The organism is Paenibacillus sp. FSL M8-0228 (assembly GCF_038007385.1).
Lineage (GTDB): Bacteria > Bacillota > Bacilli > Paenibacillales > Paenibacillaceae > Paenibacillus > Paenibacillus polymyxa_D.
The window spans coordinates 4630686-4688356 of record NZ_JBBOXA010000001.1; the positions used below are offsets into that span (position 1 = coordinate 4630686).

Consider the following 57671-nt stretch of genomic DNA (forward strand, 5'->3'; position numbering starts at 1 on the left):
TAGGGACTGGCTTTAGGATCAGCTTGACGGGTCACAACGAACTTCACCGTTTTATTCGACTTCACTGCTTGCTCCGACATCTAATACACTCCCTTCCGTTATTTGTTCTTGGAATAATCCCGAATACGCGGCTTGATCAGCGAAACATCCACCGCTTCATACGAGATTTGTGGTCCTTCCGGTGTCCAGTCCGCAATCGTCGTTTTCAGGAAATCCTCATCGTTGCGATCCGGGAAATCTGGTTTGTAATGAGCCCCACGGCTTTCGTTGCGCAGCAGCGCACCTTTGGTCATCGCTTCAGCCAGCTCCATCATATTCCACAGTTGCCGTGTAAACGCCGCACCCGCATTGTTCCAGCGCGAAGCGTCATTGATGTTAATGTTAGAATAACGCTCCTTCAGCTCCTTGATCTTGTGGATCGTAGCTTCCAGCTTGTCATTATAACGAACCACAGTCATGTTGTTCGTCATCCACTCGCCCAGCTCTTTATGAAGAACATAGGCATTTTCTTTTCCGTCCATATGCAAAATACGCTCATACTTCTCCGTCTGCTGATTGACTGCGGCATCAAATACGGAGGACGCTGTATCCTGTGCAGATTTTTTCAAGCCTTTGATATATTCCACAGCCTTAGGTCCAGCCACCATCCCGCCGTAAATGGCTGACAGCAACGAGTTCGCACCCAAACGGTTCGCTCCGTGGTATTGGAATTCACACTCACCAGCCGCGAACAGGCCTGGTATATTGGTCATCTGATTGTAATCGACCCACATGCCGCCCATTGAATAATGAACAGCCGGGAATATTTTCATCGGAATTTTGCGCGGATCATCACCGACGAATTTTTCATAAATTTCAATAATGCCGCCCAGTTTTACATCCAGCTCTTTCGGGTCCTTGTGGGACAGATCGAGGTAGACCATGTTCTCGCCATTAATACCCAGTCCATCATCAACGCATACACTGAATATTTCACGTGTCGCAATATCGCGAGGGACCAAATTTCCGTAAGCTGGATACTTTTCTTCGAGAAAATACCATGGCTTACCATCCTTATACGTCCAAATACGACCGCCCTCTCCCCGTGCCGACTCGGACATGAGACGCAGCTTGTCATCACCTGGTATAGCCGTCGGATGAATCTGGATAAACTCACCGTTCGCATAGCGTACGCCTTGCTGATACACCGCACCGGCAGCTGTGCCCGTATTAATGACGGAATTCGTGGTTTTACCGAAAATAATCCCGGGCCCACCAGATGCCAAAATAACTGCATCCGCCGCAAAAGTCTTCACTTCCATCGTACGCAAATCCTGCCCGCAAATCCCTCGACAGATGCCTTCATCATCCAGTACAGCCTGTAAAAACTCCCAGTTTTCATACTTGGTCACCAAACCCGCAGATTCCCAGCGCCGTACCTGCTCATCGAGAGCGTACAGAAGCTGCTGTCCTGTCGTCGCACCAGCAAAGGCGGTCCGATGATGCTGGGTACCGCCGAAGCGGCGGAAGTCCAGCAGTCCTTCCGGTGTCCGGTTAAACATGACGCCCATGCGGTCCATGAGATGAATGATCCCCGGAGCCGCTTCGCACATCGCTTTTACCGGAGGCTGGTTGGCCAGAAAATCCCCGCCATAGACCGAATCATCAAAGTGAATCCAGGGGGAGTCTCCCTCACCCTTGGTATTTACCGCACCATTGATGCCACCTTGAGCACAAACGGAGTGGGACCTTTTGACCGGAACCAAAGAAAATAAATGAACGTGAACTCCCGCCTCTGCCGCCTTGATCGTAGCCATTAGACCTGCCAGACCGCCGCCCACGACAATAATGTTGGATGCTGCCATTTCTGCTCACTCCTTTTTTTCAGGATTTTTAACCAAATCCCCTTTTACGTTTGAAAATAGAATTTCAACACAATGTATAATGGATATGACTCATTTACAGTAGTTGTTTAAAAGTACTGCATTGCACCAAGGCAGTTGCTGTTTCCTGAAATTCCGCGCTGCGGAATGCAAGCAGGGAAGCGATGAAGCCGATAGACACCACCACGAATAGGGTCATACAGATATAAGAAGATACTTTTTGCGCACGTGGTCCCACAGTAATCCCCCAACTGACCATAAATGCCCACAGTCCGTTAGCAAAGTGAAAGGATGCCGAAACGACACTGATTAAATACAAAATAAAATAAACCGGGTTTGTCACGATGCCATGCATGACGCCGCCTAGCTCCTCATGGGTTACATTACCCAGAGCGACCTGAAAGCGTGTGTCGTATACGTGCCAGATAATAAATACAAACGTAATGACGCCGGAAATACGCTGGAACAGAAAGCGCCAGTTACGTGAATAGCCGAACCTTTTTACATTCGGGTCAGCCTGATAAGCGATATACAAGCCATAAATTCCGTGGAACAGTAATGGCAAGTAGATGAATAAAGTTTCTAGCACAATAACCAGCGGCAAACCATTCAGGAAGGCCACGCTGCGATTAAATCCTTCCTTGCCGCCCTCCACCGCTGTGAAGTTCGTCACCAAATGCTCAACAAAAAATAGAGCCAACGGAATGACGCCAAGAAGCGAATGCAGCTTTCTGGAATAAAATCCTCTCATCTAGGTCATGCTCCCTTCTCCCAATAATAGCGTTTTCAATAGTAATATAACATATAAAATGACAGTTCCCGACAGGAAATGTCCAACAAGGTGTCCCTTATTAGGAAAAACAAAAGTGTGAACATCTTGTGTCGCTTTCATGTTACTCCTTTTCGGCTTATAATGGAATTGCAATATACGTATTAATTATTATGTCTTTTTTGCATATAGAGAGGAAGTGGATGATTTGTTTGAGGATTTGAACGCTTTTGCCGTCATTGTCGAGCAGTCCAGCCTGAATAAAGCCTCCAAACTGCTGAATCTGTCCCAACCCGCCCTGTCCCGCAAAATTGCCAAGCTGGAGGACGAGCTGGGTGTGAATCTCTTTGATCGTCGGGGCAAACGGCTCGAAATTACGTCCACTGGCCGATTTGTTTATACATTCGCACTAGAGCAACGGCAACGACAGCTTCGCTTCTTACAAAAGCTCTCCCAGCACAAAAATGAAGCCCAGAGTATGCTTACACTCGGCGCAAGTCTCACGACACTCCAGACAACGCTGCCTACCCTTGTCGAAGCTTTTATGAGCAAGCATCCTCAAACCGAGCTGAAGCTGCTCACCGGTAAAACCCATGAAATCGTCGCCTTTGTACGTGACAAAAAAGCAGACGCCGGTATTGTCGGATCTGCCATTCATGAAGTCGGACTGCGTTGCATTCCGCTATTTGATGATCATTTGGAGCTCGTTGTTTCCATTGGACATGAATTAACCGTCAAGACAGGAACGGCCTCGATGAAAGATCTGCAAGGACTGCCGATGATTATTTTCTCCAAAGGAACCTGGTATCGCAGTCTGACGGATGACTTGTTCCAGCGCAGCGGCATCATGCCGGATATCCGCATGGAAATCGACTCCTTCGAGGCAATTGTACGCCTGCTTCCAACCTGTAAGGCTTCTGCCTTGCTACCCAAATCCTATTTGCGCAGCGAACTATTACGGGATAATGGACTCACTGCACTGTACTTGCCCGATTTGAAGGAGACACGCCGAACGACCTCCCTCATTTACTCGGAGACGACCGATCTCGGTCCGACAGCACGACGCTGGATTAGCGAGACACGTGCGTCGTTTGCAGGCTACCGTATGGTGTAAAGGGTTTAGCCCTCTTCATTAACATTAACAACCTCATCCTCAAAGCGGCCGATATTATCATTCGAGCCGATGATGACCATAATATCGTCGGCTTTTAATCGATCCATAGCCGTCGGTGCGATCAGGATACCATTCGCCGTATGAAGCGCCACGACGCTACAACCAAAGCGGGTACGGGCATTTAGCTCTGCTAGCGTTTTGCCATTCAGACATGCAGGTACATTGAGTTCCACAATACTATATTCCTTAGACAACTCCAAATAATCGAGCAAATTAGGCGTGACTAGCTGGTGAGCCACCCGGATACCCATATCCCGTTCTGGATAAATAATCCGGTCCACACCGAGCTTTTCTAACGCACGCCCGTGCAGCACAGATATGGCTTTGGCTACGACTTTTTTCACACCCAGCTCCTTCAGCAAAATGGCGGTGAGGATGCTTACCTGAATGTCATCACCAATAGCAACAATGCCACAATCGAAATTACGGATGCCCAGTGATCGCAACGAGTCTTCATCGGTAGCGTCCGCCACGACAGTATGTGTCAACATCTCACTCATACTGTCCACAACATCCTCATTCCGGTCAATGCCTAGCACCTCGCACCCCATATCCACCAATTGCAAAGCCAGGCTTGAGCCAAACCGCCCCAAGCCAATAACTACAAACTGCTGCGTCTTCATATCTACTCGAAAACTCCCTTATCCTATAATCATTTTACCTTCCGGATGACGATATAATTCTTTACCCTTTTTCGGCCCCAGTGCATAAGCTAGCGTGAGTGGCCCCAGTCTACCTGCAAACATCGTCAGGGTAATCACCAGCTTGCCTATGACTGTCAAATCAGGTGTAAGCCCCATCGACAGCCCCACCGTACCAAACGCAGATACCGTCTCGAACAAGATCATCAGAAAATGATGATCTTCGGTTGCCGACAAAATCATCGTCACCCCGATCACGAACAGCAACCCCAGCAGTGTAATGGTCAAAGCCTTGTAAATTCGTCCCTGCGCAAGTCGGTACTTGAACAGTACAATATCTTCCCGCCCCCGCAGCATCGAAATCACCGCTCCAATGAGCAGGGCGAATGTTGTGGTCTTAATCCCGCCTCCAGTAGAGCCAGGAGAAGCCCCGATAAACATGAGTATGATGATAAAAAACTGCGTAGCCTGCCGCAAGCCTGCAATGTCCAAGGTATTGGCACCTGCGGTACGGGGAGTAACGGACTGGAATAAAGATCCCAATAGCTTACCACCCCAATCAAGCGAGCCGAGAGTCTTCGGATTCGTAAACTCAAATACAAAAATCACGAGCGTGCCGACTACAATCATAGCGCCCGTCATGCTGAGTACCACCTTGGTATGCAAGGACAGTCTCTTGCGCTTGCGATATTCTGCCAGGTCTGACATCACTACAAAACCAATGCCGCCTGAAATAATCAAAAACATGGCTGTAAAATTAACAATCGGATCATATACATAACCTGTCAAGCTGCGAAATTCACCGAATAAATCAAAACCAGCATTGTTAAACATGGAGATGGCATGCCAGATTCCAAAATAAATCGCCCTGCCTACGGGCATATCAAAGGACCAGCGAACCGAGAATATCGTAGCGCATACGCCTTCAATAACCAGTGAGTACAGTAATACCTTACGGATTAACCCGACAATTCCCTCTACAGAAGTCTGATTCATCGCTTCCTGCAAAATGAGACGCTCCCGCAGGGAAATCCGACGCTTGAACACCAGTGCAATCAAGGTAGCCATGGTCATAAAGCCTAGGCCGCCGATCTGAATGAGCGCCACGATAACAACTTGACCAAAGGTTGTAAAAAAGGTCCCCGTATCCTTTACGACAAGCCCTGTAACACAGGTCGCGGAAGCGGCAGTAAACAAAGCGTCTATAAACGCAAGTGGCTTTCCTGTTGTATTGGAGATCGGCAGCATTAACAATAAACTACCTATTAGAATGATAATGGCAAAGCCCGCAACGAATATCTGCGGTGGAGAAAGCCGGAGCCAGCTTGCATTGGGATTCATCTATTCATCACTTCTCTCCTAATCCTTAAAACTATAAAAACAGTGATTTAATACGGTGTAAGCTCGCTACGCGTTCCATTTGATCTTCCGATCGTCGTTGCCCCTGAATTTTTTGATTTTTCCAAACCTTAGTTAACTATAATTAGCATTCCCTGAATACAGGAAGAATGCATGTCAAGCACTACTCGGCCCCCTGTGCTATTGGCGGGCAGTAGCGAAGGGGGCAGAATTGTTCTGAAGAAGCGAAGCGTTTGCCTTTATCTCCGGATTTTAACCATTAAAGGGGGTATACAATCAAAAAATCCGGGGATAACAGCAATCGGAAGAATAATCTGCACCCGCAGCGGTCTATCTAACCAATCCAAACACTTTTATACGCACAAAAAAAGACACCGGAAAACCGAGTGCCTGACTTGGTTCCTGCTCATAGCCTACGAGGTTAGCTGATGGATTCGGGCAGCACAGTATGCCCTATTTACACTTCCGATCCACCAGTGATCGGCTGTAAAATTCACCCCAGTAACATGGTTCCCCCGTTTTCCCATAGAAATTCGGCTCAACTGTATATCATTACCTATGTATTTTATAGGCATTGCCTCAAGATTATAATCCTTCTATATCCAGATCACAAAACCGATTTCGTCGAAAAAACGTGAAATTGGCTTTATTTTGCGAATGGGCATCGTTTAATCGCAGCTTATCTTATTTTATTGGAACTTTAAAGTGCTTTCACTCTATTTTCATGAATATCGCTGGTCTGTTGGCGGGAACCTGTGCAGTATGATATCTTTAATGGATGTTCTTATTTACAGATTAAGGAGGAAACTCATGAATCCTATCGGGAAACCGGTCGTGCTCACGGCCAACTTCAAAAAATTAGGCTTGCTGGGCGGGATTGGCCTGATTTGCTTTTTTATCTTTCAATTGCTTATTCCCTCGCTTAGCAATCCGAGTCCAGAATCAGTAATGAATGCAAAGGTCATCAGCAAACAAGAAGCGGTCATACACGCATTGGACTTCGCCCGCTCCGAGCTGGGATATACTGAATCACAGCCAGAGGAGCCTCTGGTGACCTATCAGGCCGAAACAGATTTGTACGGTTATTTATCTAGAGAAAAACTGCTTCAACAGTACGACCGTACATGGAAGAAAAATTACCCTTACGAAACCTTTCGGGTCGATCTGCCTGAATCCTCAGCGAAGAGCAAGCTGCAAATTCATGTAGATTTATCCACTGGGAAGGTCGTTAGTTTTAAACGGATCACCTCCAGCACCAATTACACGCAGGCTGATATTTCTACGGATGAACAAGCACGTAACAGGCTTGTACGTGTGGCTGAGGACGGCATGACGCTTGAAGCCAAGGAGCAGGCGGCCGCTGTATGGGTGAAGCGCTTTGGCTTTAAGCCGTCGGACTTGAAGCTCGCGACCACTGAACAAGAAGGCGGATTAAAGTATACCGTAGACGATAAAAAAATTGGCGCCTCGGTACTTACACTGGCTTTTACTTTTGAAGACGGTGATGTTCGCTCCTTCACTCAAAGCTTTTCGGCCCCGTCATCCTATACCGATTATATCGAAAAGCAAACATTTTGGGCGAATTGGATGACCTATGCGGGTTATGCCCTATTTAGCTTTGTGCTGGGTGTACTTGCCATTGTGTATGCGTCACTCACCCGACGACATACTTCATTTGTACGCGGCATTGTTCTATCCGTTATATACTTTATTGCTAGTATAGCTGGGACCATGAACATGCTGCCTTTATTGCAAGCAGAAGCAGGCGGTAAGGGCATGCTTCTATTTCTTATGGTTTTCCAGATTGGTGTTACCTTCGTCATGGCTGTAGCGCTCTACTTCTCCTTGGTCGGCGGTGACGGACTTATGCGTCAGGTTGGACTGAATGCATGGCCACGTGCGAAAGAGCCGGGCTACGGGCTGTATGTGCTTCGCAGTATGTATGTTGGCTACTTGTGGGCCTTTATTTTGCTCGGGGTACAATCCATTTTATTCTTTATACTGGAGCGCACATTTAATACATTCTCCACCACAGATGCCACGCAATCCCCTTACAATATGGCTTATCCATGGCTACTGCCGATTATGGCCTGGATGGCAGGTATTGGTGAAGAGACTGTCTACCGTCTGTTTGGTATTCCGATGGTCAAAAAAATAGTGAAAAATACTTTTGTTGCTTGTCTGATCACCACGCTGATTTGGGCACTGGGACATACACTTTATCCGATCTATCCAGTGATTTCCAGACCTATTGAGCTGACTTTTCTTGGTTTGCTGTTCAGTTTTGTGTTCCTGCGTTACGGCTTTATTGCCGCCATGTTCAGCCACGTTATTTTTGACAGCATTCTAATGGGACTTAGTGTGATGAGTCTGGGAGATACTGTGAACGTGAGCGCGGGCCTATTCTGGATCTTACTTCCAGCCATTGTGGGTTACATCATTTATTGGTTTAGTCCTAAAAAGCCAAATCGAATGATGTTTGAACCTATACAAAAAGAGGAGTCGCATTCTACGACTCCTCCTCCCGAAGGGCAGCTATAATCTGACGCGCAAGCTTATCCCCAATAGAGAGAGGCCGGAAGTCTTCGACACTGGCCTCTCTTATTTTTTTGAGCGATCCAAAATGCTTAAGCAGTAACTTACGCCGTTTCTCGCCAATGCCTGGAATAGAGTCCAGCCGGGAAGTTACCATAGATTTGCCGCGTTGCTCGCGGTGGAACGTGATGGCGAAACGGTGAACCTCGTCCTGAATCCGTTGCAGCAGGTAAAATTCTTCGCTATTACGTGCAAGTGTCACGGCCTCAGAGGATTCTCCCACCAATAGTTGGGATGTTCTATGTTTGGCATCCTTCACCAAACCACATACAGGAATGAACAAACCCAGCTCATTTTGCAATACATCGGTCGCCGCCTTAATTTGTCCACGTCCACCATCGACAACGATCAAGTCGGGACGTTCCAAATTTTCCTTAAGCACACGTTCATATCGACGCCGGATAACCTCACGCATTGTTTCATAATCATCGGGTCCCTGCACAGAACGGATTTTATATTTTCGATACTCCTTCTTGGCAGGCTTGCCATCAATAAACACGATCATGGCTGAGACTGGATCGGAACCCTGGATGTTGGAGTTATCAAATGCCTCCACCCGGTGCAAGCTATCCAGCCCAATGGCACGTCCGAGATTGCTTGCAGCTTTGGATGTTCGTTCCTCATCCCGCTCGATCAGCTTAAACTTCTCATCCAAAGCTACACGTGCATTTTCCGTCGCCATGCCTGTCATTTGCTTTTTCAGTCCACGCTGCGGTACAAGTACCTTTACATCCAACCATTCAGCCAGAGCGAGAGCCGCCGTACTCGGGTCCTCCAGTCCACCGGATAGTTGAGTTTCTATTTCCTTTATCTCGGCATCTTGGTCACCAGCTTGATCTTGATTCGTTGCCGCTGCATAAGTTGCCCGTTCTTCAGCCACCAGCAGTGAGTCAGCAGAATGCTCTGTCTCCGTTTGTATCGCATTCTCATCTGTCTGTCCGGTAACATCGGCTGTAGGTGCACTGTAGAGTGCAGTTTCTGCCGCAACCGGTTGATCGACATTGACCTGTTTCGCCTGCATCAGCTTAGGAGAATCCGGCAGCAATATTTCCTGCGGCACTGCTGGGTTGTCACTATAATATTGCGTCACATAGGACATAAAATCACTGTAAGCCTCACCGTAGAAAGGAAAAGTCGACATATGGCGCTCGATCATTTTACCTTTGCGGACATATAGGATCTGTACACACATCCAGCCCTTATCTACTGAAAAACCGAATACATCTCGATCTTTCGCATCCGATGTGGTGATTTTCTGCTTTTCCATCATCGCGTCGATGCTGATAATCTGATCTCGCAACTCCTTGGCCCGCTCAAAGTACAATTCCTCTGCGGCCTCCTGCATTTTACGCTGAAGATCCTTTTTAATTTCCTCATGTCCCCCGCTCAAAAAGGAACCAATTTCCTGACCAATCTGGTCATACGTTTCCTTTTCGACCTCTTTCACACAAGGCCCCAAACATTGATGCATGTGATAATACAGACACACTTCCTTGGGCATCACACCACACTTGCGTAACGGATACATACGGTCCAGCAACTTCTTCGTCTGATGTGCCGCGTAGGAATTGGGGTACGGTCCAAAATATTTTGCTTTATCTTTCAGAACGCGACGGGTCACCTCCAGCTTGGGGTGTGCCTCGTTCGTAATTTTCAAATACGGAAAGGTTTTATCATCCTTCAATAGCACGTTATAGCGTGGCTGGTACTTTTTAATGAGGTTGCACTCCAAAATGAGTGCCTCCATATTACTGCCTGTAACGATATATTCAAAATCACGAATATCGGAAACCAGTCGCTGCGTCTTGCCGTTATGGCTACCTGTAAAATAGGAACGGACCCGGTTTTTCAACACTTTTGCCTTGCCGACATAAATAATGGTGCCTTCGCTATTCTTCATCAGATAACAGCCTGATGCATCCGGCAGTAACGCTAATTTGTGCCGTATGTTCTCCAGCGCCTTTTCCTGATTCTGCAAGTCCTCCGCATAAGGTTTCATTTGCCCGGTTCCTCCTTCCATTCTTAATGACTACTCAACTAACTACTTATAATATATAGGAATAATACACAAAAACGCCCCCGGTATTTACAACCGGAGGCATTGACCTTTCATGGCCGCTCCACCAAGCCCCCGCGGGAGCATGGGTCACATGCGATGATTATTGGTGCTTAGTAAGCATGCTTTTCAGCGCTTCTTTGGAGTTCAGACCTACCACTTTATCAACAGGCTGTCCGTCTTTGAAAACGATCAGGGTCGGAATACTCATCACGCCGAAACGGGAAGCAGACTCTGGATTTTCATCCACGTTCACCTTCGCGATTTTGACGCTGTCGCCAACTTCTGTGGACAGATCCTCCAGAATAGGAGCGATCATTTTGCAAGGACCGCACCATGGCGCCCAAAAATCAACCAAAACGGTTCCTGTGCCTTCGACTTCTGCGTTGAAGGATTGATCGGACACGTTAACAATTGCCATTGTATGTTCCTCCTTTATAGAAAAGTCAAGATTATTATAACCTGTAATGTCTATTTCGACACCTTTTAATTATATCACAATAGTCTTTTAATTGTAAGATATCGAAATAGCAGACGGATAAACGCTTACCCCCGCTGATTTTTTCCCTTTACGGTAATGACATCTACAAAAGGACGAATCCGGTCCATCAAGCGTTGTCCTTTATACATTTCCTCTCCATCCTTGCTCGTAAAGCTGAGATGCTTCTCCAGTCCCTGCAAAGAATAATTGGAAGTATAAAAAGTAGGTTTGCGGTTCATTCGGTAATTCAAAATAGAGCCCATCACGTGGTCCCGTACCCACGGGCTTAAATTTTCGGCACCAATATCGTCAAATACAAGCAGATCACAATTTTTGAGCATTTCGGTCGTTTCCTTAAGCTTCTGCCCATCCTGGATCATGGACTTTAAGTCCTCCACAAAATCAGGCATATACACGATCACACCGTTCAGACCCGACAGGGCCAACTCGTGCAATAAATAGCCCATCAAAAAAGTTTTACCCGTACCAAACGTACCTTCCAGATACAGTCCTTTTTTGGATAGACCCTGACTTTTCGTTTCTTCAATGTAACGGAATAGCTGTGTGACGGCAGGCATGCGTTGTGAATCTTTACGCGCAATTTCAAGGGCGTTATATCCCTCCAGAAGTGCGCGTTCATCCACATAGAAGCTTTTAATTCGCTCACGCACCCGTTGCTCATGTTGGGAAGCAATCTGCTTCGCACATGGGGTCCGAATGTCTACAATTTCAGCAGTTCCATTCGGATATTCCACGCCCAGCTTGCAAAAGTGGCCCTGAAAATCGTTAGGACACCGTTCCAGTCCCGGACAATTGTCGCAATTTCGACGATCTCGGGCATACTGAAAGAGCATGCTCATGTTGAGTCGCAATTGTGTTTCGTCCACATCAGGATGCGCAGCACAAAACTCCTGCACGAGCGGATCATTTAGAACCTGATCGGCTACATTGCGAGTGCGCTGGCGAAACGAAGGGTTCTGCATCTGCTGCAGCAAATCGCCCAGTGATTCCAAGAACGCTCCTCCTTTCTTAAAAAGTGCAGAGTTATGGATACCTTAAAATCTACCTACACCTTTTTCTGTTTACCGGATTGCATTCGTTCGGCCAGACGCAGCAGTTCATCCAATTCTTCCTCAGATACAGACTCCTCGGAAGGTTGATCTTGAACGATTGGAATGGATGGCTTGGCTGGCCCGTTATTTTTGGCATACGCGCGGGATCGACCGCCGGAAGGAGAAGCAGAGGACTGTTTTCCTTTTACCTTAGCTTGATCCCTTATATATTGAACGGCTTTCTCGTAAGTGTTTACCTGCTTAAGCAGCATATTGGAAGCAACGGCCTCGACAAAGTTGCGGTTAATCCGCTGATCGCTCCCGGATACGAGCAGTGACATCAAATAATGGATCAGCACGTTGATGACTTCGCCTGGCAGCTTATAGCTGATATCAATTTTCTCGAATATATCCAGCAGGTTACCGGGAACCGTGCCGGGGAAAAAGGTTTGCAGCAAACGGCGATAAGGCTCGTTGCGCAACATCATATTATATTGGTGAATGTCACACTTGGCTGTGAATTGTGGGGGAACCTCCACATAAAATTCCATTTCCACAGCTTGCTCTGCAGGCGGCTCTTCAGATGTGGAAGCTTCCCTTTGGCGCAAAGCAACTACCTTGGCGGCTTGAACCTGCTGCTCCTCCTGACGCTTGCGATCCTGTCTGGAGTGCTGGCTAGCCCGAAGCTGAAGCTCGTCGAGCAACAAGTCGCCTGCTTCGGTAAAAATACCGTCCTCATCCAGCAAGCGGCTAATATCCTGTACAGAAAGATCAAATTTGCGAACAACGTAATTGACCATGCCTAACTGCTCGTGCTCAAACCGAAGACGCTCCACGTGCTTACGATTGGCAGATTCACGCGGAAAACGGAGAATAATATCTGCATAATTCAATGCTTCCTCCGATTCTGACGCAAGTGGTCCAGTCTGACGGCTAGTAGACACCTCGGACAACGCCTGCTCCAATTCATAATCTATAACATGGGTATTCAGTTCAAATAACTCATAAAATGGAATCGAAATATTCTCTTTATTATAGGAAGATTGCGACCATTCGCTAGATTCTCTGCTCCACAATGATTCTCTCAGAGAAAGCACTGCAAACTTACCGATTTTGTCTCTCAACAAAAGGGTGAGATGCTGTGTTCTGAAAAATTCAGCAGGTGCGAGCGGCGGCTGCATCTCATATTCATACATATAGTCGTCCGTTTCGGGTGCATACAGCCTGGACGTCTGTAACAGACCGACGGCCTCCAGTTTGGAGGTCTGTTCAATCAAATACTTGCGTCCCTTCTCACTCGGCTCCAGTCCCAGTGTCAGAAAAAGGCGACGCTGCTGTTCCAACGGCGAATAACCGATTTGTCCGACTGGCACATGCTGGAACAACAGTCGATACAGACTGACCGCAAATGCGCCTACCATCGGCTGATAGACGCTTCCCAGCATCAATTCATCCAGTGCGCTCAAGCCAAATTCCCGATAAACGCAGTAGCGGTGGTTCTCAGTATAGTGCAGCAGGTTTTTCATCCGCATTCCAACATTCTTCCTTTCCTGACATAACGGTCTCCAAGATGTTTTTCTATTCTATCATACTTGCCTTCTGGTGGGACCAACAAAATAAGGGCAATTGTTCTCCTTTTTGGCAGCCGTATTCGTCTGAGTTCTACTTTTTTCGAGAATACTAACTATTTTATGACTTTGTGACCTGCATCATGGTAAAAATAAAATTCTTCACACTTCTTTCATTGGTGAAAAGCTTTACTTTGAGCTACAATGTAATGGTTAAGTATCACGTATTGGATACAGGAATGATATTAGGAAGTACACATATTTCGGCTAAGCCGATTACCATTTACAGATCGTAAAGGAGTGTAGATCGTGAGTCAACATCAACCTCAACAAACCCCAGCAACACCTAACGAAGTAGCCTCCACACTGGAAGGCTGGTATGCGCTTCACGATTTTCGGTCCATCAACTGGACAGCATGGAAGACAGCAGACGATGAAGAGCGCGCCGGAGCACTGGACGAGCTTCAAGAGTTTATGAAGGAATGGAACGTTACCGAGGAAGCGGGTCTGGGCAGCTCAGCTGTCTATACTGTAGTCGGACAAAAGGCTGATTTTGTCATGATGCACCTGCGCGAAACGCTGGAAGACCTCAATAAACTGGAAAATGATTTTAACAAAACAACCTTCGCCAAATATACAACTAAAACCTACTCTTATGTGAGTGTAGTGGAACTGAGCAATTATTTGAGCAAAGATGAAGATCCTATGCAAAATCCACAAATTGTCGCACGCTTGAAGCCTGTATTAAACAAGGCCCGTTATATTTGTTTCTATCCAATGAACAAAAAACGTGATCTAGATGACAACTGGTACATGCTTTCAATGGACGAGCGTCGCACCTTGATGCGCAGCCACGGTTTAATTGGACGCAGCTATGCTGGCAAAGTAAAGCAAATCATTTCCGGTTCTGTCGGCTTTGACGATTGGGAATGGGGCGTAACACTGTTCTCCGATGACGCACTTCAGTTCAAGAAGCTAATCTACGAAATGCGTTTTGATGAAGTCAGTGCCCGTTACGGTGAATTCGGCTCCTTCTATGTCGGCAGCGTGTTGAATGAAGAGACATTTGAAGACATGTTGAAGCTGTAAAGCACAACCGTTAGTACCATATCGCAGCATACAATTAAGGATTCCGCGAACTCCCACTTTCGGGACGACGGAATCCTTTTTTTATTGCATCACAGGCTCACCACGACGGACGAATCCTCACTTTTCGCCAGCTTTCTTTTCTCCAAAGCGATCTGAATAAAGACAACAAGCAGCAGACCACTTAATAGGATCAAAAAGCCGCCAAGCTCAGGAATAAAATACTTCAGGCTCCCACCTTTGAAGCCCATCCCTCTCAAAAACTTGAAATGCCAGGTCAATGGAAGAATATTACTAATATATTGCAGCGATGTAGGCAGCATAGCTACTGGCAATTGAGCGCCGCTCAGTAAAAACGAAGGCAGTATAATTAGCATGAGGCGTGGGGAAGCTTTTCCCGGATTCGCCGCATTCCACCCTAAAGCCATCGCAAACAAACTCAACGTAATCGTGTACAGGAGAAATGGGATACTGAGCTGCCATACATTCGCTTCAAAGCGCAGTCCGCCAATTTGCTTAAGTAAACCAATGGACAGGTAAAAGGAAACACATCCTACTAACGCATACGGCAACACCCTAAGAATCAAACCATACGAAAACTGAAGCTCCTCTTTTAATCTTCCTTGCTCCCGCAATCGCGGGACAATTGTCAGTACAGTAGCACCAATCAGTGAAATCACGACCGTATTAATGAACCCCATAACTGAGGTCATCAAAGTAGCATTGGTAGGATTATATAACAGGCGCTGCTGAAGCAGCATATTGGAAGTAAGCCCTGTAACCTGGCTGTCACTCATTCCCATACCCTTTAATCCACCACCAGCCAGCATCGCATTTTCCGTCGCCATGATCTCTGTGACTGCCGAGCGTAGATTTCCAGTAGCCTGACCTACCGTATTATCTACATAGAAACCGATGTTGCTCTGAACTCCTTTGATCCTATTTTCCTCCAACCCAGCTGGAAGGTAAATCACCGCAAAAAACTTTTCATTATATAAAAGTAAATTCGGATCGGCTTCATTCTCTTGCACATGGCGTACATCAATATACTGCGATGCATCCAATTTATTAATAAGCTGTCGGCTATAACTGCTATGATCTAAATCGACTACAGCTACAGAGGCATCGTTAAGCTGATTATTTTTAAAAACAAATCCAAAGGCTACAGCTACTACGATAGGAACGAGCAGCATGATAAAAACCATCTTACCACTGATCATCAGCTTCCATTCTTCTATAAACGCCTTCATTTCGTCACAACCTCTACCGTCATTCCAGGTAATAATTCAGATGTTCGCTGGACATCCACCCGCACTTGGAAGGAGCTTATATCCGACAGACCTTTGTCCCGACTCATTCTCATGTTGGTATACTGAGGGGCAGAAGTAATGTACCTCACCTTGCCTTGGACATCTTTATCTAAAGCTACGACGTGCGTATTCACATTTCCCCCAGCTTTAAACTGTGACATGGAATCCTCGCCCACATAAATATCGTAGTATAGCTGATTGGTTTCAATAACGACGCCCGTTGCCCCCGTAGAAACGATCTCTCCCATTTTAGGTACAATACGCGACACCTTACCATCTGCGGATGCCTTCAGCACCATACGTCCGCGCTGCAATTCCAAAGTTTTGAGTTGAACACTTAATGCCTGCTTTTGTTGAGCCAGAAGATCCACATTGTATTCGCTATTCTTAACATCTTTTCGTGTTTGCGAGGTTTGAGTCAAGGCTTCCTTGGCTTTTTCTGTTTTGATACGAGCCTGCTGGCGTTCCTCAGCAGTTGCGCCTGCCTCCATTTTATCCAAAGCGGTTTGCTGCTGAGCGATCCCATTTTTAGCAATGTCCGATTGTTTGCTAGCCGCTATAATCTGGTTTTTGGCAATTTCAACCTGATCTGTAGCTGTATCTAACGCGATTTGGGCATTATCCAGTTGGTTTTTGGCGTTATCCAGTTCTGCTTTAGTTCCAGCTCCAGCATCATATAACGCTTTGATACGGTTGTAATTCACATTAGCCAAGTCCAGAGCCTGTTGTCTGGATGATACTGTTTTTTGCGCGATTTCCGCATTCCTTTTGGCTGTCTCTACTCCTGTCAGAGCTGCGTCCAACGATTGCTGTGCTGCTTCAATAGCCAGCTTTTGTCTTAGAATATCCTCCGCACGTGTTCCTTGATTTAATAAGGACTCTCCTGCTTGCGCGGCTTGAATGTCCAATTGTCCCTGTTTTTCTGAAGTTGAAATTTTCTCCGACTGATTTTGCAGCCCGTCTTTAGCCTGTTTTATTTTCACATCAGCCTGTGCGATATCCGTTTTTAATTTCTCAATTTGCAAATCAAGGTCTACAGGATCGAGGGTCATGAGCACATCCCCTTTTTTCACCTGTTGTTCTTCCTTCACCTCAATCGTGTTTACTCTTCCCCCTACGCCCTGAAAAGCAACATTTACGGTATCTGCCGTAAGCAGTGTGTTTTTTTGTTGGGCTGCCATACTCACAGCATCCTTGCCGCTCATTGCCATCAGCGTACCTCCGGTACCTAATGCAACAACAAGTAGCACGTACACAATGATCTTTTTATTCATTGCAATAAACTCTCCTTCGTGATGATTTAGCCAATGATAGTTAAAAAATAATAGTCAAAAACAAATAAGGAACCTGATAGTACGACGTCTAACTATTTAAGCCGGGAAATTTGATTATTCCCGTTTTATCCGTTCAAGTCCTGAAGAAAACTTATTTAATAACGTAGCAAATAGAATATGATCTTCCTTAGTAAATTCATTCATTAAATCCGAAAAAAGCTGGATGAACATCGGAATTTTTTCCGTCATTAACTGTTTTCCTTCATCAGTCAAGGAGATCGCGGTCATACGTCGATCCGTCAGTGTACTTCTTCGGATGATGCCGTCCCGTTCCAGCTTATCAATTACGCTGGTTACTGTTGAACGAGTAACCCCTGAATATTCAGCCAGCTCTGATGGAGTCAATGCACGTTCATGTAAAAACAATGGCATTAAAATTTTCAGGTTGCCTACAGATAGCCCATATTCCGAGAGTCTGGAAGACACTCCATTGTACACTTCATGTGCTGCCTGCACGAAAAGTACCCACGTATTCAACGATTGGGAGTCCACATTTGGAAACTTTTCAGTCAATAAATGTATTCTACTGGGATCGGCATTGATTTTAAAATCAGAATTCAATGTGAAGCTCCTCCTCTGTAATTAGTAATCATACTATACGACGTCAAATAGTTATGAGTCAATATCTTTTTTTGTTCATGGAAATAAAAAAGGTCTCCAAGCTCCTTTTTAGGAGTCATGGAAACCTTTTTGCCTTAGAAAAACCGTCCTTTTTTCAGTACCAGTGGAATTCCGCCAATGATGAACAGATAGCGGAGATCCACAATTTTTTTCAATTGTGCGGCCACCCAACCTTTTATTTTGCGCTTGCCCACCACAGCGACGGCTTCGCCTTTTCCAAGAGAAGCAACCGTCCCTTTGTTGGAAAATACGAACTTGTGCAGTTCCTTTTTGCGAAGAGTAGCGGCCAGATTCTTGGCACAAAGGACCCCTTGCTGCATCGCAATTTGGGCCGTCGGTGGATAAGGGCGTCCTTCGGGATTAAACATCAAGGAGCTGTCCCCGATAATAAAAATATCATCGTGGCCCGGTGCACGCAGAAAATCGTCGATTTTCACCCTTCCGCGCATCACTTCGAATCCGGCTTTCTCGATTAATCCGTTCCCACGGATTCCTCCCGTCCAGACCACGGTGCAGGCTTCGATTTTCTCACCCTCACCAACGATTACACCATCCTGTAAGCATTCCTTAATCGGAATTCCAATGCGGAAGGTGACCCCTTTTCGCTTAAGGACATCCATCGCATACTCCACCAGCTCAGGATCGAACCCTGGCAGTGCCGTAGGAGCCGCCTCGACGTTAATGATTTGAATTCGGTTAAAATCGATGTCATACGCTCTAGCCAGCTGTGGCAAACGATCCGCCAACTCCGCTACAAACTCAATACCGCTAAAACCAGCGCCCCCTACGACGAAATTGAGGCGACCTGGTTTACCGTCATTTTTATACAAGGCCAGCTGGTATTCGATATGTTCCCGAATCAGGCGAACGGAGTTAATACTGCGAATCGTCAGCGCGAACTTATCCATTCCCGGAATACCGAATGTTTCTGGCTCCCCGCCTAGTCCGATAACCAAATAATCGTAGGACAGCGAGCCATCCTCCAGCACGATTTTTTTCTCCTTGGGTATGATTTCCTTAACCGTTCCTTTGACTAAATCCACCTTGAACTCATCGATCAGTTGGGCAATCGGAATCCTTGAATGCTCAATCGTATCCGTACCTGCCGCAGGCATATGAAGATGTGTCGTAATATAGTGGTAATCATGACGGTTGATTAGCGTGACATCCGCCTCATTGTGCTTGAGCTCCTTTTGCAATTGCTGAGCCGTCAATATACCACCATATCCGGCGCCCACAATGACAATTTTGGGAATACTGCTCATGCTTCTACCCCTTCCGATATACATAATTATTCAAAGCTGTTCTCTCAAAACGGTTAATTTACACTCATAAAAAAGTCTTCATTAAATTTAAATAGCTTTAACTTTGCAAGCGGAACCTGGCAGTTTATAATGATAAACAGTGAATCATGCGTTCGGCGGCTATCTGAACCTCTATGCGGCTGATTCAATATTTACAAATCCCATACTATCCCTTTCGGAGGTGTTTTTAGAGTGACAACTCAATCCACAGGTGCGGAGATCCGCGATCTGATCATTATTGGAGGCGGTCCAGCCGGTATTTTCGCCGCTTTTTACGGAGGAATGCGTCAGGCATCCGTCACCTTAATTGAAAGTATGCCCCAACTGGGCGGCCAGCTTGCAGCCCTTTATCCTGAAAAATATATTTATGACGTTGCTGGCTTTCCTAAAGTAACTGCACAGGAACTGGTCAACAATTTGGTTCAACAAATGAACCACTTTAATCCAGAAGTGCAGCTAGAAGAGAAAGTCGTATCGTTAGAGAAAAAAGAAGAACGCCACTTCATCGTAAAAACAGACAAAGGTGGCGAGTATCATGGTAAGGCGGTTATTATTACCGCTGGTGTTGGTGCTTTCGAGCCGCGCAGACTGGAGCTTCCAGGTGCCGAACGTTTTGAAAAAACGAACCTGCATTACTTTGTTAGCGACCTGAGCAAATTTGCAGGCCGAAAAGTGCTAATCAGCGGTGGCGGTGACTCTGCCGTAGACTGGGCACTCATGCTGGAACCAATTGCAGAACAGGTTACATTGATTCACCGCCGCGACAAATTCCGTGCGCATGAACACAGTGTCGAAAACCTCCTCGCATCCAAAGTAAATGTTATTACACCAACGGAAATTACAGAATTGCATGGAGAAGACACGATTACGAAAGTCACTCTTGCTCATGTAAAAACCAAAGAAACACAGGAAATCGAAGTGGACGATGTGATCGTTAACTTTGGATTTGTATCCACACTTGGCCCGATTGCTGAATGGGGAATTGAAATCGAAAGTAATTCCATCGTGGTCGATTCTCGCCAGGAAACCAATATTTCCGGCATTTTCGCCGCAGGGGATATTACAACCTATCCAGGCAAGCTCAAGCTGATTGCGGTCGGCTTTGGTGAAGCCCCTACGGCAGTCAACAACGCCAAGGTCTATGTAGATCCAGATGCCAAGTTGTCTCCTGGTCACAGCAGTAACATGAAAATGTAGTTTAGTTTAGACTATGACAAAAAAGGGTATTTTACTCCAAATTTGAATGTTTGGAGTGAAATACCCTTTTTTACGGTGTGCCTATTCGTTGCAGTGATTGTCCGTAAAGCCATTCGAACCCTGAATGACTTTACAGTCGCAGTACGAGAGCTTGTCCGGTCTAATGAAGGACTACGGCTGTATTCATCTCTAACTTTCTTTTGTGAATCTCAGCCAGCAACAGTGCAATGAAGTCACATTCAAGTTTAAGCTCGATTGCCATCTGATAGGAATCCAAAAGCATTTCATCCGTCAGCATAGCCATCCTCGACACAACCTTTCCTTTTATTTCAAAATCTATTCTATCAAAATACCAAAATCGGAACAAGCGTTCTGTTATCCACAGTCAATTGTGGAAATCCTGTGTATAAATTGTTGGTAAGTGTCGTTAACCCATATATGTGACAGGGGATAATGTGGACAATATTTATACACAGAATTTTTACGCTTGAACACACAAAAAATATTTTTATTATTTATACAAATATATTATATTTAGCGTCTTGTTAATAGATTAAATTGGGATTTTATTGAAGAAAACAGAAATTTATTGAGGTCTTGTATTAACCTCTAAGATCCATACCCTTCCATTCTGATCAAGCCCGTAATCAAATCCTAGTTGTCCAATCCCAGGAAACCTTTTTTCCAGCACAGGAATACAGCGCTGTGTAAGTTCAATGATCTCTCGCCGCTTCTGAGCAGCAAGCCGTCGGGGATATATCATCCGAAGCGCCTCTGTTCCCTTCAGCAAAGTTCCCCCTTTGCACAGATTCGTAATGACCAGCCCAGGCCGAGCATGACGCGCAACCACCGCACGAAAATCCCATCGCTGCCCTTCCTTCACGACTTTGACTCGATAGTCGACAGGTCTACCTTGAATACTTGCTAGTTGGATGCCTTGTTGAATGAGATATGGACGTTGGATTCGGAGCTTATTGATTCCGATTACAAGCGCTCTAAAATGACTGAACCGGTGCATGTGCTCCATCCGAGTACAGGTGTATCCCCTACGCTCCTTTGCCACACGCATGACTCCGATTCCTCCACCTCCTTTCACAGGTTTTATAAATACAAAAGCATGCCGCCGCAGCATCATGCGCAATTGTTCTTCACTATATAGACAGGTTTCCGGTATATAAACGGCGGTATATGGATGGTGGAGCAGCGCCTTCGTCTTTAGCCATTTGCTTGCAAGTTGTCTCATGTAACCCTCTCCTTTCGCCGTCAGTTATACTTATACATACTCAACAGGAATGTGCTATTCTTGGATGATTGTCCGCGGCATGTGTCTATTTCGACAAGATCATAGCAAACGGTAGCATGCACCGAACATCACTGGTACAATGACAATAATCTACTACCATTTGCACGGAGCAGCGGAAATTACCGGCAAATCGTTTTTTCAACAAGGAGGGCAACTCATGAATAGCAAAATTGGCATCATGGACATTGGCTCAAACTCCATACGTCTGGTGATCTATGAAATGACAGAGACAGGAGCCTATCGCATTGTGCAGGAATGCAAAGAAGCTGCCCGACTGAGCGAAAAGGTTGGGGCCAACGGTCGTATGGAACGGGAGGCGATTCGAAGCATCGCTCCATTGCTGCGCCAATTTATGGCGGTATGTCATATGCACGGGGTTGTCCGTATGCGTGCAGCAGCAACAGCAGCCATCCGCAATGCCACAAATTCGGACGAAATCGTCCAATGGATCGCGGAGGAGACAAATTTAACACTGGAAATACTGAGCGGAGAGCAAGAAGGCTATGCCGGTTTTCTGGGCGTAGTGAACACTATGAATGTGAGTGATGGAATCATCATTGACATCGGGGGTGGCAGTACCGAAATTACGCTGTTCCGCGATCGAAAGCGACTGCATACGGTGTCATTTCCCTTTGGCGCCGTCAATATGAACTGGCGCTTTGGACGTGAGGTCAAGAATGGCGAATGGTCTCCTCAGCAGATTGAGGAAATGGAGAGCTTTGTCCGTTCTTCACTGCAAAATCATGATTGGATCTTCTCCAATCCGGATCTGCCATTCATCGGGCTAGGTGGGACCCTGCGTACTTTGGCTAAAATCAATCAGAAGCGGCAGGATTACTCACTTCCTGTGACGCACCATTACGAAATGACAATAGAAGATGTCGATTACTTCTATGGCAGTCTGCCCCATCTTCCCTATGAAAAACGCAAAAAAACAGCCGGCCTGTCCAAGGACAGAGCCGACATCATTGTACCGGGGCTTATTATATTGAAAACGATATTTGAAGCTGCTCAAGGCTCCGCGTATCTGGTCAGTGGAGCGGGTCTGCGAGACGGGCTATTTCATGAGCTGGTCAACGCGGAACAGCCCGTGGTAGCTAATCCGCTTATCACATCCATTCGCAATATCCTTTCGTTTGCTGTCCCGGTTAGCGAAGCGCATGTCAAGCGGGTTAACGAGTACGCCGTCCGGCTCTATGACACATTAGCTAGCGGAACCTCAGCTGCTATAGACAAACGCTTGTTACTGACCGCGGCAACTCTTTACAAAACGGGGGCTGCCTTGAATTACTATCATTTCCGGCAGAATTCCGTGTTCTGGATCTTACATGCAGGCATTGGCGGTTTATCCCATAGGGAAACGGTGCTAGCCGCGTTGATCGCGGATTACCATCCCAAGAACCGGACCCCTCGTTTGCTACGCACACATGCGGATATTTTGGAGCCTTCCGACGAAGAACGTGTACATCGGCTCGGCTCACTGCTCCAGCTCGCGATTGGCATGGACCGGAGTGAGTCCGGAATGATCACCAGCATCCATCCCACTACAGGGGATGATGCACTGCATCTTCGCCTGGAAAGCAAGAGTGAACCCATACTAGAACAACGGGAGCTAGAATCCGTTGCTAAGGATTTCCAAAAAGCGTGGAACCTTACATTGTCGTGGTCCATTCTACCTTCTTCCAATTTCTAACCTTCATCGCTTCAGATTGGCTCCTGATGGGAGCCTCTTTGTCGTTTCTGGACACAAATTGATAGCTGCCGTTAGGCAAAAGCTGGCGTGCCTTCACATTATCTTTTAAGGATAAATGCAGAATATCTGCCAGCATTTCTTTGATCCCGTCATCATAAATTGGGCACATCAGTTCAATTCGGCGGGTCAAATTGCGAGTCATCCAATCCGCACTGGACAGAAATAACTCGGAATTCCCTCCATTTTCAAAATAAAACAATCTGGAATGCTCCAGGAAGCGGTCCACAATACTGATGACACGTATGTTCTCGCTGAATCCTTCCACACCGGGACGCAAACAACAAACCCCTCTAATGATAAGATCAATCTTCACACCTGCTTGGGAAGCCGCATATAGTTCATCGATCATCTCCTGATTGGATAAGGAGTTGATCTTGGCAATAATCCGGGCGGGCTTACCTGCCAATGCTTGCTCTGCTTCCCTACGGATGAGTTCAAACAGCTTGTTCTTCATTCCCGTTGGAGCCACCGTAAAAGCTTGCAAAGTCTTGAGCGCAGAAAATCCCGTGATTTCATTAAACAGTTCGGAGGCATCCTCGCCAAGTACTGGATCTGACGTAAACAATCCGATATCCGTATACACGCGCGCCGTGCTTTCATTATAATTGCCTGTACCTACATGCACATATCGTTTTAGTGCATTGCGCTCATGGCGTATGACAAGAATGATTTTGGCGTGCGTCTTCAAGCCAACCAACCCATACACTACGTGACAGCCTGCTTTTTCAAGCGTACGCGCCCAGGCAATATTACGTTCCTCGTCAAAACGGGCTTTCAGCTCCACCACCACTGTTACCTGCTTGCCCGATTCGGCCGCACGTGCCAATGCCGGAATCAGCTTCGATTCCCCATTAACACGGTACAGGGTCATTTTGATTGCCATCACATCCGGGTCCTCTGATGCCTCAATGATAAAATCAGTTACCGCATCGAATGATTCATACGGGTGGTACACGAGCACGTCCCGTTTGCGAAGTACGTTGAAAATATCCTCTTGCGGGGGCAGTTCTTCCGGATACAGTGGTTTGATTGCCGGAAATTTCAAATGTGAATACCCCTCCAAATGATCGGCAAAAGACGACAAAAATGTCAGATCCAACGGCCCGTCCACCTCAAACACATGGTCGAACAGCTTGAATTCGCGTTGAAGCTCCATCAGGGCATAGGGATGAATCCCTTTTTCTACTTCCAGTCTTACTGGCGCGCCCCGTCGTCTTCGACGCAGCTCTTTTTCAATCTCTTCGAGCAAATCTTCGATTTCTTCTTCATTAATGGATAAATCAGAGTTACGTGTCACACGAAAGGCATGAACGGCCTCTGGGACATACCCGGTGAACAGCGTTTGGATATGATGCTTGATCAGTTCCTCAATTAAAATAAATGATTTCTTCTTGCTATTGGAACGTAACGGCACTGTAACCACACGTGGAATATTCGAAGGCACCTGCACAATGGCAAAAAGCGGTTTATCCTCCTCCGTATCCCCCGGACGTCTCAAAACGACCGCTAAATATACGTATTTATTGTGAACGAGTGGAAAAGGACGGCTCTGATCGACCGCCATCGGCGTGAGCACCGGAAATATAATTTCATGAAAATATGCATCCAGCGACTTGCGCTGTGTCGTGTTCAAGTCTTCATATTCGAGCAGTAAAAGACCTTTTTTCGTCAAGAGGCGAGAAATATCACGATAGGTCCGGTATTGTTCCGATACCATCGAGACAGTACGCTTGATCAGGCGTTTGTACAAACCGGAGGGGGTATATCCCGTAAAATCCTTTTGCATAAAACCCGCCTTGATTTTCTCGCGCGTCTCTGCAACACGAACAGCCATAAACTCATCCAAATTGCTAGATACAATCGCCAAAAATTTGGCTCTCTCCAGCAACGGTGTATCTGCATCCTGAGCTTCCTGAAGCACACGGCGATTAAATTCAATCCAGCTTAAATCTCGGTTAAAGTAACGTTCTGACCCGGCTTTATCCTTATTCTGACTCTCTATCAACATATGGCCTCCATCAATTCATGCAGTATAGTTACCCTTTATTGTACTATTAGATGAAACGCACTAGCATCACAGCAGTGTAAACGCAATGTAAAATGTGTGTAAACACAAACTGGATATTTGAAAAGGTCATTCGGATGCTTTACAAAAATAGCATTAAGCGGTACAGTGTTTACGTCTGTTTCATAGAGTAGATTGAAGAACCGTTTCTCTTTCAGCTGTTTATGTTCGTTATGATGTGTAGTAACCACTTAGAAGCCACGTTCAATTGCTGATTTTCAAATGGCATGATATAGGGAGGATTTACGTTATGGAACCCAAGAAAACGCCACGCGTACTGCAAAAAAACATCGAATTTTTCACCGCAGCGCTGTCTCAACACCTCGTTACGGTCTGGCAAGAGGACCCTACAGGTGTATACTGTGAGATTGGCTGTGGATATATCGAGTTATTCAGTAGCGAGATGATTCGGGTGCGCAATCAAGATGGAACCCCAAGCCATTATGACCGCAATATTACCATGTTTCAGCTAATCACAAAGGATCAGCCGATATAATTATTATATGCTATGCCTGCGCTGTTCTTCCAGATTAGAATTGCTTTATGTTTACAACTACCGATTTTCATATCTGCTGAATCTTGCAGTTTTTTCAAAAAGCGCCTCAGAGCGCTTTTTTTGTCGACCTTTTTTGAACATCGTTTCGAAAAGCAGTATGATAAGGGAGCATATTACCTAAATTTAAAGGGGAATCAACCGATGGAGCATACAACATCAGATGAGCGCATCCTGGTTATGACCGCGGTTGAAGGCGAACGGGAAGCTGTACTGCGGGGCCTGAAAGGCGACACCCGTTTTGTGGTCGAGCTAGCTGGCGTGGGCGCACCGTCCGCGGCGGCTTCAACCGCGCTAGCACTGGCGGCGGCTGGTGACTACCGTCTGGTCATCAGCGCCGGAATTGGTGGCGGCTTCGCGGAGGTCGCTGCATTGGAGAGCGTCGTTGTTGCTGACGCGATCATTGCCGCCGACCTGGGGGCCGAGACGGCAGAGGGCTTCAGCAGCGTGGACGAGCTGGGGTTCGGCTCAAGCAAAATTGCCGTGAACGTTGCCACCGCGCAGCGATTGGTTCAGGCGTTGCGTGCCGCCGGACAGACGGCTGTCGCGGGGCCGATCCTGACCGTCTCTACGGCCACCGGTACGGCGGCAACAGCGGAACGGCTGGCCAAACGCGTTCCTGGAGCTGCTGCCGAAGCGATGGAAGGCTACGGCGTGGCCGTGGCGGCAAATAGGCTAGAACTGCCGACGATGGAAATCCGCACGATTTCCAATGCTGTCGGTCCACGTGACCGTGCAGCCTGGCGAATCAAAGAGGCTTTGCAAGCATTGGAAGCCGCATTTTCTACATTAACGGAGGTTATATAGATGCAAATTGCTTTTTCACCTTGTCCCAACGACACTTTTGTCTTCCATGCCCTGGCGCATGGTTTGATTCCGGGCGCACCCGCGCTGGACATTACATTCGCCGATATCGACATCACCAACAATCTGGCGATCACACCAGACGGACTGGATATCATGAAAATTTCGTATGCTGCACTCCCTTGGGTACTGGATGAATATGCCCTGCTGCCTTGTGGGGGCGCACTGGGCCGGGGTTGTGGGCCACTCGTGCTGACCAAGGAAGGTTCCACCGTCAAAGGCCCGGAAGCCCTGTCCGGCAAGCGTGTAGCCGTTCCGAGTGAACGTTCCACTGCCTATCTGCTGTTCCGCCTGTGGGCGGCCAAGCATGTGCCTGGGGGTGTCGGCGAGATCGTCGTGATGCCGTTCGACCAAATTATGCCTGCTGTCCGTGACGGGAAGATAGATGCCGGACTAGTTATTCATGAAGCACGGTTCACGTATCCGTCCTACGGGCTTAGTAAGCAAGTCGATCTGGGGAACTGGTGGGAAGAAGATACAGGACTGCCGATCCCGCTCGGAGCTATTATTGCCCGCCGTACGCTGGATCTGGATGCGATCACAAACTGGATACGCGCCTCTGTCGAATACGCTTGGCAGCATCCAGAAGCTTCGCGTGAATATGTATTGTCTCATGCGCAGGAGCTTTCACCTGATGTCGCCCAATCGCATATCGACCTGTACGTTAACGATTTTACCGCCAATCTGGGCGACAGTGGATATGCCGCCATCGAAGCTTTGCTCGGTCGTGCCGCGCAGGAAGGGCTGGTACCTTCGTTTGATTTAGCCCAACTGCGCCCTACATCCACAACAATACGTTAAAAGGGAGAGACATGCCTTGCATGTTTTCCTACTGAATAGAGTAGTTTAAACATATAAAACCTCCCGAACGAGCACATGGCCTAGCCATGCGCCCCATTCGGGAGGTTTTATCATTTCATATGGCGAATCTTCATTCGACTCGCTTGATCCCTATACTTAGTTCTGTTCCTGCTCCACAACCTCGGTCTTAAATACGTTATCCAGTTTGGTACCCAATCTTTTGACCAGCGGCACCTTGATATCCCGGCTCAGCTCCTTGAAAAAAGCGTCCATGTCACAATTAATCTTATCCAACACGACCTTCACGGTACCCTCCTCCAAGATCTGCTCATTCAGATCCTCCGGTACGGTAACCGAGATATCATACTTCTTGCTTAACGTTTTAATGTAGCGGGTAAAGATTTCGATAAGCTCCTCATTGTTGAACTTCTCAACTGCAACTTGCCCTTTGTTGGTAAATTTCAAATTCACTCTCACGTTAGCATTTCCCCTTTTCCTTTTGACCATTTATTTTGGATAAACGTTGAACCTTTCAGAGGCTCTTCAAAGAAAGGGCCTTACCGGTCGTTTTAGACTCTTGTCCTTTGATATACTAAGTATAACACATTAAGGCCGTTTTCATTTCCCAACTTGTCGTTTTATGATAAAAAATGATAAAATTTGCGCATTTTCAGCATAAATTCTTTCTTTTCATGCCAATCATTAGGAATACCCCCTACACAAATACACAAAAAAACGCCTATCTCGCAAAAGAAAGACGTTTCCGTATAGATGCCTAAGTGGTATGCATTTACAGAGGTTTCGTACATTCCCAACCATGTGAACGATACTCACGCACAGCGTCTCGTATATCCTCAATATCATCAGTATGCAGCAAAACGGCAGGTAGAATAACCCAATATTCATTCTCCGCTAGATCAATAAATACGTCCTCGACATCGTAATATTGCATATCGCCAAATGCCGTGTCCCTGATCTTCTGTCCAACTAAAGGTGTAAACGGAGAATCAAATGTTTTCATCACCTTCGTATATTCCTTCACGCCCGTTGCCGAGATTTGCTGTGAAATAATGACGCTCAATGCTGTTACCTCCCTGACCTAATAATGCTCATTATACCCTTCTCTCAGACCCTCTACAAAACCTTGCGTAAAAAAAATCATAAAAATCAATAGACCGATGCCAATAGCAACGGAGCTGATTACAATAATGAAGATGCCCTGCGTGTTTCTTTGTTCCATTCGTTTCGTCAAAATTCCAAAAACCAAACCTAAGACACCCAACAATCCTCCAAAGACAAAAAAACTAAATATGAACCCCAAACCTGCAAAAATCCAGCCAAAGAAAGCGAGCAGCCATCCCTGCTGCTGCGGCTCGCTCTGTTTCATCTGCCAACGTTCCCTCGCTGTAGGTGTATATCTGTCCATTCCTTAACTCCCCCGCTTCATCTGCAAAACCCAACATCGGAATACATTAGGTTCCTCCTACTGCTGACCGGTGAGTTTAAAAGTGCCGCCTTCCCGCTTCCCAAGCGGATAATTTTGAACCGTCATTTCCACCCTCGTATTCTTATCCCATACCGGAAGCTTGTCAGATGTACCGTACTCTTTCATAGCTATGTTTATGACTTCCTCCGCCTTCTTCGTCAATGCAGCTGAGGACATATTATATTTACCATAACCTTGATAAGCACCGCCAAAACCAAGATTAGGTTGATTGTTCACATTCAGTAGCACACCCTTCAACGTGCCATCCTCTGTTACATCAAAAGTCACTTTTTCCAATACAAAATCATCGGTAACGACAGATGTCTGCTCTAACATATGCGTTATGGCTGACAGGTTAGCTGTTAATCTAACTCGTCCCAGTAGCGCCTCTGTATCGTTGTGTTGCTTCGTTAACGCTTGTGTTGTTTTATTTAGTGAAGCGTTCGCACTAGTTAAAGTATTGACCTTCGTATTCAGATTATAATTCCACACCGCCAAGGCTATACATCCTAGTACAGCTACTCCTGAAATGACTGTTGCTACAACTGCGAGCTTACGAACAGAATGTGCTTGCGGCTCCACAGACTGAGCATGACTGCTTAATTCTCCCATACCAAACTTCCTCTCTACTTATATAGTCATATTTTACTATTCCCTCCTCTGATAATCTAGTATATTTTTCCTAATTCCATATTTCTATGCATTTGTACAGGAATTCGTTTCATCAGCCCTGGAGTTTCGGTTCTTTCGTTTTCTAGGAGATGCTGTATTTACCAGATACACACTGCCTGCAATCAGCACCAGCCCCACAACAAACGTCAAAGTAAGCGATTCCTTGAGCATTACCATACTAAAGACTGTGGACAACACCGGAATCATAAACGTATATGAGCCGACGGTTCCTGCATCTCCATTGTCGATCAGTTTAAAATAAATTATCCAGCCCATCGCAATCACGAATATCGAAATAAACAATAGAATTGCGATAAAGGAGGTCGTCCAGTGAATATCGCTCCATTTCTCGGTCGTAAATCCAATCCCATTGAGTATAATCCCTCCCAATACGAGCTGCATCGTCACCGCCCAAATGGAGTCCAGCTGCTGACTTTTTTTCTTCATATAAATCGTTCCGAGCGCCCAGCACAATCCTGAAGCTAGCCCCAACACAATACCCAGTACCGATAAATGCCCTGCCATTCCACCAGAGCTAATCACGATCACCCCGCCAAAACCCAGTACCAGTCCAATGACCTTCAGGGGAAACATGCGCTCCCCTAACCACATCCAGGAGAATAATCCCAACAGGATCGGCTGAAGGAATACTAAAGTGGAAAATAACCCAGCAGGCAAATAACGCAGCCCTACCGTCTGCAAGCCATAGTAGCCTGCAATATTAAATATGGACAGCACAAGATAAGTCCACGCATTTTGTCTAAAACGCAAGGTTTCCCGGTGACGTATAGCGAACAATAGCAGAATCACACCACCCAGCAGGGTACGGATTCCTGAAAAAAATATCGGCGGCGTATCTGGCAAAGCCAGCTTGGTCAACGGCCAGTTGATCCCCCATACCATCACTAATATCAAGACAAGCCACAACGTAGCTTTAGGTGTTAATTTTTTCATAGATGTCTTCTCTCCCTTAGATTTTTCATCGCTCATTGCTACCGACTAAAATCTGAATAGCCGTTTGCAAAGTTTTGCTTTACTAGCGTATACTGTGGTCACTAATAAATAAAATGAATGTTTTCAATAAGGGAGATAACTTTTCACTTATGACCATTACTCAGATTATGATCTTCGTTCGTGTAGCTGAAACGCTAAACTTCACCCAAACTGCCCATGAGCTGCATATGACGCAGCCCGCGGTCAGCCATGCCATCGCCAGCATCGAAAACGAGCTGGGTGTCCAGCTATTGCTGCGCGACCGAAAAAAAGGAGTGCTGCTGACAAATATCGGGCACAAGGTACTGCTGCAATTCCGTATGATGCTGCAAAGCATGGAAAAGGTACAGCAGCAGGTGGCTGCTGAAAAAGGTCTAGACGTGGGCACGATCACGATCGGTGCCTTTCCTTCTGCCTCAGCCTATTTTCTGCCCCCGATTATTCATCATATTCGTCAGCATTATCCGAACCTTGTTTTCGATCTACATGAAGGCTCCACGAATGAAGTCAAGGAGTGGGTGCATACCAGAGAAATCGAAGTCGGTATCATCCTGTTACCAGACCCTCAGGTAGATATCATCCCATTATGTCAGGATGACATGGTTATTCTCCTGCCAGACGGTCACCCTCTACAATCGCACAATAAAATTGCCATCCGTGACTTGAATGAGCAGGATATGATCTTTTGTAAAGGTGGACATGAGGTCGCCATTATGGAAGGTTTTGAACGCGAACAAAGTCAGTTGCAGGCACAATTCATTACTCACAATGTCAGCACCTTGGTCAGCATGGTTCGACAAGGACTGGGTATGGGCATTGTTTCTTCACTCGCCTTGTCCACGTTCCCCCATGATCTGACCGTCAAGGAGACTTCACCTCTGATCACACGTCAAATCGGTATCGCTGTACCATCCCTGCACAATGCTTCTCTGGCTGTACAGTTATTTGTGCGTACTGCGCAGGAGCTGTTTACGGATATGAAGCAGTAGAAGCATTGGATTATGAACATAAGGAGGTCTATTCATATGCAGAGAAATCAAATCATTCGACCAAATAGCTAAATTTCTAACCTATAAGCTTATACATCACATATAATGCATTAATTACATTGGTATATTATCCCATCCCAGCGGGTAACCTATATGCTGAATACCTGCAATTTTCAAACTAGGAGGGTTTTGCATGGATCATCTCGTTATTTTGATCAGAAGTTTTTCTGCATTCGTTATCCTCATGCTAATTGGGAGAATATTGGGGAAGCAAACCCTTTCCAATATGAACTTTCACGAATTCGTAACGGCAGTTATATTAGGAGCTATGGCTGCTAATTTTGCATTTAACCAAAAAATAGAAGTTGTCCACCTATTAATAGCCCTGTCTGTTTTTACAATTACTTCTTATGTTTTATCCAAGTTTTTTTTGAAATTCAGAAACTTTAAGATGTGGACAGAGGGAGCACCCACCGTTCTCATAGAAGGAGGGTTCATTCTCGAAGATAACCTAAAAAAAAATAATATGACATTGGATTCTTTAAACCAACAACTTCGCCAGAAAGAAATTTTTAATATAGAAGAAGTGCAGTACGCCCTCCTTGAGATTAACGGAAAACTATCTGTTCAAAAGAAAAAGGAACTGCAAGCCGTGACATTAAAAGACCTGCAGTTGAATGCAGGTAATGCCACACAGTTCCCAATTGAGCTTGTAATCGACGGACAGCTTTTGCATGGCAATTTAAACTCCAATCATATTCCCGAATCATGGCTGCTGTCTCAACTGAAGGCCCGCGACAAAAAGTTAGAGGACGTATTCTATGCCGTTAAAGGCAGCAACGGCCAACTCTATGTGGATGAATATAAGGATAAAATCCAGCATCCAATTGATGTGGAGTAGTATTGACTTTCGGTCAATAGTTACCTGAGATTCAACGTAATCAGATAATTGTATTTGGCAGCGTGCTTAAGCTCATCCAAAATGATACCGTACACCGTGTCCTTATAGATACCGGCAGGCAAACCAAACCAGATGTTGCGATATCGTTCCACCGCACCCAACTCTCCCATCAAGGCGCGCTGTAGACCTTCTGTATAAGATTGCACCCTCTCATATTGCTCACTACTGATGCCTGCAATTTCCTGTCCTGTCAAAGCCCGATACATCTCTCTGAACATTTTATTGTGACCGCGCTCATCATTACGGATGCTTTCAATAATAGCCACCTGCTCTTGTGAGGGTGCCAAATTGATCAATTCATCGTAGAACAACTCATCGTTACGCTCCCCTTGTACCGCTTCCTTTATCATTTGTACTGCTTTCGGAAATCCTGTGTTCCAGATCGGTACAAAATCGGCCCGCATATAGTATGAATTTCCCCAGTAAGAAGGTACTTGATACAAGTTTATTCCTCCTAATGTTAGTTTTTAGAAAGTATATGCGCATCTGCCCATGTCGGTTCCTAACATTAGGAGAATATACTGATGATAGCTATCCTTCAATGTCGGATCAAACCTCCAGCTACATCATCCCAGCGCCAAGAAACCTCATGTCCATGGAGATGCAGCCCCCCAAACCACTCATCGATCCCTTGAACTGCAATGCGGTCCGCTGATCCATTCAGTACCTCTTTACCCAACTCTGTCAGAATTACCTTTCGGTTCAGAAAATCCGGAATTTGTCTGAAATCCAAGCCCGCCTCAATCCCGTCAATGATCAGCAAAGGATGTTCGCCTTGCGCCAAAGCACGAATAAATTTCCAGTATTCGAGATCACCCATGCCAAGCACATGCAGAACGTCAGTTACCTGACGAAACAATTCCAATGCCGTATTCACTTCATTATGAACGGCCTGAAGCGTGGTCTGTTCCACAATGCCAAGACCATTCTGCTCCGAGGGCAGCCGCTTGAGATGCGCTGTGAAAGCTTCATAGGCAAAAGGCAGGCCGGATGCTGCCAATTCTGCCTTCTTGTCTTCCAGCAGATTAGCCATTTGAACAGGATCAGGAGAAGCATACGCCTGCCAAAGCTCGCTTCCGAGTTCCATTTCTTGCCGCCCAATAGTCCGCCAGGTCCCAGATAATGTCTGAAGCTGTGCCGGAGTGAGCTGTCCCAAGCCATGAAAGCGTTCGATTCCCGGAAACTCCCCAATGCAGAGCAAGCTCAGCTTCGTGCGGCCCAGTTTCTGTCTTTTGAACCAGTGGAGCAGATAGGCGAGCATGCTCTGATCAAACAGGTCATGCTCAAACCACAATACGACTTCATCATACTTAATAAACTCACGAAGTTTCTGCTCCTGTTCCTCACAACCCATAATATATTCGCTGGTCGGAATACCCATCGATTCTTCTAGGACCCTGGCCCGCAATGCCCGTTCTTCCGCCCCCGCTGGATTTAAAAATATCGGTCCTGCCGGATATACCTCTCTCCATACAAGCACATCACCCTGTACAACACCCTGCTTCAACATCTCGCCTACAACATCACCGTTAACAATATGTAGCATGTTTTGCCCTCCCTCATACAAATGATTGAACACAGAAACGAGATCAGCTACCGGGAGTGTACCTTTCAGCTTTCGGCGAGCATCGTGCAACCGCTTCTTAAGCGTCGGGACCGGAGTGCCCAGATAATCGGAAATTTCCTGAAGAGAATAGCCGTAAAAATAAAACAGCAGCAGAGGCACGCGCAGCTTGGCAGACAGTGCCTTCACCGATTGTTGCAGAACTTGGCTCTCCTCCCTACGCTCCGCAATTTCTGCTACACCCGGTACTCCTCCCGATATCTGCACAGCCTCATCCAGAGGAAGCACCGAATGATGCTTGCGCCGCAGCATTCGCTGGCACTGTCTTACCACAATGGTCTTGAACCAGCCTGGAAAAGCAGACGGGGTCTGCAGCTTCTCCAGATTCTGATAAGCTTCTATGAGCGCATCCTGCACGGCATCTTCCGCGAGATGAACATCCTTCAGCATGTCATAGGACACCGCATAGGCCATCCCGCGAAAATGCAGCATTAGCTGCCCGAACGCTTCTTCATCCCCCTGCCGTGCCTTTTCAACCCACTCCTTCATACATCCCTAGCCTCTTTTCTCTCGTGTTCTTAGTCTTAAGTGCCAACTCCGTGGAGGAAGGTTACAAATCAGCTAGTTTCTCAACAGAAATATATCATCCTTTATTTTTTACGAGGTTAAGTTCAATATGACTTCGACCATGTAGCCATAGCAGTTCGTCCAGTAAAAACGTCAATCCATCCTTACTACGCAAACGCTCGATCAGTTCTGTAACGACTTCCATAATCCCACGCTGTACATTCTTCGCTAGTTAGAGGCCCCCACTTTCCCCATCCACATAAAGATGTGGATGGTCCGGTTGTTCTACCTTTCTTACATGTCGCAGACACAGTATCCCATGTTCAAGATAAAAGAAATAACTACGATCATACAGAACTCCCTCAAATAATTCATACATATGAGGATCATCATCAGGTCCATATGTCATGGTAGCCCTTTTTAAACTAACTGGATTGTTCATATATTCTTTCACTCCCTCAGAATTTAAATTGTAAGTTCCTATACTGAAATTCTAGTGAAGTAAAACTCTAATTAAAATAATGTGAATTTTTTATTTGATAAGTCCTGAATGTTTGTATGCAATACTGTAATTTATGTATAAGAAGTCGTTCATTAAATACATTCGCAATATGGTATATATACCAAGTTAACTTCTATTTTGTTAATGAGGTACTTATACTATATGTTTTGAATTCTTATAATCAAATTGGAGAGTGATACAATGAATTTTATAAAATCTATTTATACAAAACAAAACGTAAATAGCTCAGTACTCTTTTTTGCATTTTTAGTTTTATATAGTGTTTTTTCTAAGATTGAAATTAAACCCGTAGCTCTTTTGCTTTTTACAGTTGCATTTGCCTTTTTTAATGCCCTGAGTAAATTTGTCCAATCCACACGTAGTGATAATGATCCTAAGTAAGTAATCTCTACATATTAAAAAAGACCTCCAGGACGAATATAGTACGTGACTATACCGTTCTGGAGGTCTTGATTTACATTTTCGAATTGTTAACACCCCATCATGCAGGTTTGCAGACAATTCATTTCATTGTACCCTTTTAAACTACCTTAACAAGGCTCTTCGTTCGGTTTCCCGGCATCTGTAGCTGTACGGAAGCTTGAACCGCAGCCGCATGTAGCTACGGCATTCGGGTTATGAATCGTGAAGCCGCCTGACATTCCAGACTCTTCAAAGTCGATTTCCAGACCGTCCAGGTAGCGGATGCTTTCCTTTTCCACTACAATCTTCATATCCTGTACGTTCATATATATATCCTGATCCGTCTCGTTGTCGTCAAAGCCCATTGCATACGAGAATCCGGTGCAACCACCTGGCGTAACACCCAGACGTAAAAACATATTCGGCGTTTCCTGCTGCTCCAGCATATCCTTCAAACGCTCAGCAGCGGAATCGGTGATGTTAATCATAGCTCCATCCTCCTCTTTTACTTCATGTTCTCCTTCAGTATACTCCACTATTTGCAGGTGCTCAAGTCATGGAATGTCCTTCCCTTACAGGCTTCAAGACCTGTTTTTCTATTCGTTTGTATTGAACACCGGTGGTGTGAGGTTTATAATAGGTGAAGAGTGTGTAAAAGAAACTGTCGGAAATTTGTCATTTCAAAGGCGATATTTTGAGATATTCATCATTGTAGCCTGGCATTGTAACATTTTTCACATATCGTATATCCGCGCTGCCGTATTTTACCGACGGAACGGGACATCCTGTGCGCACTTAGCGCTTGTGTCGCTGATTTGGCGGACAGCCTCGCACAGAGCAACTTGAAGGAGGAATAGGCATGTCCACATTAGTTACACCTTTTACAGACCGCAGAATGGCGGAAATTGTAGAAAAGGTACAGAACGGGATTCGTTTGAACCTCGAAGATGGTATATATTTGTATGAAACTGACGATATCCTCACACTGGGTCAGTTGGCTAACGAAGCTAATTTACGCAAGAACGGAAAAAAGGTTTATTTTATCGAAAACATGAGCCTGTACTTCACCAATGTATGCGAAGCGCGCTGCGCGTTCTGCAATTTCCGCAAGGATCAGGGGGAAGACGGCTCTTATACGTTGTCCGGGCAGGAAATGATTGATTATGTAGAGCAACACATCCATCCGGGGGTAAGAGAATTTCATATCGTCGGTGGTCATAATAATCATGTGCCTTTCCAATACTATGTAGACTCATTGAAGGCGCTGAATGAAAAATATCCCCACGTTACACTGAAAGCCTACACAGCAGCGGAAATTGACTTTTTCACACGCATAAGCGGCTTGAGTATTAAAGAAGTGCTTGAGGAGCTGCAAAAGGCTGGACTTCAATCCCTGACTGGTGGTGGCGCAGAAATCTTGTCCGACGAATATCGCAAGAAGATGCGTGTTACCAAAGCCAACGTGGACCGCTATCTCGAAGTACATCGCACGGCCCACAATCTCGGCATGAAAACTCATACGACTATGCTGTACGGTTCGGTCGAATCGTATCAGGATCGTATTGAACATATGCTGCAAATTCGCGAATTGCAGGACGAAACGAACGGATTTATGGTATTTATTCCACTGTCCATGCAGCCGAAAAGCAAAAACGCCAACATTATGCGTCGTAACTCCGCTTACGAAGATCTCAAAACCATTGCGATCAGCCGCCTGATGCTGGACAATATCGACCATGTCAAAGCTTACTTCATTAATATTGGCCCGCAATTGACGCAGGTCGCTCTCACCTTTGGCGCATCAGACGTCCATGGCACGATTGTGCGCGAGCAGATCAGCCATGCCGCAGGTGCGTTGACCCCTGCCGGATTGACCCGTAAAGAGCTGATCTGGCTGGTCAAAGGTGCAGGACGCATACCTGTAGAACGAGACACCTTCTATAACGAAATCGAAGTTTTCGAATAAATGTAATATCGGATTCAGATTTCCCGCGAGCATATCATCCCCATTACTCACATCATGCAGCATCATGCTGCCCCGGAATACGCTGGTCTGTCTGCCACAGGCAGGCCCGATTCTCGGGTTTTATAACAACAAAAACTTGTGTTAGATCGACGAGACACCAGACCATTTGCCGGGGACACGGTAGCGAAAGGAAGGCGGATTTTGATGAAAAATTTCGTTATTCTGGGGGGCGGCTATGGCGGCCTTACCATTGCCAAAGAATTGCTGGATAAACACATTCCCGACGATGTTCAAGTTATTTTAGTGGATCGAATGCCCTTTCAGGGCTTGAAAACAGAGTACTATGCCCTCGCAGCAGGTACGGTTTCTGATTTTGATTTGCGGGTGCATTTTCCAGATGAGCAACGTCTTATTCGCAAATACGGAGAGGTCACCTCGATGGATCTGGAGAATAAAATGGTCCATTTTCAAGACGGTGAACCCTTGCCCTATGATCAGCTTGTCATTGCGTTGGGTTGTACCGACCGCTTTCACAATACACCGGGGGCTGAAGAACACAGCTGTACGATCCAGTCGTTTAACCATACCCGCCAAACCTATCTGCGCTTGAACGAAATCAAGCCATATGGACATGTCCATATTGTAGGCGGCGGTCTTAGCGGTGTTGAGATTGCAGCGGAGTTACGTGAAAGCCGCACGGATTTGAATATTACCATTATGGATCGGGGCGAGCGGGTGCTGTCAGCATTCCCGCAACGTTTGTCTGCCTATGTACATGCTTGGTTCAAGGAGCATCAGGTTAATGCCCTGAACCATGTTGCGGTTTCTCGTATTGAGCCGGGGGCTATTTATAACCGTGACGAGCAAATTGTAACGGATGCAGTGGTATGGACGGCCGGGATTCAGCCAGTAAAAATCGTGCAGGATTTAGCTGTCCCTAAAGACCCTCAGGGTCGTATCGTGCTCAACGATTACTACCAAATACCAGATCATCCAGAGGTATATGTGGTCGGAGACTGTGCGAGCCTTCCCTACTCTCCAAGCGCTCAGGCAGCAGAGGTGCAAGGGGAACAAATCGCACATATTGTACGTGATCTATGGAAAGGTCAAACGCCTCACCCGCATCCTTTAAAGCTGCGCGGTACATTAGGCGCACTTGGCAAGAAGGCCGGGTTCGGCTATGGCTTTATGGGCAGCACTTCATTGCGCGGCCGTGTACCACGCCTGCTTAAAAGCGGTGTGCTCTGGAAGTCCAAACGCCATTTTGGCTGATCATGCTAAACAAACAAAGAAGACCCGCTCCCAAAGCAGGTCTTCTTTGTATATTGCGTGTATGGGCTAACAGAGCATTATATTTCAATCCAAGTCTAGGTTATCCCATGCTTCAGCTTCCTTAATTTTGTTCATAATCACTTCGTACAGAAGCTCTGCTGAATCTGCGGATACAATCTCACCATTGACCATCGCATAGGGTTCCGCGTTACACTGACCGCAATTGCTTAGGCAGCCGTATTCAATCACATCATAATCTGGATTCTGTTCCAGCTTGGACATGATTTCATCAGTGCCCCAATGCATATTACTGGTGCAAAACTCAATAATAGGTCTTAACATTTTTTCACCTGCTTTGGATGACGGGCATTTTAATTTGGCCCGCTTTGTAATATAATAATAAAGGTATAGGAAAGGAGTTGAATTCTAATGAGCGAAACACAAAGCGTTCAAATGTATGATGAAGTAGCAGATGTACTGGATAAGCTCCGTCCGTTCCTGCAACGCGATGGCGGCGACGTTGAGCTGGTTGACGTTGAAGACGGCATCGTTAAGCTGAAGCTGGTAGGTGCTTGCGGCAGTTGCCCAAGTTCCACAATCACGCTGAAAGCAGGGATTGAACGCGCTCTTCTCGAAGAAGTCGACGGCGTCCAAGAAGTGGTACAAGTATTTTAATGCTTGATGCATAATGATCATGAGAGTCTTGACTTCGGTAACGAAGCTCAAGACTCTTTTTTGTGTTACAGCGTCTGAGGGATCACTCAAGCTTATATGGTTGGCCGAATGGGGTCCAATCCTCCCGATACATCCATAATATTGCCTGTTATAAAATCCGAATGCTCCTCACACAAATAGGCGATCACTCGCGCAATGTCCTCTCCGCTCCCCGGACGCCCACGCGGTGTCTCTTTATCCTGCATGCCGATGACATCGGCGATTGACATTTCCTTATTTGCTCCTCGAATATCCCCTGGACAGATCATATTGACCGTGATGCCATAAGGAGCCTCCTCTACAGCCAGTGACTTCGTAAAAGACACCAGCCCCACCTTGGCGGCTGCGTAGACGGCGCGATGCGGCCAAGCCCTCGCTTCTCCAGCATGACCAAAGCCAAAATGAATAATACGTCCCCATTGCTGGCTACGCATGTGAGGCAATACCAAATGATCCAGCAACATGGTACCGACCAGATTCCCTTGTATCATGGTATGAATCTCAGCTACACTGTAATCCGCAAACAGGCGGCGTTCCCGGATGAACGGTCCAGCATTGTTCACCATAATATCGACTCCGCCTAGCCGATCCTGGACTTCACCAATCAGCCTCGTGATATCTTTCTGAACAGTGATATCCCCTTGTAAAGACAGGCAGCGTACTCCCTTAGACTCAATCACCCGCTTAAGCGCTTCGGCTTCTGCTTGGCTATGCACATAATTCAGCGCAATATTACAGCCTTCATTCGCCAGACGCAGAGCGGTCGTTTTACCTAAACCTTTGGCACTACCCGTTATGAATGCGACTTTATCTCTCAACAATTTTCCTCCTGTTCACAGAGAACGGTCACCCCCAAGTATAAAATATTTAAGCTTCCCCTACAACTCTATCCAAAAGAAACCCCAGTCCTCTTGTTCAAGAGAATCTGGGGTTTGCGTGCAATGTGTTCTCGTTCCCTACTTAAAATGCCGGGATAATTGCGCCTTGGTATTTATCTTCAATGAATTTTTTAGTTTCTGGGGATTGCAAAGCTTTAAGCAGCTTCTGAATCGCTTCAGAATCTTTATTATCAGGACGAGCTACCAGAACGTTAGCATATGGAGAATCTTTATCTTCCAGTGCCAGTGCATCCTTCGTCGGGTTCAGCTTAGCTTCCAGAGCGTAGTTCGTGTTGATCAACGCAATGTCCACTTCAGGCAACTGACGTGGCAGCATAGCCGCTTCCAGCTCCTTGAATTTCAGGTTTTTCTTATTTTCAGTAATATCTTTTACCGTAGCTTCAATGTTGCTTGCGTCTTTCAGCTTGATCAGACCTTGTTTTTCCAACAACAACAATGCACGGCCTCCGTTTGTTGCATCGTTCGGAATGGCTACCGTTGCGCCATCTGGGAGTTCATCAAGCTTTTTATATTTTTGGGAGTAGATGCCGAAAGGCTCCAGGTGAACCGCGCCCACAGAAACCAAATTCATTTTGCGCTCTTTGTTCATAACATTCAAGTAAGGTACATGTTGATAGAAGTTAGCATCCAACTGCTTGTCAAACAATTGAACGTTCGGCTGTACATAGTCGTTAAACTGAACGACTTGGAGACGAACCCCTTCTTTTTCCAACTGAGGTTTGATTGCTTCCAAAATTTCCGCATGCGGCACAGGAGAAGCTCCAACTTTCAGCTCCACTTCACGTGGTGATCCGCCTGTATTTTCGGCCGCATTGTTTGTATCCGATGTTGTGCTCTTTGTGCCGCAAGCAGCCAGCACCGCAATTAATGTCAAGCTTAATACAGCCAATACCCATTTCTTCATGTTATTACCCCTCCAATAATTTGTAATATTCAGGAGCAGACGTCCTGATCAATAAGGATATCTATATGTTTTCCCTATTTTCGAGTATAATGCCGCACGAGACGGTCTCCCGCCATTTGCAGCAATTGAACCAATACGACCATCAGCACGACCGCAACGATCATTACAGCCGTTTCATAACGATAATAGCCGTAGTTGATAGCCAGTGTACCCAGTCCACCGCCCCCGATCATCCCGGACATTGCCGTGTAGGATACGAGTGTAACGACGGTAATGGTTAATGCGGCTAGCAGTCCCGGAAGTGCCTCACGTAACAGCACACGCCGGATAATTTGTCCTGTCGAGGCCCCCATTGCTTGTGCGGCTTCAATGACACCCTTGTCCACTTCACGCAGAGACGTTTCGACAAGACGTGCGAAGAATGGGGCAGCCCCGATAACCAATGGTGGGATGGTTCCCAACACCCCGGTCGAGGTACCTACCAGCGATCGTGTAAAAGGAATAAGTGCAACGATCAAAATGATAAATGGCACGGAACGTAAAATGTTAACGATGAATGATAATACAATGTATATCACCTTCATCAGAGTCAACGAGGAGCGGCTCGCCAGAAACAATAATATGCCGAGCGGCAAACCAATAATGAGGGTGAACAATGCGGATGCACCGAGCATCTGAAGGGTTTCCATAGTAGAATTCCCTAGCTCTTCCCAACTCACTTGTGAAAAATCAAGTTCGCTCATTGTCCGATCACCTCCACATCAAGTCCTTGCCCAGACACTTCGCGCAGCGTATGCTCTATATCCTCATGATTTCCTTCAAAACGAACGATTAGCTGACCATAGGGTACATTTTTAATCGTAGATATGGTTCCCTGCAAGATCGCAAAATCAACCCCAGTGCTTCGAGCCGTACGCGACAGAATCGCATCATATGTTTTGCTGCCCAAAAAGGAGATACGCACCACCTGTGCCGACTCGCCGCCACCTGCTGCCGCAATCGCTGCTTGCAACTCCTCGGGATGTTCTGACTCCCGCTGGATAAAGTCCTTGGTTACCTGGTGCTGTGGCTTCAAAAATACTTCCGCCACCGGACCTTGCTCCACGATGTCACCCTGATGAATGACGCCAACTTTATCACAGATGCTTTGAATGACATGCATTTCATGTGTAATCAGCACGATGGTTAAATTAAATCGCTGATTAATATCCAGCAGCAATTTCAGGATAGACCCCGTCGTCTGCGGATCAAGCGCAGAAGTCGCTTCGTCACACAGCAATACATGAGGATCACTAGCCAACGCCCGCGCAATTCCTACCCGCTGTTTCTGTCCACCTGAGAGCTGTGACGGATATTTTCCACTGTGCTCTTCGAGACCCACCAGTTCCAGCAGTTCACGGACCTTCTGGTCCAACTTCTGCTTGGGCGTGTTTACCAGCCGCAACGGAAATGCAATATTGTCATATACCGTCGCCGAAGACAACAAATTAAAATGCTGAAAAATCATTCCGATTTTTCGGCGCTGCATTTGTAACTGGGATTGATTCACAGTAGTGAGGTTTACCCCGTCTACCCATACTTCACCTGAAGTAGGGCGTTCCAATAAATTAATACAGCGGATCAATGTACTTTTCCCCGCTCCGGAGTGACCAATCACTCCGAATATTTCTCCACGCTTTATAGAAAGATTCAACCCAGACAGCGCATTAACGCGTCGGTTGCCTTTGCCATAATGCTTGGTTAACTGCTTAAGCTCTATCAACGTGCTGCGACCCCCTTCACTTCTTCCTTACCCTTTTTACCAGTTGTCATCTCTCAGGATTGTATAAAATCGCTATTTATTTATACAAAAAAGAGCCCCTTTCACAGAATGAAAAGGGCCCCACCTAGCGATCCTTTTCTCATCTGCCAAAATCGCTATAACTCTAGCGGTTTTGTAGGAATTAGCACCATCATGTTCCCTCCCAGTGTATTACACCGGGAAAAAAACGGGTTGCCGGGCTTCATCGGGCCAGTCCCTCCACCTCTCTGGATAAGAAAAATATGTTAAACTCCAGCTTTAGCTGTCCGTTAAGTTTATATAAAAAAACATAATTCAAGCATTTTTCTGAAACTAGGTTTCAGTATAGATAGTTTACATTGCTTTGTCAAAGGATATTTTCTATCATATTTTTGGGCGTACTGCCCGGTTCTCCCATTGTTTCGCAGTATAAGTAAAGGCGATTGACAACGACCGACACACCATTTCCAAGCCCTGCTGCAAATCTTCCAAATGGTGATCGAGATCCTCCAGTTGGATTTTTCCATACAAAGCTCGGTGTCGTTGCCAGAGATCATCCTGCATTTCCGTATTCATATAGTGTATCTCCGTATTTCGCCGCTTACGCAGCCGATTGATGGCATCGTTGTATGTATCCTTGATATCATTTAAATTATCGGTCAATACAGGATGCATTTTGAGATACTTGAGCTGCCGCAACACGGTAAAATACGAATAATGCGCCTTATACTGCCCTGTTTTTAAATCATACAGATCATTTAGCCAGTTGCCCAGCTTATCCAAAATGGAAAATACCCTCACAAACCCATCTTTATAAAAGAAAACATACAATGCATAGTCGGATTTTTCATCCTCACTCATATCTTCAGCATATCCGGCTTTCACTTTCATACGGAAAAAGGCGGCAGCATGATGGCTCTGCTCCAGTTCATCCAGAGATGACATTAGACCGCGTGTCAAAATATCCGCCTTCCGAAAATCGTGGGTCGGATCTCCACCAGCCTGAATTTGCCGTTCCAGCAGGTTCAACATATCTGACATGCTATTCATGGCATCTAGCAGGATGCCCTTGTTCACACGCGGCGGCTCACCCAGTAGCTTGCGTATCATGCTTACGCCTCCTTATAAATATAAAATCCGGCTCTAGGTTTAATTAGGGCGTCAAGCGAAATAACTTGTCCATCGTTGATCTACAAGCTTAACAATATCCTCACGCGGTAACACCTCATCCGGATACCCCGGCTTCATACGCGCATCCACTACAATCGGCAGCTTATAGTTCAGATGATGCAAACGCACTTCGCTGTCCGCGTACATATCCGTAGCCGGGTTAAAGCGAGTGAATACCGTCCACAGGAACGAGGCTTGAGAGCGAACGACTTCCTTGGCATCGTCCACAATGAAAACGAGCGGCCACTCTTGCTCACCCGCAGCTAATCGCTCCAATACACGCGCAGCGAGTTCAGGCTCCTGCTCAAAGGAAGAGCCGGACACAACGAGGCACCCTCCGCAATAGGGCTCAATTTCACGAATGCCCGGCAGATCGCCTCCCTCATAAGCACGAGGCAATTCACGTACAGGCTCACCTATTCCCATCAGGATCGCCTTACTGCCATGATTCAGCTTGCGGCCTGTGTAATCGAGTGTATCGTGTGACGTGTGATTGAAAATAAATAAATCCCTTGCTGGATTAAATCGCTCCAGAATGGTTTCTAACAGCAGGTTAAAGTCAGATAAATCAATGACTCGATCTGTCAGCATCAGGAACTTGGTCAATGACAATTGACCTTGACCCAAAATGGTAAAACCGGATACAAGCGCTTCACGGGAGTAGCTTTCACGTACGACTGCCGCTGCCAGCGCATGTACGCCCGTTTCCGCATACGCCCACAGGGACTTGACGGAAGGCATCACAAGCGGATAGGCAGGCGACAGCAGACGTTGCAAAAACTCACCGAGGTAGTAGTCTTCTTGCCGAGGCTTACCTACAATAGTTGCCGGATAAATGGCATCCTTGCGGTGATGCATATGTTTGACATGAAATACAGGGAAATCATGCTGTAATGAATAATATCCAAAATGATCGCCAAACGGGCCTTCCGGACGGCGTTCATGAGGTGGCACATAACCGCTGATTGCAAATTCTGCTTCTGCTGGAATCCGATGACCCCCAAGCGGGTCCTCTGTCATGGGCAGCTTGCCTCCCATAATAAGCGAAGCCAGCAACAGCTCAGGCAAGTTTTCCGGTGCTGGAGCAATGGCAGACGCAATCAGAGCAGGCGGGCCACCGATGATAATCGTCGTAGGCAACGGCTCATTACGCAGCTCCGCTTCATGATAATGGAAACCGCCGCCTTTATGAATTTGCCAGTGAATGCCCGTCGTCTGATCATCATAAATCTGAATGCGGTACATCCCCAGATTATGATCCTTGGGCTGACCTGGCTTCTCGGTATACACGAGTGGAAGGGTAATAAACGGTCCTCCATCCTCATGCCAACTGGTCACTTTAGGCAGTGGTGCCAGCGGAGCCTCTGTACGGCGAACTCCCAATACAGGAGCCTCGCTATGAGATACTGTTTTTAGGCCTACTTTTAGCATGTCCTTAATCAGGCCACGTTCATTCCACAATGCTTTGGGTGTAGGTGGAAACAATGTTTTGGTTGCTCCTACAATCGCATCCATCAGTTGCTCTGGGCGCGGGCCAAAAGCCATGTCCACACGGCGATTCGTGCCAAACAGATTACTGGCTACAGGAAACGGAGTTCCTTTTACATTCGTGAACAGCAGTGCCGGCCCTTCTTCCTCAATGACTCTTCGATGAATCTCAGCCAGCTCCAAGTAAGGATCGACAGGTGCCTCTATAATTTTAAGATGATTTTCTTTACGCAGTGCTTCAATAAATTGGCGCAAATTCTGGTAGATCAACTGGACGATTCCTCCTAAGCAAATCAAGCCCTCGAGAAACTCGTGGGCCTGGTTTGTTTCTTATATGCTATTATACGTGTTTAAACGCCACTTGGGCAAAAATCCGCTTCACTATGATCTATGAAATGCTTAGGTACGTTGTGCTTGGGTCGGAACAAGCTTGCGATCCGGTGACAATTGCCATACACGATAGCTCAGATAAGCCAAGATGGAGAACAACGATGCAATCACCAGCATATGCCCCAGCACGATAAACATGTAGATTTCAGGTCTGTTGACGTACAGCAAGATAATTCCAATCACCACTTGAAGCAGGATTAACAAGACCGATACAACACCCAATATACGGATGTCCCGGTGATTCGGGTGATAACGGTATGCGTAGTGACCCACAGCCAAGATAATGACGAACAGCAGACCGGCTGAAATCTGATGAAGCAACAGTGGAGATATGAAGCCTCCAATATTTACAACCTTCTGGATGACCGAGTGACTAAGCAATGCCCCTGAATAGACAGCAATATAGGTATAGATCGTCGATAGCCATATAAAATTACGAAAGCCCCGACTGACAGGCCCAGGAATCAGACGCGGAGTGTGGCGTGAGTCCGCATGCTCCTGCCAGGCCCCCAGCGTCATCATAGTCGCACTGGCAAAAGCGATAAGCGCAAAGCCAAAATGCAGTCCCATGACCGCAGCTGATTGGGAGAATATGACAGCCAACGCCCCCATTGCACCTTGTATGATCACAAACAAGAGCGTGAGCAGCGAGAATAGCTGTAAATCCTTTCGATGCTTCATAAACAGCAAAAAGCCAACAAATGAGGCGATAGAAAGAATCCCGGCCATGGCACTGACGGAGCGGTGAGAGAACTCAATAAGGGATGCGATCGTATGTGCCGGAACCAGCTTACCATTGCATAGCGGGAATTCCCGGCCACAGCCCAGACCCGAATCCGTCCGCGTCACAACACCTCCACCGAAGGTAGCCAAAAACATGACAATACATGTTACGAGTGCCAGCCATTTTAATATTCTAATTTTGTTATTCAAATTCACCCGTATCCTTCCAAATATAATATTTATTCACTTTATATGTTGTGAAATGATCACTTATAGTAATTATAACTGATATATCGTTCCTTGACATACGAGCTTTGTTGACAAAATGTGAACGTGTTCGTGAGAAAGCCGCCCCCTTGAAAGGAAGCGGCTTTCTGAATGTCTTGATGTTTAAAATTCAATTTGGAACCTTCATGTATGCATGTACAGCATTCATTATTTTGCCAAGCTCGCATGGACTTCAACAGCCCGATCCAAAAATTGCTCAATCTCCTCGCGGGATTTGCGCAGTCTGTTCACCAGACGTACCAGTTCTCGCCCTTCACTGTAAGCGATAAAGCTAGGAATCCCCAATACATTCTGCTCTTGACTGACGCTTTCGGCCTGTTCTACATCAATCTCAATTAATGTAAGCTTATCTGCATATTGTTGTTCCACATCAGGCATGAACGGATCAATGAAATGACAATCCCCACACCAGTCCGCCTTAAATACAGCCACCGTTACGCCCGGAGTGGATATTGCCTTATTAAAGTCTTCATGAGAGACGATTTTTTGCATGGATGATTCCTCCTTAAATTCTTTTTATACTGAAAAGATTGCACTTTCTATTGTAACGCCAAGTGAAGCTTTTGCACACTCCCCCATTCTGCTCACATGCCGATTGGAAGCCCTCTCATTGAGGCATACTAAATATATACTTAAGAATCCACCACATAAACGACGACATCCTAACAGCATACCCAACTTACTTGGCAGGATACGGGGATGCTTGCAGTTGGAAAGGAGGTTATTTAGTCATGTCTCTTACCGAATGGCTCCATACGGCATCTCGACAGCTTCAGGGAGGGCTAAAGTTACTGGGTTCCGTTCCCCGTGTTGCTGAGGAAGCTTGGGAAGGCAAACGGGCAGCCTGGACCGAATCCCGCAAATTACGCTACCCCTTGCGTGAACTAGCGTGGGATTATCATACGGCACAGGCCGCTATGAATGAAGCTGAAGCGTTAATGTTGGTGAACGGACCCGCTACGCGTCCCTCTTCTCTGAATATGCCCTTATGCGAAACAGACTGTGAGCTGCTGGAGCGGATCAAGAACGATACAGCACAGGAGAATCGCAGCAACGTTACCCGCACTGCTGCTTACCTTGAATGCTATCGTGGCTACCCGGAGTTACACTGGGCATTACTGGCTCACCTGGTTTCTCGTAATGGCGGCTATCATATGACCGATCTGAAAGGGGGACTGATTGACAACCTATTCGGCGAGCAGGAAAAGGAATGGCTGTATCGGCTACTGGAGCGCTGTAACGCCCTTATTTTTCAAGACGCTTATCCGCAGTTGCAACTTTACATGCACAGCCGTCATTTAGGTCGGAGTTGCTTTCATTTGTTGCCTTATTTTCACGTTTCGCCATTCATGAAGCCCTTTTGGGAACGTTTCTGGGCATGGCGTGATAGCTCTCTGTTGACTGTGGCGCTCATCATTAATGAACAAAACTATATTGAAGGACGTGTGGTAAAAGATCCGTATTTTCAAAAATTTGTGACACACAAGCCGGGCTTTTATTTGCATGACTGGCTCCAGCTTAATCAGGTTATATTTCCACTTGGGCTAAACGGTGGGCTTGCTGGACTAGTGATGGAGCGTTTCGGCCATTTGGACGAGCGGATCGGCTTTGGCAAAAGTCTCTATGCTATGCTCTTCGGCCATCAGCAGGTGCTGGACCAGGCATCAGCATTCGCTAACAGTGTGCCGCATACGGGTTCACGCAGCGACTATTGGCCTGGACTATTCACCCCGAATGAACAAAAAGCGTTGCACTCTCCAGATGAAAGTGCAACGCTTTTAGCACATGAATGGCTACCGCCAGGACAACGTCTGTACAGCCCGGAGCTGAACGCCGTCTGGTCCGATACAACTTATGATCCAATCCCCCGGTATGACTGGTTTCAGGACGGCTCCACACTTGGGCATCTAAGCGAACCAAGGCGACCGCTGTTATTTGCCATGCGCCACGAGCATCGCCATGGCATACAAAAAACAGCAATGGCCCACGTTGCCCATAACAGCTTGCAACCTTTCCACTGAAAGACTGGAGAGCTCTTTTAGCCTCGCTGTCCTGTGGACTCACGCTGTAGGCGCATTAACGGACGTAGTACCTTTTGCAACATACGTGGGTAGTTGCCCAGCTCGTCCCTGCGCAATACGCGCAATACAACCAGCAACACCAAGTAGCATACCAGTACAGTCGCTCCGGCAATGCAGCATGCGATGAAGAAGGCTACACGCGCAGGCATCAGATGCACCAGCAGAATACAGGCTTCATTTACACCGTATCCGATAGCTCCTGAGACGACGACTGCGGTTAGGAAACCTGCCCAGCGACGGCCCATGATGGAAAAGGAGACGATCCCTTTAAGCACACGCAAATTCAGCAATGTGATCACGAGGAAACATAATCCGGTTGCGGCAATGATCCCGTAAATCCCAAGCCAACCAGCCAGCAGCCAGCTCGCTGCAAACTTGACGACGATCCCGACCATGACATTAACCATTGAAATACGCGGCTTGCCCATACCGATCAATATCGAATTAGAAGTCATCATCGTAATCTGGAATATCGTTCCGAGTGTCAGAACAGCGATGATACCACTGCCTCCAAGCGAGCTGAACAGTAAACCATTAATAGAATAGGCGGTCACACATAAAGCCAGCACAATCGGCATTCCAGTCAAAATAGAGATACGCAAAGCCAGCGTCATCTGATTTTGTAAATGCTGCTCATCCTTACGAGCAAATGCCGCTGAAATGATCGGAATGAGCGATTGGCTGAGCGCAATGGCCAAAATCGGCGGAATCCCCGCCACACTCTGTGCCCGAGAGCCTAGATAACCCAACTGAGTAGTCGCCTGATCCAACCCCACTTGACCAGACAGCAGTCTCACCACAATCGAGGTATCAATAAAGTTGACCGCCGGAACGGTCAGAGACGACAATACAATCGGAATGGAAAGCTTAAAAATATCTTTGTAAATGCGCATCATCGGTAGCGCGGAGCTTTCCTCTTGGAATTGATCTTGACGATCCTGTCGATCCTGACGACGCAATTTTACCGTGTAGTACAACATGACCGCCAGAGCGCCAAGACTTCCCATGACACCCCCAAAGGAGGCCCCAGCTGCAACCTCGCGATCTCCATAACCCAGCTTCAAAATAATAAAAGCGAGTATAATAGCGGTCGCTACCCGTGCAACCTGCTCCACGATTTGTGAAATACCGCCTGCGGTCATATTACCGCGCCCTTGGAAGTATCCACGCATCATAGCAATGGCAGGGAACAGCAGTAATGCTGGTGCCAAAGCCTGAATGGCCAAAGCGGATTGCGGAACCCCTGCTACATGCTCGGCAAAATAAGGCGCTCCAAAATACAGCAGCGCTGTAATGATAATGCCTGCCGCAGCCGCGAATATTAAAGCTGCACGATACACACGTCGCGCTTCCGAAGGCCGATCCAGTGCATAACGTTCTGAAACCATTTTGCTCAACGTGCTTGGAATGCCGGCCGTAGCCACCGTGAGCAGCATCAAGTAAGCGTTGTTCGCAATGGTAAACGAGGCGTTCCCTACGGAACCTAGCAGATGCTCCAATGGAACACGCTGTACCAGACCAAGCACTCTGGCCACCAAGGCGGCAGCAGCTAAAATAAGCGTACCTTTAAGGAATGTTTCTTTATTGGACAAAATGCGTTCCCTTCTTTCTTGCTGTTCACACGCATGCAAAAGCCCCGCACAAACAATCATGGCCTGAGCCATCACCGGTGCGGAGCCGCATGTCGATTCTGTCTCTGCAAATCATAATAAACGAAAACGAATCTCGGGTCATAACACCCAAATCAAGAATACAATAATCATGGCAAGCTGCAAAATCACTTTCATCACGGTGCTGGTAAAAAGACCTAATACAGAGCCAAAGCCCACTTTTATAGCTCGATCCAGCGGGGCTTTGCCAATCAGCTCACCCAGTACGGCGCCGATAAATGGTCCCAAAATCAGGCCAAATGCCGGAATAACGAAGGGGCCAATAATAATCCCGACAGTGCTGAGGATTGCTGACAGACGCGAGCCGCCAAATCGCTTGACTCCCCACGCATTCACAGCATAATCGGCAACAAAAAGGGCAACGACGATTAGTGTTTGTATAATCCAAAACAATGCATTGTATGGAGCAAACGAGAAAAACCAGCCGTATACAAAAAATGCAAAATAGATGGCGAGCGCCCCCGGCAATACGGGATATACCGCCCCGGCCATGCCCACAATGAACAACACAATGACAACAATCCAACCTACAACGTCCATGGGCCTCCTCCTTCTCGTCCATTCATCCTGCTTGCTGCATCATTCGTTGTATTACACAAGCACATAATCACGAATCACTTCTACAATGCCGTCGTCATTGTTCGAAGCCACGACCACATCAGCGGCTTCTTTAACTGTATCCTGAGCATTACCCATGGCTACGCCCAGTCCAACCGCTTGAATCACAGCCAGGTCATTCAGACTGTCGCCAACAGCAACCACCTGCTCCAGAGTAATGCCCAGCAAGTCGCACACTTCAGCGATTCCACTGGCTTTGGATATACCAGCTGGGTTAATTTCCAGATTTGTCATCGAAGAATTGGAAATTTCAAGTCCACCCATGTCCTGAAGCTTAAGCAAAATTTGGTGGCGAATTTCATCATTTTCCGTATTATAACCGAATTTAAGCCATTCCTGTGTGTCCAATGTATCCGGCCAACGATCTCTGTTATATAATTCCTCCGTTGAGTAAGCCCAGAACCAAGAGCCTGTTTCTACGGCAATCTGGTGCATCTTACGAACGAGCTCCTTATCAAGTAAATAACGGCGCCACAACTCGTGGGGTGATTTCCACACCTCACTGCCGTTTACAGTTACCATTGGCGTCTCCAGGCCGAGTTGCTGACCGTAAGGCAGAGCATGCATCGCTGCACGTCCAGTAGACAAGCATACAAGGATCCCTTCCTGAATCGCCTTGTTAATCCAGTTAATCGTTTCCAAGGAAATTTCATGATTATCATTCAGTAAGGTTCCATCCATGTCGAGCGCAAGCAGTTTGTATTTATATTGGTTCTCTCCCATAGTGTCTCTTCCTCCTGTATGTCCCTTATGTCCAACGACATTTTACCATGAAAAAGAGAAGCCCACAAAAAAATTCAAGTCCTCACTTTGCTGCCAGAGGCTTTTTAGGAGTACCATCTAGCCCATATACTTCGTCATACGCATCAAATATTTTACGCGCAACCGGTCCCGCGCTCGTCGCACCAAAGCCCCCTTCAGGAATGATGACCGCTACTGCCAGCTTCGGATTTTGACGTGGAGCAAAAGCGATGAACACCCCGTTATCTTTAACCGTACGTCCCACCACCTGCTCGGAAGTCCCCGTTTTACGGGCATAATCATAAGGAAATCCATTAAAGGCTTTAACATCCGTAGCCATACCTCGAATCACTGTATTCCAGTGCGCATCTGAAAAAGCGACCTCATTCAGCACCTTCGGCTTAAATTCACGTACAAGATTCCCCTGATCATCTACAATTTTGCTGACCAAATGAGGCTGCATACGCTTGCCCTTTGTTGCCAGCACAGTTGTATACTGGGCTAACTGCATGGCCGTATACTTTCCCTGCTGACCAAAGGATGCCTGTACCAAACGTGTCAGCGCACTTTCATGCTTGCTCATATACTCAAGTCTGCCTGCCCACTCGCCCGGCAAATCTACTTCAGTTGGTACGCCTAATCCAAATTCCTTCATATACTTGTCCCATACATCAATTCCCTGATGAATCCCTGCATTACTTCCGTATTTGTCATACATCGGCTTGCCGATCATATCCACCATAAACGTATTTGACGAGACCTCAATTGCCCTGCTAGGTGTCAAAGAACCATACACATGTCCGCTAGAATTCCCAACCCGGCTGGAGCGATTTTTACCGTAGTACGCACTTCCCGTATCCTGATAAGTCTGTCCGGGGGAAAACAGGTTTTCCTTCAACCCGATCAGCACGGTCAGCGGTTTAATGGTTGAACCCAGAAGTACCGAGGATTCTGGATGTGGACCTGCTTTACCGCTAGGGACGGATTTAATGGTTCCGTTTCCCATTTTATGCTGAATTTCGTCATATACCGAAGGTGGGGTACTCCCACTTTTCCATACATTAGAGTCATAATCCGGCATACTGGCCATTGCCACGATATTTCCGGTCTCTACCTCCATCGCTACAGCGAAGCCAGTGGTTGCGTCTTGATGAAGCTTCCCCGATACGGCATGAGTATGAAGCCAGCGAAGCTGATCCATAATGGCCTGTTCGGTTTTCTGCTGAATTTCCTTGTTGATGGTGGAATATAAATGATTTCCTTTTTCAGGAGGAGTAATGGATTCAATGCCCTCCGGCATGCTGCGAGGATTGACCTCTACCGTTTTATATCCGTTTTTCCCTCTCAGCTCGTCCTGGTACTGAAGCTCCAAGCCATCATATCCGACCGTTTCACTTTCCGAATAAACCTGTGCCGGTTTTAAAACCTCTGAATTCGCTTCATAGAGCTCTTTATATTTGGGCCGGTTCGTTCGAGCTCCTTTGAACTTGTACATATATCCAATCGTTTGTACCGCCACCCGATCCGGGTCATAATGGCGTACACTTTCTTCTATAACCTCTACACCAGGGAACTCTGTCCGATGTTCCAGAAAATAAGCGATTTCCTCCCGACTCAAGTCGGATTTGACCAATCGCGGGGTAAATCCCCTATATTGATTATAGTCCGGGTCCAGTCGCTTTTTTATTTCCTCTGCATTAAGCTGCTCCCCTTCGGTATGCCCCAGTTCGTTTAATTTGGCAGCAAGTCTGGTAGCAAAAGCATCGAGCTCAGGGAGCAGCTTTTCCCCCGGCTTGCGATCTTTCTCCGTACGTTTGCTATAATCCTTAGATAAAGTTACATACAAGGACTGTACTGAAGTCGAATACGCCAGCTTAACCGTACCTGTAGAGTCATAAATCGTGCCGCGACTCGGGGCTAACGGGACATTTTTCGTATTTACGGATTGCTGCTGCCCTTTCAGCTCCTCCGATTGTACAAACTGCAATACAGCTAGTCTGGTAATGATCAGGGCAAACAGCACAAAAGCACTAAAAAACAGCAGGTTGGTTCGTAAAACCGTCCGTTTTTTTCGTGACTCTTCATTCTCTTCAACATTTTTCTTTTTGAATGAAAACTTTTTATCCAAACTTCCTCTGTCCATATTAGCTTGTCATTACTCCTTCCAATAGGGTATATTCCTGATCCTACCATATCCAAAGCCATAAACGATGAATTCCGAGATGACAATTTTGTAAGAAAACATAGAAAAAACATAAAAAAGCTTCCCTCAGCCCAAAGGCTAAGAGAAGCTTTTATGAAATGATATCGTATAAAATGATTATGGCTGTTTGATTGCGTTAGGATCGGTTGCTGTGGCATCCTTTTTCTTAGGTACCCCGTCCAATCCATAAACTTCGTCGTAGGCATCAAAGATTTTACGTGCCACAGGTCCGGCGCTCCATGCCCCGAAGCCCCCCTCAGGAATAACAACCGCTACTGCAAGTTTGGGATTTTGACGTGGAGCAAAGGCAATAAATACCCCGTTATCTTTTAGTTCTCTGCCCACACTTTGCTGCGATGTCCCTGTTTTGCGAGCAAAGTCATAAGGGAAACCTTTAAATGCGCTGACATCTGTTGCCATCCCGCGTATGACCTCATTCCAGTATGCATCCGGGAATTTCACTTCATTTAGCACCTTCGGCTTAAACGTTTGAACTACATTACCGTTGGTATCTTTAATTTGGCTGACCAAATGTGGCTCCATCCGTTTGCCCTTGGTAGCCAATACTGCTGTATATTGTGCAAGCTGAAGCGTTGTATATTTACCCTGCTGACCAAAAGAAGCATATGCAAGTTTAGATAATGAAGACTCTTTCGAATTATGAGCATACTCTCTGCGTCCAGACCATTCACTTGGTAAATCTACACCCGTAGAAACACCTAGTCCAAATTCCTTCATGTAGCGGTCCCATACATTCACACCTTGATCTTCCTTGGCATTATTAATGTATTTGTTGTACAATCTTTTGCCCACCATATCGACCATAAATGCATTGGAGGAATGCCGAATGGCAGAAGCTGGGTCCAACCCGCCGTACACATGACCCGAGGAATTCCGAACTCGTGACGAATTATTACGCCCAAAGTAAGCCGCTCCTGTATCCTGGTAATACGATGAGGTACTGAATAGATTTTCCTCCAGTCCTACTAACACAGAAAGCGGCTTAATGGTGGAGCCAAGTAGGACAACCGACTCTGGATGTTGACCTGATTGGCCCGATCCAAAGGAGCGAATAGTACCATTCAAGTATACATTTTGTATTTTCTTATAATTATCGCTAGATATATTTCCGGTCTGCCAGTAATTAGCATCATAATCCGGCATACTAGCCATCGCCACCACATTTCCTGTATCCACTTCCATAGCCACAGCAAAGCCTGTTTTAGCATAAGGATGGGTCTTGCCAGATACAGCGTGTGAATGGAGCCATCTCAATTGATCCATAATAGCATCTTCCGTTTTAACCTGAATTTCTTTGTTAATCGTAGAATATACATTATTTCCTTTTTGCGGAGGAGTAACAGAATCTACACCTTCCGGCATATTGCGTGGATCAATCGGAACCGTTTTATAGCCATTTTTCCCTCGTAACTGTTCCTGATATTGATATTCCAGTCCATCAAAGCCAACAGATTCGTTATCCATATAAATGAGGCCCGGATCATTTTCAGCTGACATGGATTTTTGAATATTCTTATATTTATCCAACGTTTCACGCGCACTTTTATAGCTTTTAATGTAGCCAACCGTTTGGACAGCTACCGTATCTGGATCGTAATGACGTACCGTTTCCTCTACGACATCTATGCCCGGGAACTCACTCTTATGCTGCATAAAATAGGCCACTTCATCTTTGTTAAGATTCGTTTTAATCAGACGCGGCGTAAAACCGCTAAATCGCTGATAGTTACGGTCCATAGCGTCCATAATTTGCTCTGCCGTCATTTTCGGCTCATCTTTATTCCCATATTCAGCAAAGCGATTCGCCAGCTTCTGTGTCATTTTCTCCAGCTCAGGCAATAGCTTTTTGTCATTATCACGCTTTTCTTCCATACCATCACTGTAGTTCTTGGAGAGCGTGATATACAGCGATTGTACAGGTGTAGAATACGCTAGTCTGTTCTGCCCGGTGGAATCATAAATCGTTCCGCGAATCGGCGTAAGTGGTACATTTTTGGTAACATTACTGGCCTCCTGCTGCTTGAGCTGAGGTCCATCCACGAATTGAAGTATCGCCAATCTTACAATGATGACTGTAAATATAATGAACGAGCTGAAAAAGAACAGATTGATCCGAAAGCTGAATCTTTTTCGATCAGACGTCCCATTGTCTGTTCCCTGCTCGTTGTCTATCTTTCTCATGTGCCCTTTTCCACTCCTTATTAAATCACTTTATCCTTGATATGTGTTTGGGCAAAACCAGGCGGATTAAACCAGTCCCCACTTTGCGCCCAGGTCGGGTCTAGCGGTACCCACTGATTCTGTCCGCTCAAATATACCTCATTCCAGGCATGGGACCCGTATCCTCCCTGTCCGTTGTACCCAAGGCCTGTCACCACCTTGACCTGTAGCCCCTGCGAACGAGCCATCATTGAGTACAGGCGGGCATAATCAATGCACACTCCTTTACGTGTATCAAACGTATCTCTGGGAGTCTGTTCATGCCAGTCACCACGTTGCTCATAGGCTTCGACCTTACTGTAATCATAGCTAATACGGGTGCCTACCCATTCATACAACGCTCTAGCTTTTTGCTCGTCACCGCTAGCCCCTTCTGTAATCTTGGCCGCTGCCTGAACGATATCGCTTGGAATGTCCCGGTCGATTATTTCATATTTGCGCTGCATGATACCATTCAATTCCTTGGTAACGGCCTGCGTAAATACGGGCAGCTTATCCTTAATCAGAGTCCCGGACAACGGCTCAATGACCGATTGCGCACCTTGCTTATAAATCGGCGAAGCTTGTACGTAGCTGCTAAACCCGCTGTTTGGGTACAGACTAACGCCTATGAACAGC

At 46.4% G+C, this 57671-nt stretch carries 54 protein-coding genes, 1 pseudogene and 2 riboswitches (2 of these 57 cut by a window edge); of the genes and pseudogenes, 15 read left to right on the forward strand and 40 right to left on the reverse strand.

From position 1 onward, the window contains the following. The 3 genes from sdhB to MKY98_RS20925 form a co-directional block, all read right to left on the reverse strand. On the reverse strand, nucleotides 1–80 hold the 5' portion of the coding sequence (gene sdhB, locus MKY98_RS20915) for a succinate dehydrogenase iron-sulfur subunit (RefSeq protein ID WP_039272681.1). The gene continues 688 nt to the left of window position 1, outside the view; only the first 80 of its 768 coding nucleotides appear in the window; its start codon is at nucleotides 78–80; the stop codon falls past the left edge of the window. A gap of 18 nt (nucleotides 81–98) precedes the next feature. After that, on the reverse strand, nucleotides 99–1844 hold the full coding sequence (gene sdhA, locus MKY98_RS20920; RefSeq protein ID WP_039272682.1) for a succinate dehydrogenase flavoprotein subunit: 1746 nt from the start codon (nucleotides 1842–1844) through the stop codon (nucleotides 99–101). A 94-nt stretch (nucleotides 1845–1938) separates the two neighbouring features. Further along, entirely contained in the window at nucleotides 1939–2613 is a 675-nt protein-coding gene (locus MKY98_RS20925) for a succinate dehydrogenase cytochrome b558 subunit (RefSeq protein WP_069012627.1), read from the reverse strand. Nucleotides 2614–2839: 226 nt separating this feature from the next. Between MKY98_RS20925 and MKY98_RS20930 the strand changes: the two genes are divergently transcribed. Then, nucleotides 2840–3745, forward strand: coding sequence for a LysR family transcriptional regulator (locus MKY98_RS20930; RefSeq protein WP_069012626.1), 906 nt, complete (start codon nucleotides 2840–2842; stop codon nucleotides 3743–3745). 5 nt (nucleotides 3746–3750) lie between these two features. Here the strand turns inward: MKY98_RS20930 and MKY98_RS20935 are convergent, their stop codons facing one another. Both MKY98_RS20935 and MKY98_RS20940 read right to left on the reverse strand, forming a co-directional pair. Next, the gene (locus MKY98_RS20935; RefSeq protein WP_023990146.1) at nucleotides 3751–4428 is read right to left on the reverse strand and encodes a potassium channel family protein; all 678 of its coding nucleotides are present in this window, start codon (nucleotides 4426–4428) and stop codon (nucleotides 3751–3753) included. Between the two features lie 18 nt (nucleotides 4429–4446). After that, the gene (locus tag MKY98_RS20940; RefSeq protein ID WP_029518249.1) at nucleotides 4447–5787 is read right to left on the reverse strand and encodes a TrkH family potassium uptake protein; all 1341 of its coding nucleotides are present in this window, start codon (nucleotides 5785–5787) and stop codon (nucleotides 4447–4449) included. 413 nt (nucleotides 5788–6200) lie between these two features. Continuing rightward, a riboswitch (cyclic di-AMP (ydaO/yuaA leader) is annotated at nucleotides 6201–6354 on the reverse strand. A 261-nt stretch (nucleotides 6355–6615) separates the two neighbouring features. Here MKY98_RS20940 and MKY98_RS20945 point away from each other — a divergent pair. Further along, entirely contained in the window at nucleotides 6616–8346 is a 1731-nt protein-coding gene (locus MKY98_RS20945) for a CPBP family intramembrane glutamic endopeptidase (protein ID WP_069012625.1), read from the forward strand. Here MKY98_RS20945 and uvrC read toward each other — a convergent pair. The 4 genes from uvrC to MKY98_RS20965 all read right to left on the reverse strand — a co-directional run bounded on the left by uvrC (nucleotide 8315) and on the right by MKY98_RS20965 (nucleotide 13521). Beyond that, nucleotides 8315–10399, reverse strand: a complete 2085-nt coding sequence (gene uvrC, locus MKY98_RS20950; RefSeq protein ID WP_069012624.1) for an excinuclease ABC subunit UvrC — start codon at nucleotides 10397–10399, stop codon at nucleotides 8315–8317. The genes MKY98_RS20945 and uvrC overlap by 32 nt on opposite strands. Nucleotides 10400–10559: 160 nt before the next feature. Next, the gene (gene trxA / locus MKY98_RS20955) at nucleotides 10560–10877 is read right to left on the reverse strand and encodes a thioredoxin (protein WP_010347861.1); all 318 of its coding nucleotides are present in this window, start codon (nucleotides 10875–10877) and stop codon (nucleotides 10560–10562) included. A 125-nt stretch (nucleotides 10878–11002) separates the two neighbouring features. Next, complete coding sequence (gene dnaI / locus MKY98_RS20960) at nucleotides 11003–11950, reverse strand: primosomal protein DnaI (protein ID WP_029518246.1); 948 nt, start codon at nucleotides 11948–11950, stop codon at nucleotides 11003–11005. A 53-nt stretch (nucleotides 11951–12003) separates the two neighbouring features. Continuing rightward, nucleotides 12004–13521, reverse strand: coding sequence for a DnaD domain protein (locus MKY98_RS20965; protein ID WP_069012623.1), 1518 nt, complete (start codon nucleotides 13519–13521; stop codon nucleotides 12004–12006). A 345-nt stretch (nucleotides 13522–13866) separates the two neighbouring features. Here MKY98_RS20965 and hemQ point away from each other — a divergent pair, with 345 nt between their 5' ends. Further along, nucleotides 13867–14646: a hydrogen peroxide-dependent heme synthase gene (gene hemQ / locus MKY98_RS20970; protein WP_023990152.1), complete on the forward strand. Its 780-nt coding sequence runs from the start codon at nucleotides 13867–13869 to the stop codon at nucleotides 14644–14646. 89 nt (nucleotides 14647–14735) lie between these two features. Here hemQ and MKY98_RS20975 read toward each other — a convergent pair whose 3' ends face one another. From MKY98_RS20975 to MKY98_RS20990, 4 genes are all read right to left on the reverse strand, one after another. After that, nucleotides 14736–15893, reverse strand: coding sequence for an ABC transporter permease (locus MKY98_RS20975; RefSeq protein ID WP_341011220.1), 1158 nt, complete (start codon nucleotides 15891–15893; stop codon nucleotides 14736–14738). Continuing rightward, on the reverse strand, nucleotides 15890–17227 hold the full coding sequence (locus MKY98_RS20980) for an HlyD family secretion protein (protein ID WP_039272689.1): 1338 nt from the start codon (nucleotides 17225–17227) through the stop codon (nucleotides 15890–15892). Before MKY98_RS20980 ends, MKY98_RS20975 begins: the two co-directional genes overlap by 4 nt. Before the next feature lie 114 nt (nucleotides 17228–17341). Next, on the reverse strand, nucleotides 17342–17848 hold the full coding sequence (locus MKY98_RS20985; RefSeq protein ID WP_013372886.1) for a MarR family winged helix-turn-helix transcriptional regulator: 507 nt from the start codon (nucleotides 17846–17848) through the stop codon (nucleotides 17342–17344). A 134-nt stretch (nucleotides 17849–17982) separates the two neighbouring features. Next, nucleotides 17983–19173, reverse strand: a complete 1191-nt coding sequence (locus MKY98_RS20990) for an NAD(P)/FAD-dependent oxidoreductase (protein ID WP_025724040.1) — start codon at nucleotides 19171–19173, stop codon at nucleotides 17983–17985. A gap of 231 nt (nucleotides 19174–19404) precedes the next feature. Here MKY98_RS20990 and MKY98_RS20995 point away from each other — a divergent pair, with 231 nt between their 5' ends. Next, complete coding sequence (locus tag MKY98_RS20995; RefSeq protein WP_069012621.1) at nucleotides 19405–20409, forward strand: NAD(P)/FAD-dependent oxidoreductase; 1005 nt, start codon at nucleotides 19405–19407, stop codon at nucleotides 20407–20409. Between the two features lie 160 nt (nucleotides 20410–20569). On the opposite strand, the gene MKY98_RS21000 is transcribed toward MKY98_RS20995, so the two are convergent. Together MKY98_RS21000 and MKY98_RS21005 are read right to left on the reverse strand one after the other, a co-directional pair. After that, nucleotides 20570–20713 carry a sporulation histidine kinase inhibitor Sda gene (locus MKY98_RS21000; RefSeq protein WP_023990158.1) on the reverse strand — a complete coding sequence of 48 codons (144 nt, stop codon included), beginning with the start codon at nucleotides 20711–20713 and terminating at the stop codon, nucleotides 20570–20572. A gap of 282 nt (nucleotides 20714–20995) precedes the next feature. After that, nucleotides 20996–21652: a YheC/YheD family protein gene (locus MKY98_RS21005; RefSeq protein WP_069012620.1), complete on the reverse strand. Its 657-nt coding sequence runs from the start codon at nucleotides 21650–21652 to the stop codon at nucleotides 20996–20998. 217 nt (nucleotides 21653–21869) lie between these two features. On the opposite strand from MKY98_RS21005, the gene MKY98_RS21010 reads away from it, so the two are divergent. Further along, nucleotides 21870–23405 carry a Ppx/GppA phosphatase family protein gene (locus tag MKY98_RS21010; protein ID WP_069012619.1) on the forward strand — a complete coding sequence of 512 codons (1536 nt, stop codon included), beginning with the start codon at nucleotides 21870–21872 and terminating at the stop codon, nucleotides 23403–23405. On the opposite strand, the gene ppk1 is transcribed toward MKY98_RS21010, so the two are convergent. Continuing rightward, a complete protein-coding gene (gene ppk1 / locus MKY98_RS21015; RefSeq protein ID WP_069012618.1) occupies nucleotides 23365–25473 on the reverse strand; it encodes a polyphosphate kinase 1 in 2109 nt (702 codons plus the stop codon). The genes MKY98_RS21010 and ppk1 overlap by 41 nt on opposite strands. Before the next feature lie 307 nt (nucleotides 25474–25780). On the opposite strand from ppk1, the gene MKY98_RS21020 reads away from it, so the two are divergent. The 3 genes from MKY98_RS21020 (at nucleotide 25781) to MKY98_RS21030 (ending at nucleotide 27748) form a co-directional block, all read left to right on the forward strand. Beyond that, nucleotides 25781–26026: a hypothetical protein gene (locus tag MKY98_RS21020; protein WP_029518236.1), complete on the forward strand. Its 246-nt coding sequence runs from the start codon at nucleotides 25781–25783 to the stop codon at nucleotides 26024–26026. Nucleotides 26027–26227: 201 nt separating this feature from the next. Continuing rightward, complete coding sequence (locus MKY98_RS21025; RefSeq protein ID WP_069012617.1) at nucleotides 26228–26890, forward strand: futalosine hydrolase; 663 nt, start codon at nucleotides 26228–26230, stop codon at nucleotides 26888–26890. Continuing rightward, nucleotides 26891–27748, forward strand: coding sequence for a 1,4-dihydroxy-6-naphthoate synthase (locus MKY98_RS21030; protein ID WP_029518234.1), 858 nt, complete (start codon nucleotides 26891–26893; stop codon nucleotides 27746–27748). A 156-nt stretch (nucleotides 27749–27904) separates the two neighbouring features. On the opposite strand, the gene MKY98_RS21035 is transcribed toward MKY98_RS21030, so the two are convergent. The 5 genes from MKY98_RS21035 to MKY98_RS21055 form a co-directional block, all read right to left on the reverse strand. Next, nucleotides 27905–28225, reverse strand: coding sequence for a hypothetical protein (locus MKY98_RS21035; RefSeq protein ID WP_023990165.1), 321 nt, complete (start codon nucleotides 28223–28225; stop codon nucleotides 27905–27907). Between the two features lie 313 nt (nucleotides 28226–28538). Beyond that, a complete protein-coding gene (locus MKY98_RS21040; RefSeq protein WP_069012616.1) occupies nucleotides 28539–28829 on the reverse strand; it encodes a hypothetical protein in 291 nt (96 codons plus the stop codon). A gap of 18 nt (nucleotides 28830–28847) precedes the next feature. Further along, nucleotides 28848–29174 carry a hypothetical protein gene (locus tag MKY98_RS21045; protein ID WP_039272696.1) on the reverse strand — a complete coding sequence of 109 codons (327 nt, stop codon included), beginning with the start codon at nucleotides 29172–29174 and terminating at the stop codon, nucleotides 28848–28850. Between the two features lie 57 nt (nucleotides 29175–29231). Then, on the reverse strand, nucleotides 29232–29846 hold the full coding sequence (locus tag MKY98_RS21050; RefSeq protein WP_069012615.1) for a hypothetical protein: 615 nt from the start codon (nucleotides 29844–29846) through the stop codon (nucleotides 29232–29234). A gap of 84 nt (nucleotides 29847–29930) precedes the next feature. Further along, nucleotides 29931–30860 (reverse strand): DMT family transporter, encoded by a 930-nt coding sequence (locus MKY98_RS21055; protein ID WP_069012614.1) that lies wholly within the window; start codon nucleotides 30858–30860, stop codon nucleotides 29931–29933. A gap of 149 nt (nucleotides 30861–31009) precedes the next feature. On the opposite strand from MKY98_RS21055, the gene MKY98_RS21060 reads away from it, so the two are divergent. Together MKY98_RS21060 and MKY98_RS21065 are read left to right on the forward strand one after the other, a co-directional pair. Beyond that, nucleotides 31010–31888, forward strand: a complete 879-nt coding sequence (locus tag MKY98_RS21060; RefSeq protein ID WP_029518230.1) for a LysR family transcriptional regulator — start codon at nucleotides 31010–31012, stop codon at nucleotides 31886–31888. A 193-nt stretch (nucleotides 31889–32081) separates the two neighbouring features. Then, nucleotides 32082–32789, forward strand: a complete 708-nt coding sequence (locus MKY98_RS21065; RefSeq protein WP_069012613.1) for a DUF421 domain-containing protein — start codon at nucleotides 32082–32084, stop codon at nucleotides 32787–32789. A gap of 20 nt (nucleotides 32790–32809) precedes the next feature. Here MKY98_RS21065 and MKY98_RS21070 read toward each other — a convergent pair whose 3' ends face one another. The 3 genes and pseudogenes from MKY98_RS21070 to MKY98_RS21080 form a co-directional block, all read right to left on the reverse strand. Further along, entirely contained in the window at nucleotides 32810–33253 is a 444-nt protein-coding gene (locus MKY98_RS21070; RefSeq protein ID WP_069012664.1) for a ferritin-like domain-containing protein, read from the reverse strand. Nucleotides 33254–33387: 134 nt separating this feature from the next. Next, nucleotides 33388–34962 (reverse strand): sigma-70 family RNA polymerase sigma factor, encoded by a 1575-nt coding sequence (locus tag MKY98_RS21075; protein WP_069012612.1) that lies wholly within the window; start codon nucleotides 34960–34962, stop codon nucleotides 33388–33390. Nucleotides 34963–35056: 94 nt separating this feature from the next. Continuing rightward, a pseudogene (locus MKY98_RS21080) lies at nucleotides 35057–35422 on the reverse strand (hypothetical protein). A 261-nt stretch (nucleotides 35423–35683) separates the two neighbouring features. Here MKY98_RS21080 and MKY98_RS21085 point away from each other — a divergent pair. Next, nucleotides 35684–35884, forward strand: coding sequence for a hypothetical protein (locus MKY98_RS21085; protein ID WP_029518226.1), 201 nt, complete (start codon nucleotides 35684–35686; stop codon nucleotides 35882–35884). Between the two features lie 149 nt (nucleotides 35885–36033). Here MKY98_RS21085 and MKY98_RS21090 read toward each other — a convergent pair whose 3' ends face one another. Beyond that, nucleotides 36034–36393, reverse strand: coding sequence for a HesB/IscA family protein (locus MKY98_RS21090; RefSeq protein WP_013311832.1), 360 nt, complete (start codon nucleotides 36391–36393; stop codon nucleotides 36034–36036). Between the two features lie 371 nt (nucleotides 36394–36764). On the opposite strand from MKY98_RS21090, the gene mqnE reads away from it, so the two are divergent. Together mqnE and MKY98_RS21100 are read left to right on the forward strand one after the other, a co-directional pair. Further along, a complete protein-coding gene (mqnE, locus tag MKY98_RS21095) occupies nucleotides 36765–37871 on the forward strand; it encodes an aminofutalosine synthase MqnE (protein ID WP_029518225.1) in 1107 nt (368 codons plus the stop codon). Between the two features lie 204 nt (nucleotides 37872–38075). Next, nucleotides 38076–39143, forward strand: coding sequence for an NAD(P)/FAD-dependent oxidoreductase (locus MKY98_RS21100; RefSeq protein ID WP_029518224.1), 1068 nt, complete (start codon nucleotides 38076–38078; stop codon nucleotides 39141–39143). 84 nt (nucleotides 39144–39227) lie between these two features. Here MKY98_RS21100 and MKY98_RS21105 read toward each other — a convergent pair whose 3' ends face one another. Continuing rightward, nucleotides 39228–39485, reverse strand: a complete 258-nt coding sequence (locus MKY98_RS21105) for a YuzB family protein (RefSeq protein ID WP_023990179.1) — start codon at nucleotides 39483–39485, stop codon at nucleotides 39228–39230. A gap of 87 nt (nucleotides 39486–39572) precedes the next feature. Here MKY98_RS21105 and MKY98_RS21110 point away from each other — a divergent pair, with 87 nt between their 5' ends. Further along, a complete protein-coding gene (locus MKY98_RS21110; protein WP_013311836.1) occupies nucleotides 39573–39818 on the forward strand; it encodes a NifU family protein in 246 nt (81 codons plus the stop codon). Nucleotides 39819–39910: 92 nt separating this feature from the next. Here MKY98_RS21110 and MKY98_RS21115 read toward each other — a convergent pair whose 3' ends face one another. The 8 genes from MKY98_RS21115 to MKY98_RS21150 form a co-directional block, all read right to left on the reverse strand. Then, entirely contained in the window at nucleotides 39911–40675 is a 765-nt protein-coding gene (locus MKY98_RS21115; RefSeq protein WP_029518222.1) for an SDR family oxidoreductase, read from the reverse strand. A 142-nt stretch (nucleotides 40676–40817) separates the two neighbouring features. Beyond that, a complete protein-coding gene (locus MKY98_RS21120) occupies nucleotides 40818–41660 on the reverse strand; it encodes a MetQ/NlpA family ABC transporter substrate-binding protein (RefSeq protein WP_029518221.1) in 843 nt (280 codons plus the stop codon). A 74-nt stretch (nucleotides 41661–41734) separates the two neighbouring features. Further along, nucleotides 41735–42403 carry a methionine ABC transporter permease gene (locus tag MKY98_RS21125; RefSeq protein ID WP_069012611.1) on the reverse strand — a complete coding sequence of 223 codons (669 nt, stop codon included), beginning with the start codon at nucleotides 42401–42403 and terminating at the stop codon, nucleotides 41735–41737. After that, nucleotides 42400–43422 (reverse strand): methionine ABC transporter ATP-binding protein, encoded by a 1023-nt coding sequence (locus tag MKY98_RS21130; RefSeq protein WP_069012610.1) that lies wholly within the window; start codon nucleotides 43420–43422, stop codon nucleotides 42400–42402. Before MKY98_RS21130 ends, MKY98_RS21125 begins: the two co-directional genes overlap by 4 nt. A 136-nt stretch (nucleotides 43423–43558) precedes the next feature. After that, a riboswitch (SAM riboswitch) is annotated at nucleotides 43559–43699 on the reverse strand. Nucleotides 43700–43824: 125 nt separating this feature from the next. Next, nucleotides 43825–44550 carry a Cthe_2314 family HEPN domain-containing protein gene (locus MKY98_RS21135; RefSeq protein ID WP_069012609.1) on the reverse strand — a complete coding sequence of 242 codons (726 nt, stop codon included), beginning with the start codon at nucleotides 44548–44550 and terminating at the stop codon, nucleotides 43825–43827. 51 nt (nucleotides 44551–44601) lie between these two features. Continuing rightward, nucleotides 44602–46368: a UbiD family decarboxylase gene (locus MKY98_RS21140; protein ID WP_208332629.1), complete on the reverse strand. Its 1767-nt coding sequence runs from the start codon at nucleotides 46366–46368 to the stop codon at nucleotides 44602–44604. A 129-nt stretch (nucleotides 46369–46497) separates the two neighbouring features. Further along, a complete protein-coding gene (locus MKY98_RS21145; RefSeq protein ID WP_029518217.1) occupies nucleotides 46498–47427 on the reverse strand; it encodes a COX15/CtaA family protein in 930 nt (309 codons plus the stop codon). Nucleotides 47428–47646: 219 nt separating this feature from the next. After that, nucleotides 47647–47991 carry a thioredoxin family protein gene (locus MKY98_RS21150; protein WP_025723593.1) on the reverse strand — a complete coding sequence of 115 codons (345 nt, stop codon included), beginning with the start codon at nucleotides 47989–47991 and terminating at the stop codon, nucleotides 47647–47649. 239 nt (nucleotides 47992–48230) lie between these two features. Between MKY98_RS21150 and MKY98_RS21155 the strand changes: the two genes are divergently transcribed. Further along, the gene (locus MKY98_RS21155) at nucleotides 48231–49520 is read left to right on the forward strand and encodes a DUF2515 family protein (protein ID WP_029518215.1); all 1290 of its coding nucleotides are present in this window, start codon (nucleotides 48231–48233) and stop codon (nucleotides 49518–49520) included. A 17-nt stretch (nucleotides 49521–49537) separates the two neighbouring features. Here MKY98_RS21155 and MKY98_RS21160 read toward each other — a convergent pair whose 3' ends face one another. The 6 genes from MKY98_RS21160 to MKY98_RS21185 all read right to left on the reverse strand — a co-directional run. Then, nucleotides 49538–51172, reverse strand: coding sequence for a putative polysaccharide biosynthesis protein (locus MKY98_RS21160; RefSeq protein WP_029518214.1), 1635 nt, complete (start codon nucleotides 51170–51172; stop codon nucleotides 49538–49540). Between the two features lie 138 nt (nucleotides 51173–51310). Then, complete coding sequence (locus MKY98_RS21165; RefSeq protein ID WP_061829850.1) at nucleotides 51311–51790, reverse strand: DUF456 domain-containing protein; 480 nt, start codon at nucleotides 51788–51790, stop codon at nucleotides 51311–51313. A 51-nt stretch (nucleotides 51791–51841) separates the two neighbouring features. After that, nucleotides 51842–52591, reverse strand: coding sequence for a Cof-type HAD-IIB family hydrolase (locus MKY98_RS21170; RefSeq protein WP_069012607.1), 750 nt, complete (start codon nucleotides 52589–52591; stop codon nucleotides 51842–51844). Between the two features lie 82 nt (nucleotides 52592–52673). Beyond that, the gene (locus MKY98_RS21175; protein WP_069012606.1) at nucleotides 52674–54752 is read right to left on the reverse strand and encodes a peptidoglycan D,D-transpeptidase FtsI family protein; all 2079 of its coding nucleotides are present in this window, start codon (nucleotides 54750–54752) and stop codon (nucleotides 52674–52676) included. 177 nt (nucleotides 54753–54929) lie between these two features. Further along, entirely contained in the window at nucleotides 54930–57014 is a 2085-nt protein-coding gene (locus MKY98_RS21180; protein WP_069012605.1) for a peptidoglycan D,D-transpeptidase FtsI family protein, read from the reverse strand. Nucleotides 57015–57034: 20 nt separating this feature from the next. Further along, nucleotides 57035–57671: the 3' portion of a transglutaminase domain-containing protein gene (locus MKY98_RS21185; protein WP_069012604.1), read on the reverse strand. Its footprint extends 515 nt past the window's final position; only the last 637 of its 1152 coding nucleotides appear in the window; its start codon lies off the right edge, out of view — the gene reads right to left on this strand; the stop codon is at nucleotides 57035–57037.

Coding starts and splice junctions, on each gene's coding strand:
- MKY98_RS21180 (WP_069012605.1), bottom strand. CDS start 57,014: ATGAGAAAGATAGACAACGAGCAGGGAACAGACAATGGGACGTCTGAT.
- MKY98_RS21065 (WP_069012613.1), top strand. CDS start 32,082: ATGGATCATCTCGTTATTTTGATCAGAAGTTTTTCTGCATTCGTTATC.
- MKY98_RS21155 (WP_029518215.1), top strand. CDS start 48,231: ATGTCTCTTACCGAATGGCTCCATACGGCATCTCGACAGCTTCAGGGA.
- MKY98_RS20945 (WP_069012625.1), top strand. CDS start 6,616: ATGAATCCTATCGGGAAACCGGTCGTGCTCACGGCCAACTTCAAAAAA.
- MKY98_RS21150 (WP_025723593.1), bottom strand. CDS start 47,991: ATGCAAAAAATCGTCTCTCATGAAGACTTTAATAAGGCAATATCCACT.
- MKY98_RS21050 (WP_069012615.1), bottom strand. CDS start 29,846: ATGGGAGAATTAAGCAGTCATGCTCAGTCTGTGGAGCCGCAAGCACAT.
- MKY98_RS21055 (WP_069012614.1), bottom strand. CDS start 30,860: ATGAAAAAATTAACACCTAAAGCTACGTTGTGGCTTGTCTTGATATTA.
- MKY98_RS20980 (WP_039272689.1), bottom strand. CDS start 17,227: ATGAATAAAAAGATCATTGTGTACGTGCTACTTGTTGTTGCATTAGGT.
- MKY98_RS21020 (WP_029518236.1), top strand. CDS start 25,781: ATGGAACCCAAGAAAACGCCACGCGTACTGCAAAAAAACATCGAATTT.
- trxA (WP_010347861.1), bottom strand. CDS start 10,877: ATGGCAATTGTTAACGTGTCCGATCAATCCTTCAACGCAGAAGTCGAA.
- MKY98_RS21110 (WP_013311836.1), top strand. CDS start 39,573: ATGAGCGAAACACAAAGCGTTCAAATGTATGATGAAGTAGCAGATGTA.
- MKY98_RS21045 (WP_039272696.1), bottom strand. CDS start 29,174: ATGGACAGATATACACCTACAGCGAGGGAACGTTGGCAGATGAAACAG.
- MKY98_RS21100 (WP_029518224.1), top strand. CDS start 38,076: ATGAAAAATTTCGTTATTCTGGGGGGCGGCTATGGCGGCCTTACCATT.
- MKY98_RS21000 (WP_023990158.1), bottom strand. CDS start 20,713: ATGGCTATGCTGACGGATGAAATGCTTTTGGATTCCTATCAGATGGCA.
- MKY98_RS21175 (WP_069012606.1), bottom strand. CDS start 54,752: ATGGACAGAGGAAGTTTGGATAAAAAGTTTTCATTCAAAAAGAAAAAT.
- MKY98_RS21135 (WP_069012609.1), bottom strand. CDS start 44,550: ATGATACGCAAGCTACTGGGTGAGCCGCCGCGTGTGAACAAGGGCATC.
- MKY98_RS21105 (WP_023990179.1), bottom strand. CDS start 39,485: ATGTTAAGACCTATTATTGAGTTTTGCACCAGTAATATGCATTGGGGC.
- uvrC (WP_069012624.1), bottom strand. CDS start 10,399: ATGAAACCTTATGCGGAGGACTTGCAGAATCAGGAAAAGGCGCTGGAG.
- MKY98_RS21025 (WP_069012617.1), top strand. CDS start 26,228: ATGGAGCATACAACATCAGATGAGCGCATCCTGGTTATGACCGCGGTT.
- mqnE (WP_029518225.1), top strand. CDS start 36,765: ATGTCCACATTAGTTACACCTTTTACAGACCGCAGAATGGCGGAAATT.
- MKY98_RS20965 (WP_069012623.1), bottom strand. CDS start 13,521: ATGCGGATGAAAAACCTGCTGCACTATACTGAGAACCACCGCTACTGC.
- MKY98_RS21070 (WP_069012664.1), bottom strand. CDS start 33,253: ATGCGGGCCGATTTTGTACCGATCTGGAACACAGGATTTCCGAAAGCA.
- MKY98_RS20935 (WP_023990146.1), bottom strand. CDS start 4,428: ATGAAGACGCAGCAGTTTGTAGTTATTGGCTTGGGGCGGTTTGGCTCA.
- MKY98_RS21060 (WP_029518230.1), top strand. CDS start 31,010: ATGACCATTACTCAGATTATGATCTTCGTTCGTGTAGCTGAAACGCTA.
- MKY98_RS21090 (WP_013311832.1), bottom strand. CDS start 36,393: ATGATTAACATCACCGATTCCGCTGCTGAGCGTTTGAAGGATATGCTG.
- MKY98_RS20975 (WP_341011220.1), bottom strand. CDS start 15,893: ATGAAGGCGTTTATAGAAGAATGGAAGCTGATGATCAGTGGTAAGATG.
- MKY98_RS21085 (WP_029518226.1), top strand. CDS start 35,684: ATGAATTTTATAAAATCTATTTATACAAAACAAAACGTAAATAGCTCA.
- MKY98_RS20940 (WP_029518249.1), bottom strand. CDS start 5,787: ATGAATCCCAATGCAAGCTGGCTCCGGCTTTCTCCACCGCAGATATTC.
- MKY98_RS20925 (WP_069012627.1), bottom strand. CDS start 2,613: ATGAGAGGATTTTATTCCAGAAAGCTGCATTCGCTTCTTGGCGTCATT.
- MKY98_RS20990 (WP_025724040.1), bottom strand. CDS start 19,173: ATGAGCAGTATTCCCAAAATTGTCATTGTGGGCGCCGGATATGGTGGT.
- MKY98_RS21120 (WP_029518221.1), bottom strand. CDS start 41,660: ATGAAGAAATGGGTATTGGCTGTATTAAGCTTGACATTAATTGCGGTG.
- MKY98_RS21010 (WP_069012619.1), top strand. CDS start 21,870: ATGAATAGCAAAATTGGCATCATGGACATTGGCTCAAACTCCATACGT.
- ppk1 (WP_069012618.1), bottom strand. CDS start 25,473: ATGTTGATAGAGAGTCAGAATAAGGATAAAGCCGGGTCAGAACGTTAC.
- MKY98_RS21165 (WP_061829850.1), bottom strand. CDS start 51,790: ATGGACGTTGTAGGTTGGATTGTTGTCATTGTGTTGTTCATTGTGGGC.
- MKY98_RS21030 (WP_029518234.1), top strand. CDS start 26,891: ATGCAAATTGCTTTTTCACCTTGTCCCAACGACACTTTTGTCTTCCAT.
- MKY98_RS21005 (WP_069012620.1), bottom strand. CDS start 21,652: ATGAGACAACTTGCAAGCAAATGGCTAAAGACGAAGGCGCTGCTCCAC.
- MKY98_RS21075 (WP_069012612.1), bottom strand. CDS start 34,962: ATGAAGGAGTGGGTTGAAAAGGCACGGCAGGGGGATGAAGAAGCGTTC.
- MKY98_RS21170 (WP_069012607.1), bottom strand. CDS start 52,591: ATGGGAGAGAACCAATATAAATACAAACTGCTTGCGCTCGACATGGAT.
- MKY98_RS21125 (WP_069012611.1), bottom strand. CDS start 42,403: ATGAGCGAACTTGATTTTTCACAAGTGAGTTGGGAAGAGCTAGGGAAT.
- sdhA (WP_039272682.1), bottom strand. CDS start 1,844: ATGGCAGCATCCAACATTATTGTCGTGGGCGGCGGTCTGGCAGGTCTA.